Annotated in this window: 52 protein-coding genes (1 of these 52 cut by a window edge); 30 read left to right on the forward strand and 22 right to left on the reverse strand. The window is 72.4% G+C overall.

Features of this window, described 5'->3' with window-relative positions; all coding sequences use genetic code 11:
- Positions 1 to 228: 228 nt before the first annotated feature.
- Both ACKUB9_RS26945 and ACKUB9_RS26950 read right to left on the reverse strand, forming a co-directional pair.
- A complete protein-coding gene (locus ACKUB9_RS26945; RefSeq protein ID WP_407524050.1) occupies positions 229 to 1,158 on the reverse strand; it encodes an amino acid--[acyl-carrier-protein] ligase in 930 nt (309 codons plus the stop codon).
- 46 nt (positions 1,159 to 1,204) lie between these two features.
- Entirely contained in the window at positions 1,205 to 2,431 is a 1,227-nt protein-coding gene (locus tag ACKUB9_RS26950) for an acyl-CoA dehydrogenase family protein (RefSeq protein WP_407524052.1), read from the reverse strand.
- A 290-nt stretch (positions 2,432 to 2,721) separates the two neighbouring features.
- On the opposite strand from ACKUB9_RS26950, the gene ACKUB9_RS26955 reads away from it, so the two are divergent.
- A complete protein-coding gene (locus ACKUB9_RS26955) occupies positions 2,722 to 3,000 on the forward strand; it encodes a phosphopantetheine-binding protein (protein ID WP_407524054.1) in 279 nt (92 codons plus the stop codon).
- 19 nt (positions 3,001 to 3,019) lie between these two features.
- Here ACKUB9_RS26955 and ACKUB9_RS26960 read toward each other — a convergent pair whose 3' ends face one another.
- Together ACKUB9_RS26960 and ACKUB9_RS26965 are read right to left on the reverse strand one after the other, a co-directional pair.
- Positions 3,020 to 4,444 (reverse strand): GumC family protein, encoded by a 1,425-nt coding sequence (locus tag ACKUB9_RS26960; RefSeq protein ID WP_410823539.1) that lies wholly within the window; start codon positions 4,442 to 4,444, stop codon positions 3,020 to 3,022.
- Positions 4,445 to 4,589: 145 nt separating this feature from the next.
- A complete protein-coding gene (locus ACKUB9_RS26965; RefSeq protein ID WP_407524058.1) occupies positions 4,590 to 6,617 on the reverse strand; it encodes a heparinase II/III domain-containing protein in 2,028 nt (675 codons plus the stop codon).
- Between the two features lie 157 nt (positions 6,618 to 6,774).
- Between ACKUB9_RS26965 and wecB the strand changes: the two genes are divergently transcribed.
- Genes wecB through ACKUB9_RS26985 form a run of 4 tightly spaced genes read left to right on the forward strand, consistent with a single transcriptional unit; the run spans position 6,775 to position 11,574 of the window.
- The gene (wecB, locus tag ACKUB9_RS26970; protein WP_407524060.1) at positions 6,775 to 7,986 is read left to right on the forward strand and encodes a non-hydrolyzing UDP-N-acetylglucosamine 2-epimerase; all 1,212 of its coding nucleotides are present in this window, start codon (positions 6,775 to 6,777) and stop codon (positions 7,984 to 7,986) included.
- 39 nt (positions 7,987 to 8,025) lie between these two features.
- Positions 8,026 to 9,294 (forward strand): UDP-N-acetyl-D-mannosamine dehydrogenase, encoded by a 1,269-nt coding sequence (gene wecC / locus ACKUB9_RS26975; RefSeq protein ID WP_407524062.1) that lies wholly within the window; start codon positions 8,026 to 8,028, stop codon positions 9,292 to 9,294.
- Positions 9,295 to 9,309: 15 nt separating this feature from the next.
- The gene (locus tag ACKUB9_RS26980) at positions 9,310 to 10,086 is read left to right on the forward strand and encodes a WecB/TagA/CpsF family glycosyltransferase (protein ID WP_407524064.1); all 777 of its coding nucleotides are present in this window, start codon (positions 9,310 to 9,312) and stop codon (positions 10,084 to 10,086) included.
- A 3-nt stretch (positions 10,087 to 10,089) separates the two neighbouring features.
- The gene (locus tag ACKUB9_RS26985) at positions 10,090 to 11,574 is read left to right on the forward strand and encodes a lipopolysaccharide biosynthesis protein (RefSeq protein ID WP_407524066.1); all 1,485 of its coding nucleotides are present in this window, start codon (positions 10,090 to 10,092) and stop codon (positions 11,572 to 11,574) included.
- Here the strand turns inward: ACKUB9_RS26985 and ACKUB9_RS26990 are convergent.
- Positions 11,561 to 12,673: a glycosyltransferase gene (locus tag ACKUB9_RS26990; RefSeq protein ID WP_407524068.1), complete on the reverse strand. Its 1,113-nt coding sequence runs from the start codon at positions 12,671 to 12,673 to the stop codon at positions 11,561 to 11,563. The genes ACKUB9_RS26985 and ACKUB9_RS26990 overlap by 14 nt on opposite strands.
- Before the next feature lie 171 nt (positions 12,674 to 12,844).
- On the opposite strand from ACKUB9_RS26990, the gene ACKUB9_RS26995 reads away from it, so the two are divergent.
- The gene (locus ACKUB9_RS26995) at positions 12,845 to 14,287 is read left to right on the forward strand and encodes a phenylacetate--CoA ligase family protein (protein ID WP_407524070.1); all 1,443 of its coding nucleotides are present in this window, start codon (positions 12,845 to 12,847) and stop codon (positions 14,285 to 14,287) included.
- 55 nt (positions 14,288 to 14,342) lie between these two features.
- On the opposite strand, the gene ACKUB9_RS27000 is transcribed toward ACKUB9_RS26995, so the two are convergent.
- Positions 14,343 to 15,497 carry a glycosyltransferase family 4 protein gene (locus ACKUB9_RS27000; RefSeq protein WP_407524072.1) on the reverse strand — a complete coding sequence of 385 codons (1,155 nt, stop codon included), beginning with the start codon at positions 15,495 to 15,497 and terminating at the stop codon, positions 14,343 to 14,345.
- A gap of 221 nt (positions 15,498 to 15,718) precedes the next feature.
- On the opposite strand from ACKUB9_RS27000, the gene ACKUB9_RS27005 reads away from it, so the two are divergent.
- Entirely contained in the window at positions 15,719 to 16,990 is a 1,272-nt protein-coding gene (locus ACKUB9_RS27005) for a VpsF family polysaccharide biosynthesis protein (protein ID WP_407524074.1), read from the forward strand.
- Complete coding sequence (locus ACKUB9_RS27010) at positions 16,984 to 18,501, forward strand: glucosamine inositolphosphorylceramide transferase family protein (RefSeq protein ID WP_407524076.1); 1,518 nt, start codon at positions 16,984 to 16,986, stop codon at positions 18,499 to 18,501. Before ACKUB9_RS27005 ends, ACKUB9_RS27010 begins: the two co-directional genes overlap by 7 nt.
- A 53-nt stretch (positions 18,502 to 18,554) precedes the next feature.
- Here the strand turns inward: ACKUB9_RS27010 and ACKUB9_RS27015 are convergent, their stop codons facing one another.
- Both ACKUB9_RS27015 and ACKUB9_RS27020 read right to left on the reverse strand, forming a co-directional pair.
- Complete coding sequence (locus tag ACKUB9_RS27015; protein ID WP_407524160.1) at positions 18,555 to 19,823, reverse strand: hybrid sensor histidine kinase/response regulator; 1,269 nt, start codon at positions 19,821 to 19,823, stop codon at positions 18,555 to 18,557.
- A 125-nt stretch (positions 19,824 to 19,948) separates the two neighbouring features.
- A complete protein-coding gene (locus tag ACKUB9_RS27020) occupies positions 19,949 to 21,109 on the reverse strand; it encodes an FIST N-terminal domain-containing protein (RefSeq protein ID WP_407524078.1) in 1,161 nt (386 codons plus the stop codon).
- A gap of 682 nt (positions 21,110 to 21,791) precedes the next feature.
- Between ACKUB9_RS27020 and ACKUB9_RS27025 the strand changes: the two genes are divergently transcribed.
- The gene (locus ACKUB9_RS27025; protein ID WP_407524080.1) at positions 21,792 to 22,454 is read left to right on the forward strand and encodes a response regulator; all 663 of its coding nucleotides are present in this window, start codon (positions 21,792 to 21,794) and stop codon (positions 22,452 to 22,454) included.
- A 341-nt stretch (positions 22,455 to 22,795) separates the two neighbouring features.
- Here the strand turns inward: ACKUB9_RS27025 and ACKUB9_RS27030 are convergent, their stop codons facing one another.
- Complete coding sequence (locus ACKUB9_RS27030) at positions 22,796 to 23,653, reverse strand: LysR family transcriptional regulator (RefSeq protein ID WP_407524082.1); 858 nt, start codon at positions 23,651 to 23,653, stop codon at positions 22,796 to 22,798.
- A 91-nt stretch (positions 23,654 to 23,744) separates the two neighbouring features.
- Between ACKUB9_RS27030 and ACKUB9_RS27035 the strand changes: the two genes are divergently transcribed.
- From ACKUB9_RS27035 to ACKUB9_RS27045, 3 genes are all read left to right on the forward strand, one after another.
- Positions 23,745 to 24,125, forward strand: coding sequence for a tautomerase family protein (locus ACKUB9_RS27035; protein WP_407524084.1), 381 nt, complete (start codon positions 23,745 to 23,747; stop codon positions 24,123 to 24,125).
- Between the two features lie 181 nt (positions 24,126 to 24,306).
- Positions 24,307 to 26,370: a carbon starvation CstA family protein gene (locus ACKUB9_RS27040; protein ID WP_407524086.1), complete on the forward strand. Its 2,064-nt coding sequence runs from the start codon at positions 24,307 to 24,309 to the stop codon at positions 26,368 to 26,370.
- A gap of 5 nt (positions 26,371 to 26,375) precedes the next feature.
- Positions 26,376 to 26,600 carry a YbdD/YjiX family protein gene (locus ACKUB9_RS27045; protein WP_407524088.1) on the forward strand — a complete coding sequence of 75 codons (225 nt, stop codon included), beginning with the start codon at positions 26,376 to 26,378 and terminating at the stop codon, positions 26,598 to 26,600.
- Positions 26,601 to 26,668: 68 nt separating this feature from the next.
- Here the strand turns inward: ACKUB9_RS27045 and pncB are convergent, their stop codons facing one another.
- The gene (pncB, locus tag ACKUB9_RS27050) at positions 26,669 to 27,961 is read right to left on the reverse strand and encodes a nicotinate phosphoribosyltransferase (RefSeq protein ID WP_407524162.1); all 1,293 of its coding nucleotides are present in this window, start codon (positions 27,959 to 27,961) and stop codon (positions 26,669 to 26,671) included.
- 98 nt (positions 27,962 to 28,059) lie between these two features.
- On the reverse strand, positions 28,060 to 28,569 hold the full coding sequence (locus tag ACKUB9_RS27055) for a pyridoxamine 5'-phosphate oxidase family protein (RefSeq protein ID WP_407524164.1): 510 nt from the start codon (positions 28,567 to 28,569) through the stop codon (positions 28,060 to 28,062).
- Positions 28,570 to 28,757: 188 nt separating this feature from the next.
- Here ACKUB9_RS27055 and ACKUB9_RS27060 point away from each other — a divergent pair, with 188 nt between their 5' ends.
- The 10 genes from ACKUB9_RS27060 to ACKUB9_RS27105 all read left to right on the forward strand — a co-directional run bounded on the left by ACKUB9_RS27060 (position 28,758) and on the right by ACKUB9_RS27105 (position 38,851).
- On the forward strand, positions 28,758 to 28,967 hold the full coding sequence (locus ACKUB9_RS27060; RefSeq protein WP_407524090.1) for a TOBE domain-containing protein: 210 nt from the start codon (positions 28,758 to 28,760) through the stop codon (positions 28,965 to 28,967).
- A 7-nt stretch (positions 28,968 to 28,974) separates the two neighbouring features.
- Entirely contained in the window at positions 28,975 to 30,033 is a 1,059-nt protein-coding gene (locus tag ACKUB9_RS27065; RefSeq protein WP_407524092.1) for an iron ABC transporter substrate-binding protein, read from the forward strand.
- On the forward strand, positions 30,030 to 31,082 hold the full coding sequence (locus ACKUB9_RS27070) for a FecCD family ABC transporter permease (RefSeq protein WP_407524094.1): 1,053 nt from the start codon (positions 30,030 to 30,032) through the stop codon (positions 31,080 to 31,082). The genes ACKUB9_RS27065 and ACKUB9_RS27070 overlap by 4 nt, the downstream gene beginning before the upstream one ends.
- On the forward strand, positions 31,079 to 31,849 hold the full coding sequence (locus tag ACKUB9_RS27075) for an ABC transporter ATP-binding protein (RefSeq protein WP_407524096.1): 771 nt from the start codon (positions 31,079 to 31,081) through the stop codon (positions 31,847 to 31,849). The genes ACKUB9_RS27070 and ACKUB9_RS27075 overlap by 4 nt, the downstream gene beginning before the upstream one ends.
- Positions 31,850 to 32,009: 160 nt before the next feature.
- A complete protein-coding gene (locus ACKUB9_RS27080) occupies positions 32,010 to 32,309 on the forward strand; it encodes a hypothetical protein (RefSeq protein ID WP_407524098.1) in 300 nt (99 codons plus the stop codon).
- Positions 32,310 to 32,371: 62 nt separating this feature from the next.
- Positions 32,372 to 35,914, forward strand: coding sequence for a helicase-related protein (locus ACKUB9_RS27085; protein ID WP_407524100.1), 3,543 nt, complete (start codon positions 32,372 to 32,374; stop codon positions 35,912 to 35,914).
- 18 nt (positions 35,915 to 35,932) lie between these two features.
- Entirely contained in the window at positions 35,933 to 36,229 is a 297-nt protein-coding gene (locus ACKUB9_RS27090) for an RNA-binding S4 domain-containing protein (protein ID WP_407524102.1), read from the forward strand.
- A gap of 151 nt (positions 36,230 to 36,380) precedes the next feature.
- Entirely contained in the window at positions 36,381 to 36,719 is a 339-nt protein-coding gene (gene fdxA, locus ACKUB9_RS27095) for a ferredoxin FdxA (protein WP_407524104.1), read from the forward strand.
- A 431-nt stretch (positions 36,720 to 37,150) separates the two neighbouring features.
- Positions 37,151 to 37,744, forward strand: a complete 594-nt coding sequence (locus tag ACKUB9_RS27100; protein WP_407524106.1) for a CarD family transcriptional regulator — start codon at positions 37,151 to 37,153, stop codon at positions 37,742 to 37,744.
- A 225-nt stretch (positions 37,745 to 37,969) separates the two neighbouring features.
- Positions 37,970 to 38,851 carry an RNA polymerase factor sigma-32 gene (locus ACKUB9_RS27105; protein WP_407524108.1) on the forward strand — a complete coding sequence of 294 codons (882 nt, stop codon included), beginning with the start codon at positions 37,970 to 37,972 and terminating at the stop codon, positions 38,849 to 38,851.
- On the opposite strand, the gene ACKUB9_RS27110 is transcribed toward ACKUB9_RS27105, so the two are convergent.
- A complete protein-coding gene (locus ACKUB9_RS27110) occupies positions 38,852 to 39,580 on the reverse strand; it encodes a 4'-phosphopantetheinyl transferase family protein (RefSeq protein WP_407524166.1) in 729 nt (242 codons plus the stop codon).
- A gap of 103 nt (positions 39,581 to 39,683) precedes the next feature.
- The gene (locus ACKUB9_RS27115; protein WP_407524110.1) at positions 39,684 to 40,193 is read right to left on the reverse strand and encodes a L,D-transpeptidase; all 510 of its coding nucleotides are present in this window, start codon (positions 40,191 to 40,193) and stop codon (positions 39,684 to 39,686) included.
- A gap of 270 nt (positions 40,194 to 40,463) precedes the next feature.
- Between ACKUB9_RS27115 and ACKUB9_RS27120 the strand changes: the two genes are divergently transcribed.
- Complete coding sequence (locus tag ACKUB9_RS27120; RefSeq protein ID WP_407524112.1) at positions 40,464 to 40,691, forward strand: DUF6894 family protein; 228 nt, start codon at positions 40,464 to 40,466, stop codon at positions 40,689 to 40,691.
- A 109-nt stretch (positions 40,692 to 40,800) separates the two neighbouring features.
- Entirely contained in the window at positions 40,801 to 41,874 is a 1,074-nt protein-coding gene (locus tag ACKUB9_RS27125) for a patatin-like phospholipase family protein (protein WP_407524114.1), read from the forward strand.
- Between the two features lie 13 nt (positions 41,875 to 41,887).
- Here the strand turns inward: ACKUB9_RS27125 and ACKUB9_RS27130 are convergent, their stop codons facing one another.
- Positions 41,888 to 42,877, reverse strand: coding sequence for an LLM class flavin-dependent oxidoreductase (locus ACKUB9_RS27130; protein WP_407524116.1), 990 nt, complete (start codon positions 42,875 to 42,877; stop codon positions 41,888 to 41,890).
- 207 nt (positions 42,878 to 43,084) lie between these two features.
- Between ACKUB9_RS27130 and ACKUB9_RS27135 the strand changes: the two genes are divergently transcribed.
- The 4 genes from ACKUB9_RS27135 to ACKUB9_RS27150 all read left to right on the forward strand — a co-directional run bounded on the left by ACKUB9_RS27135 (position 43,085) and on the right by ACKUB9_RS27150 (position 45,403).
- Positions 43,085 to 43,699 carry a hypothetical protein gene (locus ACKUB9_RS27135; protein WP_407524118.1) on the forward strand — a complete coding sequence of 205 codons (615 nt, stop codon included), beginning with the start codon at positions 43,085 to 43,087 and terminating at the stop codon, positions 43,697 to 43,699.
- Positions 43,692 to 44,045 carry a transcriptional regulator gene (locus tag ACKUB9_RS27140; RefSeq protein WP_407524120.1) on the forward strand — a complete coding sequence of 118 codons (354 nt, stop codon included), beginning with the start codon at positions 43,692 to 43,694 and terminating at the stop codon, positions 44,043 to 44,045. The genes ACKUB9_RS27135 and ACKUB9_RS27140 overlap by 8 nt, the downstream gene beginning before the upstream one ends.
- Positions 44,046 to 44,105: 60 nt before the next feature.
- Positions 44,106 to 44,807, forward strand: a complete 702-nt coding sequence (locus ACKUB9_RS27145; RefSeq protein ID WP_407524122.1) for a di-trans,poly-cis-decaprenylcistransferase — start codon at positions 44,106 to 44,108, stop codon at positions 44,805 to 44,807.
- A gap of 62 nt (positions 44,808 to 44,869) precedes the next feature.
- Positions 44,870 to 45,403, forward strand: coding sequence for a gamma carbonic anhydrase family protein (locus ACKUB9_RS27150; protein ID WP_407524124.1), 534 nt, complete (start codon positions 44,870 to 44,872; stop codon positions 45,401 to 45,403).
- Between the two features lie 30 nt (positions 45,404 to 45,433).
- Here the strand turns inward: ACKUB9_RS27150 and ACKUB9_RS27155 are convergent, their stop codons facing one another.
- Positions 45,434 to 45,943: a ferritin-like domain-containing protein gene (locus ACKUB9_RS27155; RefSeq protein WP_407524126.1), complete on the reverse strand. Its 510-nt coding sequence runs from the start codon at positions 45,941 to 45,943 to the stop codon at positions 45,434 to 45,436.
- A gap of 165 nt (positions 45,944 to 46,108) precedes the next feature.
- Positions 46,109 to 46,513 (reverse strand): flagellar biosynthesis repressor FlbT, encoded by a 405-nt coding sequence (locus tag ACKUB9_RS27160; RefSeq protein WP_407524128.1) that lies wholly within the window; start codon positions 46,511 to 46,513, stop codon positions 46,109 to 46,111.
- Positions 46,514 to 46,680: 167 nt separating this feature from the next.
- Here ACKUB9_RS27160 and ACKUB9_RS27165 point away from each other — a divergent pair, with 167 nt between their 5' ends.
- Entirely contained in the window at positions 46,681 to 48,837 is a 2,157-nt protein-coding gene (locus ACKUB9_RS27165) for a flagellin N-terminal helical domain-containing protein (RefSeq protein WP_407524130.1), read from the forward strand.
- A 153-nt stretch (positions 48,838 to 48,990) separates the two neighbouring features.
- On the opposite strand, the gene phoB is transcribed toward ACKUB9_RS27165, so the two are convergent.
- The 6 genes from phoB to pstS all read right to left on the reverse strand — a co-directional run bounded on the left by phoB (position 48,991) and on the right by pstS (position 54,449).
- Positions 48,991 to 49,692, reverse strand: coding sequence for a phosphate regulon transcriptional regulator PhoB (gene phoB, locus ACKUB9_RS27170; RefSeq protein ID WP_407524132.1), 702 nt, complete (start codon positions 49,690 to 49,692; stop codon positions 48,991 to 48,993).
- Between the two features lie 25 nt (positions 49,693 to 49,717).
- Complete coding sequence (gene phoU, locus ACKUB9_RS27175; protein ID WP_407524134.1) at positions 49,718 to 50,437, reverse strand: phosphate signaling complex protein PhoU; 720 nt, start codon at positions 50,435 to 50,437, stop codon at positions 49,718 to 49,720.
- 28 nt (positions 50,438 to 50,465) lie between these two features.
- Complete coding sequence (pstB, locus tag ACKUB9_RS27180) at positions 50,466 to 51,278, reverse strand: phosphate ABC transporter ATP-binding protein PstB (RefSeq protein WP_407524136.1); 813 nt, start codon at positions 51,276 to 51,278, stop codon at positions 50,466 to 50,468.
- Positions 51,279 to 51,315: 37 nt separating this feature from the next.
- Entirely contained in the window at positions 51,316 to 52,227 is a 912-nt protein-coding gene (gene pstA / locus ACKUB9_RS27185; RefSeq protein WP_407524138.1) for a phosphate ABC transporter permease PstA, read from the reverse strand.
- An 18-nt stretch (positions 52,228 to 52,245) separates the two neighbouring features.
- Positions 52,246 to 53,220 carry a phosphate ABC transporter permease subunit PstC gene (pstC, locus tag ACKUB9_RS27190; RefSeq protein ID WP_407524140.1) on the reverse strand — a complete coding sequence of 325 codons (975 nt, stop codon included), beginning with the start codon at positions 53,218 to 53,220 and terminating at the stop codon, positions 52,246 to 52,248.
- 191 nt (positions 53,221 to 53,411) lie between these two features.
- On the reverse strand, positions 53,412 to 54,449 hold the full coding sequence (gene pstS, locus ACKUB9_RS27195) for a phosphate ABC transporter substrate-binding protein PstS (protein ID WP_407524142.1): 1,038 nt from the start codon (positions 54,447 to 54,449) through the stop codon (positions 53,412 to 53,414).
- Positions 54,450 to 54,684: 235 nt separating this feature from the next.
- Here pstS and ACKUB9_RS27200 point away from each other — a divergent pair, with 235 nt between their 5' ends.
- Positions 54,685 to 54,931, forward strand: partial view of a hypothetical protein gene (locus tag ACKUB9_RS27200; protein ID WP_407524144.1) — the 5' portion only. Its footprint extends 11 nt past the window's final position; 247 of the gene's 258 nt are visible here — the first part of the coding sequence; it begins with the start codon at positions 54,685 to 54,687; its stop codon lies beyond the right edge, outside the window.

A 54,931-nucleotide genomic window follows, 5' to 3' on the forward strand; every position in this document is an offset into this window, starting at 1 on the left:
CGCGTGCGGGGAGAGGAGATCCCGCGCCTCATTCGGCGATGTGTGAATAGGCTAGCCCGCACGGGAGAGGGGTTCCGTCGCGGTTCCCGCGCCGAGACTTGCCTCGGCTGTGCAACATCAAGTGTTACGACGCCGACGAAGTGCGATCGACCGGGAATGCCCGGTCGGCCGGCCTCCGCTAAGACGGACACGGCGGCCCGGCGACCGCGCCGGAGCCGCCCGCCCTCCTCACAGCGCCAGCGCGTCGCGCACGTCCGCCGGCCACTCCGCCACCTCCAGGCCGTGGGTGGCGAACAGCGCCACGGTCAGGCGGTCGATGCCGAAGGCGACGCAGCCCGTGTGGGCCGGCTCGCCGTCCGCGTCGCGCAGGTTCCAGGTCGAGCCGAAATGCTCGCGGTGGTAGTTGAAGCTCATGCAGGCCGTGGCCGGGCCGTCGCCGCGCAGCGGCACCAGCAGCTCGAACTTCAGCGCCTGTTCGAGCTGGTTCATGGCCATGAGCTGGCCCACGCGACCGAAGAACGGGTCGCTCGCCTGGGCCACCTCGTAGACGAGGCCGAGGCGGTCGGCGAGCGCCGTCGCCTTGACGATCCAGCGCTCGCGGAACGCCTGGATCTGCTCAGGCGTGCCGACGCAGACGTATTCCCGCATGCGGAAGGATTGGAGCCGGTCGAGGTCCCGCGAGGGCTCGCGGCGGAAGCAATCGCAGGCGACGTCGAAGCGGTAGCCCTGCGCCGGCACCGCGCCGCGCGCCGCCGCGATCGGGTAGACCGGGTAGCAGGCGGCCGGCGTCAGCACGAGGTCGGCGCTCTCGAGGGCGTCCGTCCAGTCGCCGCCCGCGTAGTGCCGGTCGACGACGCCCCGGATCTCCGCCTCGCTGCCCTCCAGGCAGGAGACGCAGCCGAGCAGGTTCGGGAAGCTCTTGAGATAGCCGTGGGTTTCCAGGTGGCGCCGGCTCATCACGGGCGGGAAGCGGAAGATCTCCGTGCCCTCCTCGCGCTGGCGCGAGATCAGGGCCTGGAGCGCCTCCACTACCGCCTCGTAGCGGCCGGTGCGGGCGTAGACGCCGTCGGCGTTCATCGGCCGGAAGAGGCCGTCGAACAGGGTGTCGAGACTGTGCTCGGCCGGTCGCGCCGGCGTCGTCCTCAGGGGCATGTTCATGGCGTCGGGCCGCTCCGGTTCGGCGTTTCGAGAGGAGTTCGGGGATTCAGTCGCGCAGCGAGGCCGGGACCGTGGACATCAGGCCCGTGGCGGCGAGGTTGGCGGTGATCCGGTCGTTGTGGATCATGATCGGCGCCGAGAGGATGTCGCGCAGCGCCCGCCCGATGCTGAAGGCGCCGTCCTGCCGGTAGCCGGCGAGCCCGCAGGCCCGCATGGAAGAGGACACGGTGGCGAGCGCGAGTTCGGAGGCCTCCACCTTCAGCATCGTCACGGCGGTCTGGACGTCGAGGCTCGCGAGCGCCTTGGCGTCGCCGCGGGCCTGCGCGTAGCGGTCGAGGGCGCCGGCGATCAGCGTGCGCAGCGTGCGCAGCGACGAGGCCGCCTTGCCGTAATGGCTCGCGCCCGGCGGCAATTGCCCGCCCGCGCCGCGCGCCGCCTGCCGGGTGAAGGCCTGGGCGCGCTCCACGGCGCCCGCCGCGATGCCGGCCCAGGCGCTCGACCACAGGATGTGGGAGACCGGCGTCATCGTCTGGGCGTGGATGGCCTGGTAGGGCACGGGCAGCACCTGCGCGGGCAGCCCGCGGGCGCGCAGGCGGAAGCCGAAGCTCGACGTGCCGCGCATGCCCAGCGTCTCCCAGCCGCTCAGCCGCTCCAGCGCGTAATCCTCCTTGAGGAAGACCGCGAGCACTTGGTCCGAGGCCGCCGCGTCGGGAGCGCGGCGCGCGGTGGTCACCACCCCGTCGGCCTCCGCGCCGTAGGAGATCACCGTGGCGGCCCGGTCGAGGGTGATGACGGCCCCGTCGGCGCCGTCCGGCTCGATCGCGGCGGCGCTGGAGCGCACGTTGCCGCCGCCCTGCCCCTCGGTGGTGGAGGAGGCCAGCAGGAGCTGCTCCCGGGCGAGGCGGCGCAGCAGGTCGTCATGCCAGGGCTGCCCGCGCCCGTGGTCGACGAGGCAGGCGACCTTGGTTTGGTGCATGGCGAAGATCATCGCGGTCGACGCGCAGGCGCGGCCGAGCGCGTAGGCGACGTCCGCCACCGCGGCGAGGTCCGCGCCCTCGCCGCCGAACTCGGCCGGCACGAGCAGGCTCATCAGGCGATGCGCCTTGGCGGCCGCGATCGCCTCGGCGGGGAAGTGCGCGTCGCGGTCAACCGCCTCGGCGTGCTCGGCGGCGATGCCCGCCACCACGAGTGCCCGCAGGCCCGGCTCCACCGGGACCGCGACCGCGGAATCGGGCGCCGCATCGACGCCCGCATGCAGATGCTGAATGGTCATGGTCGTCTCGCTCGTTCGATGCTGCTCCCGGCCGTCCGCCCGCTCTGCGGCAGGTCTCCTGCGACGTCCGACTTCCGTTGACGTAAAGCGCAAAGTGCTAAGAGATGATGATCTGAAACATCGAAGTCGAAGCACCGGCCGACGCAAGGTCGCGTCGTGCAAACAATCTTAAGTGTGTTTGGACGGATTCGTCCGGCCGGGCCGGATCGGGCCGCTCGTGCACCGGATGGAAAGGCCGGCGCGGCAGGGTCCGGCCCGACGCGGTGCGCCGCGACCACAGAGAGACGATCATGGCCGACAGCCCCTCCCCCGAGATCACCGCCCGCACCGCCGCCCTGGTCCAGGGCATCCTGGCGCAGAAGGGCATCGACTGCGCGCCCGCGCCCGACACCTTCCTGACCGAAGCGGGCCTGACCTCCCTCGACCTCGTGAACCTGATGCTGGCGATCGAGGCGGAGTTCGACATCACCATCCCGTCGAGCCACCTCAACCCGCAGAGCTTCCGCACCCTCGGCTCGATCGCCGCGATGGTGCAGGCGGTGCGGGACGCCGGCCCGCTGGCAGCCTGAGCGCGCTCCATCGCACGCCTCACCGGTCCGCGGGGGCGGCGAACTGCTCGCGCAGCAGCGCCGCCGCCAGGCCGATCAGCAAGCCGAGCAGGAGACCGCCGGCCACCACCACGCTGCGCGGCACGCCGGTGCGGCTGAGCGGCGTCACCGCCGGCTTGATGACGCGGGCGTTCGTGGTGTCGAGGGTCTGGCGCTCCTGCAGGTCCTTGGCGCGGTTGAGGAAGGATTCGTAGACGCCGCGGTCCGCCGCCGCGGCGCGCTCCAGCTCCCGCAGCTGCACCTGCGCCACGTTGGCGGTGGCGGCCTCGCCCTTGAGCGAGGCGATGCGCCGCTCGATGGTCGCCTCGCTCGCCTTGGCGCGCTCGCTGTCGGAAGCGGCCGCGCGGGCGATACGGTTCAGCTCCTCGTCGAGGCGCTGCCGGGCCGCCCGCACGCGCAGCGCCATCCCGGTATTGGCCGGGTGACGGGGGCCGTAGACCAGCGCGGTCTCGGCCTCGGCGCGCTTGGCCTCGGCCCAGGTGGCGCGCAGGGCCGCGAGGGTGGTCGACTGCACCGCCTCGGTGGTGCCGTCCGGAACGTCGCCGGAGCGCCGCAGGCGCTCAACCTGCTCGAGGCGCGCACCGGTCTCGGCGGTGCGGATACGGGCCAGCGCGAGCTGGTTGGTGAGGTCCGTGAGCTGCTGCTCCGAGACGAGTCGGCCGCTCGCGCCGATCAGGTCGCGGCGCTGGCGGTAGGTCTCGACCGCGGCCTCGCTCCTCTGGAGGCGCGTGCGCAGCTCGCCGAGCCGCGCGTCGAGGGCGACGGTGGCACGGGTGACCGTGTCGACCCGGGTCTGGATCAGTTCGCGCAGGAAGGTCTCGGCGACCCCGTTGGCGACCCGCGCCGACTTCTCGGCATCGCTCGTGGTGGCGCCGACCTCGATCACGAAGGTGCGGTCGGAGCGGCGCACCGTCACGGCCCGCTCCAGCGCCCGCACCGCCCGGGCCTCCGCGGATTCGCCCGTGCCCTTGGCGGGCGGGGCCGGCCAGAGGCGCGCGAGGAGCTGCGACAGCGCGCCCGGCTGCGGCGCGCCGAAATCCTCGTCCTCGGCGAGCCCCTGCGCGCGCACCACGCTCGTCAGCACGCTGGTGGCGCGCACCATCTGCGCCTGACTCTCGCTGATGAGGATCGATTCCTCGCCGTTGCTGGCGTTGGGGTTCAGCTCGTTCTGAAACACCTGGAGATTGCGCGGGTCGAGCAGCACCCGGGCGACCGCCTCGTAGCGGGCGGGCATCATCAGCGCCGCACCCGGCGCCGCCGCGGCGGCGAGCACCACCGGCACCGCGATCCAGCGCCAGCGCCGCCGCAGCGTGCCGAACACACCGCGCAGGTCGATCACCGCGGCCGGCGCGGCCGCCTCGACCCGATGCGGCGGGAACGGCGCCGACACCACGATATGTTCCATCCGACCCATCACGACGCCTCCACGCGGCGCCCGGGGCTCGCTCCGTTCCGGATCGGAAACATGTCCCGCATTGGAACGGAGAGCGCGCCGTCGGGGCACCGCAGGCCCGGAACTGCAAGCGGCGGTCCAGCGGGCGGCGTCCGGATCAGGACAGGATCGCGATCTCCGTCACCGCCTCGTCGGCGCCGAGCATCCCGAAGAAGACGATCCGCTGCGCCGGGGCGAGGTGGCCGAAGGCGGTGGAGTGCACCGCGTCCTCCCCCCGCACGACCGTCGTCCCGAATCCGGACGGCGGCCGGAACCGGCACAGCGCTCCCGACGGATTCGAGACGACGAGGCCGCCCTCCTGGCGGGTGAGGGCGAGGTCGGGAGGCAGGAGGAAGCGGATCTCGACCGGCAGCAGCGGCGCGGCGCCGTCGAGCCGGTCGGCGATGACGAGGCCCGCCGGGCCGCGGGCGAGGCGCCGCTGGTGGCGCACGCCGAAGCGGCGCAGGTAGCCGTCGTGCACGCCCGTGACCGACCAGTCCGGCCCCGGCTCCTCGGCCAGCAGCGCGCCCTGCGCCCGGCTCGTCCAGCTGAACCCCGCCGAGGCCGCGCTCTGCGAGGCGCCCGACACCGCCAGCGTGTTGTGGGCGAGGCTCTCCCGCAGGGCCGTCCGGCGGCCCTGCCCGGAATGGTACAGGAACGTCCCGGCATCGATCAGCACGGGCTGCCCGTCGAGCGTGAGCCAGAGCGCGAGCGCGTCCGCGTGGCCGTGCGCCGCGAGGGTGAGGTAGCCGAGCGGCCCGTGGTCGAACACCGCCTGGACGCGCCGGCCCGCGATGCGCTCGCGGATGGCGGTGTAGCCGCCCGCGCGGAAGACCGTGCGCCCCTCCGGCAGGAGGCCCGCGCCCTCCGGCACCGCGAAGACGGCGTCGCGCAGGTGCGGGTCGCGGGAAGGCGGCAGGAGGTCGCGGCGCCCGGACAGGCCCGCCACCGCGGCGGCCACCGAGGCGGCGTAGCGCGGCTCGCGGTCCGGCGGCTGGCCGAGCACCCGGCCCTCGTCGTCGTCGCCGATCGCCGGCACCCGCCCGTCCTCGTCCATCAGGGCGACCAGGAAGGCGGCGCCGCGCTCCAGGCGCTCGTGCAGGGCCTCGGAGAGCGGCCGGCCGGCCTCCCGCGCCAGCAGGGCGGCCAGGGCCAGCATCTCCAGGGTGAAGCCGTGATAGGTGGGCGACTGCTCGGCCCCGACCCCGTCCGGCAGGATCTGCCGCAGCGCCTCGGCCTCCAGGATGGCGCGGCCCTCCGTCTCCCAGCCGCTCCCCGCCTCCGGCATCAGCAGGCCGGCGACGATCAGGCCCAGGCCCTCCGCGACCCGGTGGTTGTTGGCCGAGGAGTGCAGAGAGGGAAAGGCCGCGAGGTGGTGGGCATGGGCGCCCACGAAGGCGCGCAGGCGCGCGCGGTCCTCCGGGTCCATGCCCTCGGGTCCGGCCGCGGCGGCCAGCAGCAGCACGCTCACGAGCCGCATCGCGAGTTCGATGCCCGAGACCCAGTGCACGCCGCCGTAGGGCGGGTTCGCCTCCATCCAGGCGCGCACCAGCCGCAGGCCGGCGCCGAGCGCGTCCGCCTCCCCGGCCGCCAACGCGGCGGCGAGGGGGTGGAGCACCTGCAGCCGGCTCGGCTCCCAGACGTACTTCACGTCCCCGAGCGTGCCCTCGGGGCCGGGCTGATGCGAGGTCGAGCGCACGTCGACCGCGAAGGAGGAGACCTCGCGGCCGGGCCAGCGCCCGCCGGTGACCGGGTCGTGCAGCCAGAAGCCCGCGCCCTCGCGGGGATCCGCGCGGGGATCCACGAAGGCGGCGGGCGGCCAGTCGCGCCCGAGGAAGCGCAGCCGCCCCTCGTGGGTGCGTGCGAGGCTCTCGCGCACGGCCGGCAGGTCCGCCGCGAGGGCGAGCCGCCGCCGCAGGCCGGAAAAGTCCGGCAGGGGCGAGCGCGCCCGCATGCCCCCGTCCTCCCAGCCCACCGGCCGGCGGCGCCACGCGCGCTTGCGGCGCGCCTCCTCCAGGCGGTGCAGCACCTCGGCGGCCGACATCGCCCGCAGGCGCCCGGCATACCAGCGCAGCCGCGCCAGCCGCGCCCCGATCCGGCCGGCCCTGCCCCTGCGACGGGCCGGGGCGGTCTCAAAATGAACCATGAAACTTCCCGAAATGACCGCGGCGGGTCCGCTCTTCACTCTGCGATCCCAGTATCAGTGCCGGAAAACGACACTTCAAGGCGTCTCTCCGCTGGATTCCATCTTGCTCACATCCGGTCGACCCGGGCGATCGACGCCCGATGGAATGGACCATCCGATGAAGATCCTTTCGGTGTTCGGAACGCGGCCGGAAGCCATCAAGATGGCACCGGTGGTGGCGGCGCTGCAGGCCACGCCGGGCGTGGCCTCGCGGGTCTGCGTCACCGGCCAGCATCGCAGCATGCTGGACAGCGTGCTGTCGACCTTCGCGCTCGCCCCGGACGACGACCTCGACGTGATGCGGCCGGACCAGACCCTGGCGGACGTCTCGGCCCGGGTGATGACCGGCCTCGACCGCATCCTGGCCGACTGGCGGCCCGACTGTGTGCTGGTCCAGGGCGACACCGCCACCAGCACCGCGGCGGCGATGGCGGCCTTCTTCCGGCGCGTGCCGGTCGGCCACGTCGAGGCGGGCCTGCGCACCGGCAACATCGCGAGTCCCTGGCCGGAGGAGGCGAACCGCCGCCTCACCGCCGTCGTCGCCGACCGCCACTACGCCCCGACCGCCCGGGCGCGCGACGCGCTGCTCGCCGAGGGCCACGCTCCGGACCGCATCCTGGTGACCGGCAACACCGGCATCGACGCCCTCCTGCGCATGGCCGAGGTCGTCGGCACGCCCGGGCCCCTCAAGACCGCGCTCGAGGAGCGCTACGCCTGGATCGATCCGGCCACGCGCCTGATCCTGGTGACGGGGCACCGGCGCGAGAGCTTCGGCGACGGCTTCGAGCGGATCTGCGTGGCGCTCAAGGCGCTGGCGCAGCTGCCGGGCGTGCAGGTGGTCTATCCGGTGCATCTCAATCCGAACGTGCGCGAGCCGGTCTTCCGCCATCTCGGATCCGAGCCGGGCATCCGGCTCATCGAGCCCCTCGACTATCCGGATTTCGTCTACCTGATGACCCGCGCCAGTCTGATCCTGACGGATTCGGGCGGGGTGCAGGAGGAGGCGCCGGTCCTGCGCAAGCCCGTGCTGGTGATGCGCGACACCAGCGAGCGCGCGGAGGCGATCGAGGCCGGCGTCGCCCGCCTCGTCGGCACCGATCCCGACGTGATCGTCGGGGAGATCCGCCACCTCCTGTCGGACGCGGGCGCCTACGCGGCGATGGCGAGCGGCGCGAGCCCGTTCGGCGACGGGCACGCGAGCGCCCGCATCGTCGGCGACCTTCTGGGCCGCAGCGCCCTGCCCCTGCCCCTGCGCCGGCCCCGGGCGGCGATCGCCCGCGAGTTCGTCCCCGCCCCGCGCCCGGCGGCGAGCGTCCAGCGCATCGCCTGATCTCATCCCCCTCCCCTTCCCTTCAGAGCGAACCCTCCCATGACCCGCACCCGTCAGACCATCTCGGTGATCGGCCTCGGCTATGTCGGCCTGCCCACCGCCGCCACCTTCGCGTCCCGCGGCCTCCAGGTGATCGGCGTCGACATCCGCCAGGACGCCGTCGACCGCATCCGCAACGGACAGGCGCACTTCATCGAGCCGGACCTCGACATCGTGCTGCGCGCCGTCGTCACCTCCGGGAACCTGCGGGCGACCACGCTGCCCGAGCCCGCCGACGCCTTCCTGATCGCGGTGCCGACCCCGATCCGCGACGACCGCAGCGCCGACCTCTCCGCCGTGAAGGCGGCGCTGGCCTCGATCGCGCCGGTGCTCAAGCGCGGCGACCTCGTCATCATCGAATCGACCTGCCCGGTCGGCACCACCAAGGGCGCCGCCGAGCAGCTGCGGGCGCTGCGCCCCGACCTCACCTTCCCGGACGACGTGCCGGAGGGTTCCGACATCCTCCTCGCCTACAGCCCCGAGCGCATCCTGCCCGGCCAGACCCTGCGCGAGCTGATCGAGAACCCGCGCACCTACGGCGGCCTCGACCACCGCAGCGCGGTGGCGGCCCGCGAGCTCTACAGCGTCTTCGCCACCGGGCCGAACCGGCTCACCACCGCGCCCGCCGCCGAATTGTCGAAGCTCGTCGAGAACGCCTACCGCGACGTCAACGTGGCCTTCGCCAACGAGCTGTCGCTCGTCTGCGACGCGCTCGGCCTCGACGTCTGGTCGGTGATCCGGCTCGCCAACCTGCACCCGCGGGTGAACATCCTGTCGCCGGGCGCGGGCGTCGGCGGCCACTGCATCCCGGTCGATCCCTGGTTCATCCACGAGGCGCTGCCCAACCACACGCCGCTGATCCGCACCGCCCGCGAGGTGAACGACAACAAGCCCCACTTCATCGCCGATCGCGTCGCCACCATCGCGTCGCGCTTCCGCGCGCCGACGATCGCGGTGCTCGGCCTCGCCTACAAGCCGAACGTCGACGACCTGCGCGAGAGCCCGGCGCTGCTGATCGCCCGCCAGCTCGCCGACCGGCAGCTCGGGCGGCTGATGATCGTCGAGCCCCACGTGACGGCGCTGCCGGCGGGCCTCGCGGGCCGCGACGACGTGGTGCTCGCCACCCTCGACGAGGCGGTGGCGCAGGCCGACGTGGTGGCGGTGCTGGTGGCGCACGACCGCTTCCGCGGCCTCGACCGGGGCGCGGTCGCCTCGAAGATCGTGGTGGACGCCGCCGGGCTCTTCTCCCGCGCCGCCGAAGCGGCCTGAGCCCCGGAGAGCCCGATGCGCGTCGAACTCCTCGGCCTTCCGGTCGACATCCTCAGCCACGACGAGACCCTGGCGCGCGCGCGCGCCGCCATGCGGGGCGAGGCCGGGCGCTGCCAGCACGTGGCGCTGAACGTGGCCAAGCTCGTCAACGCCCGCCGCGATCCCGACCTCGACCGCGACATCCGGGAGAGCGACCTCGTGGGCATCGACGGGGCGGGCATCTCCCTCGCCCTGCGCCTCCAGGGCCACGGCCGGGTCGAGCGGGTGGCCGGCATCGACCTGTTCGAGAGCCTGATCGCGCTCTGCGCCCGCGAGGGCCTGCGGCCCTACCTGCTCGGCGCCAAGCCCGACGTGGTGGCGGATGCCGGCCGGGCGCTGGCGCGCCGCCATCCCGGCCTCGTGCTGGCGGGCGCCCACCACGGCTACTTCCGGCCCGACCAGGAGGACGCGATCTGCCGCGGGATCGCCGAGAGCGGCGCCCATTGCCTGTTCGTGGCGCTGCCGACGCCGCAGAAGGAGCGGTTCATGCGCCGCCACCGGGACAGGCTCGGCGTGCCCTTCGTGATGGGGGTTGGGGGCTCGTTCGACGTGGTGGCGGGCCGCGTCCAGCGCGCGCCGGTCCTCGTCCAGCGGCTGGGCGCCGAGTGGTTCTACCGCCTCGCCCAGGAGCCGCGCCGGCTCGCGGGCCGCTACCTGCGCACCAACGCCGTCTTCGCCGGCCTCCTCGCCGGCGAGGCGCTGCGCCGCCTCGCGCCCGAGCGCTTCGGGCCGGCCTCCCGCACCCGGAGCTGAGCCATGGAGCGCGCCGCCTACATCCTCTACTTCGTGGCGAACCTCGCGCCCAAGGCGCTGATGTTCGCCCTCCTGGTGATCCTGACCCGCCTGATGCCGATGGCGGAGTACGGGCTGTTCGTGCTCGTGCTGACCACGGCCGAGATCTTCGACATGGCGCTCGGCAACTGGGTGCGGGTGTTCGCGCTGCGCAGCGAAGGCGCGGGCGGCCGGGTGCGCCCGCACCGGCTCGGCCGGCTCGTGGTGCTCACGATCGGCATGACGGGCGTGTCCCTGACGCTGGCGGTGCTGAGCGGGCTCCTGCGCCACGAGCAGGGCGTGCCCTTCGCGCTGGCGGTGGCCTCCTACCTCCTCGCCTTCGCGCCGCTGCGCCTCGCCCTGATCCTGCTGCAGATCCGGCGGATGCACCAAGCCTACGCGCTGGTGGAATCGCTGCGGGCGGGCGGCACGCTCGCCGCCGCCACGGGCGCGACCCTGCTCGTCGGGCCGGCCTTCCTGCCCGCGACGCTCGGGCTCGCCGGCGCGACCCTGATTGCGGGCCTCGTCGGCCTCGCGCTCGCGCTGCGCGGCACCGCCCGGCCGCGCCTCGCGCGCACCGGCTACGGGGCCGCGATAGCCTTCGGCCTGCCGATCATGATCGCGAGCCTGCTCGGCTACACGATCGGCTCGGTCGACCGCTACATCGTGGACGCCCTGATGGGACCGCACGCGGTGGCGGTGCTGGCCGCCGCCTACTCGCTCGCCCGCCAGCCCATCGACCTCTTCCTCGGGCCGCTCAACGCCTACGCCTTCCCGCACCTCGTGCGGGTCTACGAGCAGGAGGGGGTGGCCGCGGCCGGGACCGCGCAGGCGGGCCTGCTCACCACCGTGATGGCGGTCGGCGGCGCGATCACGGCCGGCCTCGTCGTCCTCGCCTGCCCGCTCCTCACGGTGGTGCTGCCCGAGGATTACCGGGCCGAGGGCGCCCTGCTCATGCCCTGGCTGGCGGTGGGCTCGCTGTTTCTGACCACGAAGTTCTTCATCTTCGACAACGCCTTCCACCTCTCGAAGCGCACCTGGCTGCAGCCCCTCACCATGCTGCCCTCGGCCATCGTCGGGGTGGTGCTGTGCACGCTCCTGGTGCCGCGGCTCGGCATCGTCGGGGCGGGCCTCGCCTACGCCACCGCCTGCGCCACCGCCTGCCTGACGACGGCGCTCCTCACCGCCCGGATCGTGCCGATCCCGATGCCCTGGGGCGGCCTGGCACGGATCGCGGGCGCCAACCTCTGCGCCAGCCTCGCCCTCGTCACGGCCCGCAACCTGCTCTGGCCCTACGGGCCGATGCCGGTGCTGATCGGCAGCACGCTCGCCTTCGTGGTGGTGTACGCGGCCGGCCTGAGCCTGCTCGGCCTCTCGATCCAGCGGGTGATGCAGACGCCCTGGGCGCCGCTGGCGCCGGTCCCCGCCCCGGCGGTGCCGGTCCTGACGCCCGCGGTCACGAAGCCCTGACCGCCCCGGCGGCGGCCGCGTCCAGCAGGGCGAGGTAGTCGCCGACCACGCGCCGGGTGGCGAAGCGGGCCGCCCGGGCGCGGCGCGGCCCCGGATCGCCCGGCGCGTCGAGCGCCCGGGCGAGCGCCGCCGCGAGGGCCTCGGCGTCGCCCACCGGCATCAGGGCGCCGTGGCGGCCGTCCTCGAGGATCTCGCGCGGGCCGCCGCAATCGGTCGCGACGACCGGCAGGCCGGAGGCGAGCGCCTCCACCACCACGTTGCCGAACCCCTCGCTCAGCGACGAGAGGGCGAAGACCCGGGCCTGCGCGTAGCTCTCCCAGGGCGAGGGCCGGTAGCCGGGCAGCGCGACGCGATCGGCGATGCCGAGCTCCTGCGCGAGCGCCTGGAGGGCGGGACGCTCCGGCCCCTCGCCCAGGATCACGAGGCGCGCGGGCGCGGGCAGGCGGGCGACCGCTCGCAGCAGCGTCGCGAAATCCTTCTCGCGGGCGAGGCGCCCGGCCGAGAGGATCACGGGCGCGCGGGCGCGCAGCTCCGCCTCGCTCGCGGCCGGGTGCGCCTCCTCGACCGGGATGGCGTTGGGGATCGCGACCACGCGCGCGGCCGCGCCCCGCCACTCCTCCACGAGATGCCGCACGAGGCTCTGCGAGACGCACACCGTCGCGGCGGCGCGCCGCGTGAGGAGCGGCGCCAGCGCGAAGGCCGCGAGGCCGAGGCGCCCGCGCCCGACATCCGAGCGCCCGTGGTAGGACAGCGCGATCGGCACGCGGGTGCGCGGAGCCCGTGCGCGGGCCAGGGCCTGCGCGGCCGCGAGCTTGAGGTTCGCCGCCCCGCCCACCGCCAGCACCACGTCGGCGCAGTCCGACGCGAGATGGCGCGCGAGCGCCCGCACCGAGGCCACGTGCGAGCGGCCGAGCGGCGTCACCGCGACCGCTGGGTCGAGGAAGTCCCGGTTCTCCGCGGCCAGGAAATCGACGAACAGGCGCACCTCCCGGCCCTCGGCCCGGAATCCCGAGGCCAGGACGGCGGCGGCGCGCTCCGCCCCGCCGCCGACGAGGGCCGGGACGTAGACGGCGATGCGGGCGGGGGCTCGGTCCGGCACGGGGGTTCTCCGGTGGCACAGGTTCCGGCGCCTGCGGGCGGCCCGGGGCTTGCGCCCCAGGCGGAATGGTCCGCGCCCCTGGACCGAATTGGGACAAAGCGCCGGCCGCCTGTGCGCGGACCGGACGCTAGCGGTCCGCGGTTGCGGAGCCGTGAACGAGAGGAGCCCGCCTTGAACGCCCTCGACGTCGCCCGCGGCGCCTACGCGCGCCTGCCCCTCGACACCCGGCTGCAGCTCGGCCGGGTGCTGCGCCACGTGCCCTCCGGCCTGAAGTACGGCGGCACCTACCGGGCGTGGCGCGAGCGCATCCGGCGCGCCGCCGCCGACCCGGCCTTCGCGGCGGCCGAGCAGGACGCCGCGCTCCTCGCCCTGGTGACGCGCGCCCGCGAGGCGAGCCCGGCCCACCGCGCCCGGCTCAGCCCCGTCCTCGGCCGCGGCCCCCTGGACGCCGACGCGGTGCGGGCGGCGTGGCACCGCATCCCGATCCTCACCGGGTCAGAGGCGGTGGCGCTCGGGCGGGCGCTCTGCACGGTCGATCCCGCGCGGCTCGACGAGTGCGTCACCGGCGGCTCCTCGGGGCGGCCGGTGCGCTTCTACCTCGACCGGGGCCGCTCGCCCGTGGAGTACGCCTTCGTGCACGAGGCCTGGGCGCGGGCCGGCTTCACGCCGGGCGAGACCCGGGCGGTCTTCCGCGGCGTCGACATCGCCGGTCCCTCGCACATGCACGAGGAGCCCGCGCTCGGGGAGCTGCGCTGCTCGGTCTTTCACCTCTCCGATCCGGTGATGGCCGGCTATCTCCGGGCGATCCGCCGGAGGGGCATCGCCTTCCTGCACGGCTACCCGTCCGCGCTCTCGATCTTCGCCGCCTACGTGCTGCGCGCGCACGGGCCGCTGTCCCAGATCCGCGGCGTCCTGCCGGCCTCCGAGCGCATCCCGGCCCCGTTCCGCAGCACGATCGAGCGGGCCTTTCCGGAGGCGATCCTCGCCCCCTTCTACGGCCTGAGCGAGAAGGTCGCCTTCGCCACCGAGGTCCCGGGCTCGCCCGACCATTACGCCTTCTCGCCCCTCTACGGGCTCGCCGAACTCGTGGATGCCGACGGGGTCCCGGTCACCGAGCCCGGCCGGCGCGGGCGCCTCGTGGCGACCGGCCTGCTCTTTCCGGGCATGCCGCTCATCCGCTACGAGACCGGCGACGAGGCGGAACTCGTCGAGCCCGCGACCCGCGAGAACGGCCGCCGGCTCACGATCCGCCACATCGTGCCGCGGCACGGGCAGGACTACCTCGTCGGGCGCTCGGGCATCCTCGTCCCGCTCTCGGGCATGCTGCAGGTGGACGAGGAGATCCTCGGCATCGGCGAGTTCCAGTTCGTCCAGACGGAGCCGGGCCGGGTGATCCTGCGCATCGTGCCGCGCGGGGGCAGCGTGCCGGACTTCACCGGGTACCTGCTGCGGGCCAACCGCAAGGCGGCCGGCGAACTCGACCTGACGCTGGAGATCGTCGACCACATCCCCACGACGATCCGCGGCAAGCGCAAATTCATCGACCAGCGCCTGGCGCTGGCGCAGGACGCCGAGCGCCTCACCGTGGAGGCCTGGGACACCGAGCCGGCCTGACCGGCCGTCCGGACGATCGGTTCCGACCGCCCCCGCGATGGCGCCGGGACGATCGTCAGGCCGACCGCGCGGCCTCGGCGTAGACCGCGCGCAGGCGCTCGGCCAGCGCGTCGAGGGTGAAATGCTGCTCGTAGAGCTGCCGCGAGGCCACCTGCATGCGCCCGAGCCGGGCCGGATCGTCGATCAAGCCGGCGAGCGCCCGGGCGACGGAGTCGGGGTCGCGCTCCACGATCACGCCGTTGAGGCCGTCGCGGACCACCGCCCGGGTCTCGGCCACGGGCGTCGCCACCAGGGCGGCGCCCGCGCAGGCGCCCTCGATCAGCGAGAGCGGCATGTTCTCGGCCTCGGAGGGCAGCACGACGACGTCCGCCTCGGTCATCAGCCGGTGCACCTCGCCCGACGGGAGCCAGCCGGTGAAGCGCACCCGCTCGGCGAGGCCCGCCGCGCGCACCTGCGCGGCGCAGGTCTCGACCGCGCCGTTCCCCGCGATGGTGCAGGTCCAGGCTCCCTGTCGCCCGAGCCGCGCCAGGGCGTCGATCAGCACGGGCACGCCCTTGCGGGTGCCGACCTCGCCCGCGAACAGGATCCGCACCGGACGCTTCGGGTCGGCGGCGATCTTGGGGAGGCGGAGCGAGGAGGCGAAGTCGGGGATGCCGTTCGGCACGATGCGAAGGCGCTCGGGCGCCACGCCGGCCTGGGCGACGAACCGGTCCCGCGAGACCTCGCCGAGCGCGATCACCCGGTCGGCGGCGCGGCACAGGGACAGGAAGAGCCGCCCGGAAAGATCGCGCCGGGCGATGCCGTCGAGGGGGAACTGGCCGTGGAAGTGAAGCACCACCGGGCAGCCGGCGCGGCGGGCGAGGGCCGCGAGCACGCGCTTGCGCACGAGGCTGCCGCCGGTCGCGAAGTTGATGTGGACGAGGTCCGGCCGGAATCGCGCCAGCGCCGCCGCGAAGGCGAGCGCCCGTCCGGGAAAGGCCGCGATCCAGCCCGCCCCTTCCGCCTCCCCACGGCCCGCGAGGTAGCGCATCGTCACGCCGTCCTGCTCGGCGAGGCGCCCGCCCTCCCGCAGGTAGAGGTAGAGGCGGTCGATGCCGCCCTTGCCGTCGGGCCCGGAGGGCGTGACGCACAGCACCCGCAGGGGCCGGGCCGGCGCGCCGGCCCGGAGCACGCGCGGGGCGGCCGGCGGAGCCTCGGCAAGATCGATCACGGGCAGCCTCCGCGGACGGAACGATGCCGCACCCTGTCTGTCGCCGGGTCAAGAAAGTCTTACGCCGATCCTCGACGGGTTCGGGATAGGCTCCGTCAGGTCTTCCGGCACCTCGGCCGATCGGATGCGGAATGCATCGTTCGCGCGATATTAACCGGCGCGGGCGTCTCCTGTGCCGGACCAGGGCCGTCGGCGGATCGGAACGGGGCAGCGGGGCGGCGATGAGCGGGATCGGATCTGTGCCGGCGGCGCGGCCGGATCATCCGGCGACGCCGCTCCTGACGGCGCTCTTCCTGGCCTACGGCGCGCTGCTGCTGATGCGCATCGGCCTCAACGGGCGCCTGCTCGACCTCGCCATCAACTACACGGCGGATGGCGGCTCGATCGTCGAAAAAATCCACCCGACCTTCTGGGGCTTCCTGGCGGTGGGCGGGATCGCGCTCGTCAGCTTCCGGATCACGCTCGACGCCTGGGAATTGCGGGTGGTGCGCGCGCTGCTCGCCTTCTGCGGCGCGGTCAGCGGGCTGCTCGCCTTCGCGGCCATGACCGGACGCAGCGCCTCGGTCGGCTACCTGCTCGATTCCTACGTCGCGCTCATCGTCTTCGTGCTCGTCTTCGTCTTCCCGGTGCCGTGGCGGCGCGCCCTCGGGCACGCGCTGCTCGGCTACATGGTGGCGGGCGCGCTGCTGGCGATCGTGGAGTTCGCCCTGCGCTTCCGGGTGATGCCCTTCAGCGAGGGCGAGGCGGTGTTTCGCCCCACCGGCCTCACGCCGCATCCGCTCGAACTGGGGCTGTGGTGCGCGGTGGGCATCGGCTTCACGGCGGCCGGGGACTGGTCGCGCCGGACCAAGCTCGTGGCGGGCGGTCTCCTGCTCCTCGGCTGCGTGGTCTCGGGCGCGCGCCTCGCCACGCTGGTGGCGGGGGTCTGCACGGTGCTGGTGCTGGTCCGCGGCATCGGCGCCGGCCTGCCGCCGCAGCGCCGGCGCGAGCGCCAGATCCTCGTGGTGCTGGGCGTCCTCCTGATCGGGCCGCTGCTGCTCGGCGGGCTCGCGGCGGCGGGCGCCTTCGGGCGTTTCGCCGGCGGCGTGGCGGACGACAACGCGATGGCGCGCATCCGCGTCTACGAGGTCTTCACCCTGATGTCGTGGCACGACCTGCTGCTCGGCGGCGACATCAACGCCATCGTGAAGCTCGTGCGCGAGCGCTACGACCTCCCCTACATCGAGAGCGCGCTCGTCATCTTCGTGGTGCAGCTCGGCATCCTGGGCACCGTGATCCTGCTCGGCATGCTGGCGCGGCTCGTGCGCATCATCCTGATCGGCGCGGCGTGGCCGGTCACGATGGCGGTCATCGCCTTCTTCGCGGTCGCGCTGAGCAACAACGGGCTGGCGACGAAATCGTCCTCGGTCTTCCTGATGCTCGGCCTCGCCATCACCCTCCACTCCTCCCCCGCCTCCGCGCGCCCCACGGTCGCGAGAGCCCGCCGATGCTGAACGCCTCCCGCCTCTCCGGCGCCGATCCGGTCGCGTCAGCCCCGCCCGATCCCGCCGCGTCCGGCCTCCGGCGCATCCGCGTGCGCCTCGATCCGCAGCGCCTGTGGCGCTGGCAGCTCTGGCTCCTCGACGCGCTGGCGGCGCGCCCCGGCGTCACGGTCGAGGTGGAGGCCGTGCCCGGGCGCCCCTACCCGGCCGCGCTGCGGCTCCTCCTCGCGCTGGAGCGGCCGATCTTCCGCATCCGGGGCGAGCAGGCGGCCGACCTCCTCGATCCGGCAATCCTGGCCGGCGCGTGGCCGGGCCCGCAGGGCGTTCCCGACCGCACGATCGACCTCGCGGGCGCGCCCGGCGACGGCGTCCTGGCGCCGCTCTACGACGGCGAGGCCGGCGACGAGGCGCTGATCGGGGCGATCATGGAGGGCCGCGCGCTGGGGCTCTCCTTCGCGGGGGCGAGCGCGGCGCTCGGGTCCGAGCTGCGGCCGGCGATCGAGAGCCGCACCGTGCTGACGCGGGCGCTCAACCGGGTCTTCTCCACGGTCCTGTCGCTCTGCCTCGCCGAGGCCGCACGGTCGCCGGCGACCGCGGGAGGCGTCGCCGCGCCAGCGCGCCCGGTTGGCATCGGGGCGGTCGCAGCCTTCGCGGCCGGCACGCTCGCCCGCAAGGCGGGGGATCGCCTCACCGCCCTCTGCACCCGCGCGCCGCGCTGGCGCGTCGGCTGGCGGCACCTCGCCCGCGAGGAGGATTTTCTGGGCCACACCCGGCGCCTGCCGGAGACAGGCTACGCGGTGCTGCCCGAGGACGGCCGGCGTTACTACGCCGACCCGTTCCCATTCTCGGCCGAGGGCCGGCGCTGGCTCTTCGTCGAGGAATACTGCTACGCCCGCCAGAAGGGCCTGATCTCGGCGGCCGAGGTGGCGGAGGGCCGCGTCGGCCCGATGCGCCCGGTGCTCGAAGAGCCGCACCACCTCTCCTACCCGTTCGTGTTCGCGCATGACGGGGCGGTGTTCATGATCCCGGAGAGTTCGGTCTGCGGCCGGGTGGAGCTCTACCGCGCCCGCCGGCTGCCCGACGCCTGGGAGCGGGTGGCGGTGCTCCTCGACGGAATCGCGGCCTCCGACGTGACGCTCACCCGCGCGGGCGGCCTGTGGTGGATGTTTGCCGGCACGCACCCGCACCAAGCCTCGGTGCGCGACACCCTGAGCCTCTTCCACGCTCCCGACCTCCTCGGCCCCTGGACGCCGCACCCGCTCAACCCGGTGGTGGTGGACCTGCGCCAAGCCCGGCCCGGCGGGCACGTCTTCGCGTCCGGCGGGGCCCTGTGGCGCCCGGTGCAGGACGCCACGGAGGGCTACGGCTCGGCGCTGGGCCTGTGCCGCGTGGACGAGATGACCCCGCACGCCTACCGCCAGACGCTCGCGGCGACGATCCGGCCCGGTCCGGCCTGGGCCAAGCAGGGTCTGCACACGCTCAACCGCGACGGCCTGTTCGAGGCGGTGGACGGGATGTTCTGACGACGGCACGGCCCTCGCCCGCCGCGTCGTCCGGCCCCCGGCGGGATCCCGCCTCAGTTCCGCGTCAGCAGATGCGCCAGCAGCGCGCGCAGCTGCGCCGGCTTGATCGGCTTGTGGATCAGTTCGCAGCCCACCGCCCGCACATGCGCCTCGACCTCCGGGGAGTGGTCGGCGGTGGTCACCACCGCCGGGATGGCGCTGCCGTGGATCGTGCGCAGCCACGTCACGGTGTCGAGGCCGCAGGCGCCGCCGTCGAGGTGGTAGTCGGCGATGATCAGGTCGGGGACCCAGGTGGAGCCGGGCATCAGGCGCATCAGGCTCAGGTGGTCGCGGGCGGCGAGCGCGTAGGCGTCCCAGTGCTGAAACAGCCGCGCCAGTGCTTCGAGCGCCGCACGGTCGTTCTCGATCACCGCGATGCGGGCGCCCGTGAGGCTCGTCGGCAGGACCACCGGCTGCACGGGGCGCGGCGCCTCGGGAGCGGCCCGCGGCAGCATCAGGGTGAAGCGGGAGCCGTGGCCGACCCGCGAGGCGAGGGTCAGGCGGTGGCCGAGCGCCTCGGCGGAGCGGCGCACGATCGAGAGGCCGAGACCGAGCGCGATCTCCCCGTCCACGCTCTCGCGCCCGCCGCGATGGAATTCCTCGAAGATCAGGTCCCGGTCGGCCTCCGGGATGCCGGCGCCCGAATCGATCACGTCGATGCGCACCGCATCGCCCCGCGCGCGCGCCGCCACCAGGACGCCGCCGGTCTCGGTGTAGCGGATGGCGTTCGAGACGAGGTTCTGCAGGATGCGCTGCAGGAGCAGCAGGTCGCTCGACACCCAGAGGCCGCCGGGCCGCACCGCGAGCCGCAGGCCCTTGCGGGCGGCGAGCGGCCCGAAGCTCGCCTCCACGCTCGCCATCACGTCCGCGACCTTGAGGCTGCGGGGGACCGGCTGGATCAGGCCGGCATCGAGCTTCGAGATGTCGAGGAGCGTCTTGATCAGGTCCTCGATGGTCTGGAGGCCGCGCTCGACCTGGCCGACGATCGCCTGCGCCTCCGTGCCGGCCGAGAGATCGCCGAGCGCCGAGAGCGAGAGCCGCGCGGCGTTGAGGGGCTGGAGCAGGTCGTGGCTCGCCGCGGTGAGGAAGCGGGTCTTCGAGCGGTTGGCCCGCTCGGCCTCCTCCTTGGCGGCGGTGAGCGCGTGGTTCGAGCGCTCCAGGCTGCGCATCAGGGCGGTGAGTTCCTCGGTGCGCGCCCGGACCTGGCCCTCGAGGGTGATCGCGGTCTGGAACAGCGAGTAGGCGGTGCCGCGCTGGTCCATCGACCGCTCGACCTGCGACATCAGGGCGGCGTTGATGCGCTCCAGCTTGGCGATGCGCCGGTGCAGCGCCTCGGTGTCGTCCCGGCCATCGAGGGGAGGCGTGCCGTCGCGGAGGCCGACGCCCACGGGCTGGCTCATGGACTCGCTCACGGAGCGGCTTGCCGGCCGATCGCGATGCCGGTGAAGGTCTGGTTCAGGTGCATGGAGCGGAACTGCTCGCCGTAGGTCTCGAAGCCCACCACGTTGTAGCGGCGGTAGAGGTCCGAGATGCTGTGGCGGACTTGGTGAAGCTCGGCGTCGAGGCGGCGCAGCACGCATTCGAAGCCGATGACGAGGTCGAGGCCGCCGAGATTGGCGTCGAGCCGCGCGAGCTCCTCGCGGGTCGCCTCGACGATGTCCTTCTGCCGCGCCAGGGTGAGCACCACGCCCTCGTCCACCGCGCAGTGGAAGCTGAGCGACCCGTCCGGGTTGAGGTGCCGGATCGAGCGGCAGAAGTAATCGCCGCCGATGCGCACCACCAGCGGGTTGGCCGCGAATCGGGCGGGCGAGAGCGCCTGGAGCGGCAGGCCGAGGGCGCGGGCGTACTCGGCCGCCGCCGGCTCGGCGTTGAGTTCGCGCACCGCCCGGCTGTCGTGGTCGGTGTCGGTGACGACGAACTTGACCTCGGTCGGCTCGAAATTGTGGTTCTTGAAGATCTCCACCGGGAAGTCGGTCTCGACGAGGAGCAGGACCGCCGCGCGCCGGTGCACCGCCCCGTCGTGGATGAGCGCGGTGTCGCTGAAGGTGAGTTCGTCCCCCGCCGAGCCGCCGACGAGAGGAATGCCGTCGAGCCCCGTCGCGACGGCCGAGATCACCGCCTCCTCGGAATTGGCCAGCCCGTCGATGAGGGTGATGGCGAAGCGCTGCCCCCCCTGCCCGATCGCGTCGAGATCCGCGCGCAGGGTCCGGATCGAGGCTGCGGCGCGCTCCGCATCGAGGTGGCCGATGCGTTCGAGCAGTGCCGTGGCGATGCGGAAGCCCTCCCGCGGGAAGGCCACCGCCACGAGGCCGCGCGCCAGGCCGCCCATCGGGCTGATCTCGCCCGAGGAGGTGCAGCCCGAGACGCGCACGCCCGGGAAATGCCGCCCGAACGCCTCGGCCAGCGCCTCGACCCCGTAGGTCGGCGAGAAGAAGATGATGAGGTGTGCCACCCGGCCGCATTCGAGCGCGGAGGCCAGAGCCGCCACCGCCGTTTCCGCCGCGGGCTCGTCGGTCCAGGCCGTCTGAATGCCGCACAGGTGGGAGCACGAACGCGTGCCCTGCGCCACTGTTTCTCTCCCAGGCCCGGCCGCGCGGCCGGGTCGGCGCATTATGCGGCGCGGGGCGGATCGTTGCAACGGCGGCGCGCGGTCAGGGCAGGGTGCGCAGGCGCAGCCGGTGCGGCAGCTGCGCCTGCGCTGGGGATCGGGGCGACGATCGCCCCCGCGATCGGCGGTCGCACCCGAAGAGCGCGCCCGCCAGGATGCCGGCCCCGATCCCGCCTGCTTCGCGGCGACGTTTCCTCCGACCGCTGAGATCTCCACGATAGGGCCGACTCGCTCCGGGAGACTATTGGACCAAGGTGCAGAACCTTCCGAGACGTTGCGTCAGATGTTCTGCTCGTACCAAAGCACAGTAGGACCAGACCTCACGTCCATGCTAAGCCGGCGGCACAGTGAAGCGGGTCGTATTTAGTCAGTATTCACAGACACCGTCGGGGCGTCGCATCCCGGGACGACCGTCCGGGATGACGCAGCGTCGATCCAGTCCGGCCGGGCCGTGCGGGAGTGACCTGCCGGATTCGGATCCGGGGCGAAGGGAGACGGGCCTGACGCCCGCCGTTCCGGATCCCCGGCAGCAAAGGGAAATCGCAGTCCGATGGTGGGATTGACCCGTCCGGCCAACCATGTGCTTCCTCAGTACGGGAGGACACCGGACGACACGCCGGCGCCCGTCGCGGAGGGGTCGGACATGCACCTGATGATCGTCGACGATCACCCGCTTTTTCGGGAAGCGCTGACGAGCGCCGTGCGCCTCGCCTTCCCGGCGGCGGCCGTGGAGGAGGCGGACGGCATCGACAGCGCCTGCGCGGCGCTCTCGCGCCTGCGCTCGGTGGACCTCACGCTCCTCGACCTCACCATGCGGGGCGTCAACGGCTTCGACGGGCTCATCGCCATCCGCACCCGGTTTCCCCGCATCCCGATCCTGGTGGTTTCCGGGCTCGACGACCCGCGCATCGTGCGCGAGGCGCTGAGCCACGGCGCGGCGGGATTCGTTCCCAAGGCCGCCGGCAAGGCGGTGCTGACCCGCGCCATCACCGACGTGCTCAACGGCTCGGTCTTCGTGCCCGAGGGCATGGGCGGTCCCGAGGGCCAGGCGCCCCGCAGCGGCAAGCCGCCGATCGCCGAGCGTATCGCCGAACTCACGCCCCAGCAGGTGCGGGTCCTGCTGATGATCCGGCAGGGCAAGCTCAACAAGCAGATCGCGCACGAACTCGGCGTCGGCGATTCCACCGTGAAGGCCCACGTCTCCGAGATCCTGCGCAAGCTCGGTGTCATCAGCCGCACCCAGATCGTCATCGAGACCGCCAACCTCGATTACGAGCACATCCTGTCGGAGCAGACGTCGGGCTAGGGCCTGCCGGCTACGGGAGACTGCTTGCTCGCAGGACTTGCGGCAAAATCGGAGCACTCCGCCCCTCCCCTTTCCCGGACGACTGGAGCGTCAGCGGAAGGAGATCCGGGATCAAGGAGAGATGCGCCGCGGAGCTGCTCTGCTTTTGCACCGCTGCAGACAGCCGGTCGCTTCGCGACATCTTGCGCTGGACCCCGGATCTCCTTCCGCTGACGCTTCAGTCGTCAGGGGAAGGGTGCGTGCGAGCCTACCTGACTGAGTTGGCCGGCTCATCCGACCCGCGACTTCATCGGAAGACGGCCACGAGAGGGGTCGCGTGCGCCTCGCCAGCGGATGCCCCTCTAACTCCGCACCGCGCTCCTGAAGGCGGCCGACAAGGCCGCGAGGGCGTGGCGCGGCTGTCCGCTCCTGACCCGCGTGTGGAGCAGGATCGGCAGGCGCGGCAGGGCGGGCAGGCCGAGCCGCGCTCCCACATCGACGACGCCGAGGGGCAGCATGCGGGGGGCCAGCGCCGCCACGCCGAGGCCGGCCGACACGGCCGCCGCGACGGCCGCGACGCCGCCGCCGACGAAGGCCTCGGTCCAGGGTATGCCGGCCTCGTCGAGGAGGCGCCCGGCCATGGCGCGCACGCCGCACGGCTCGGCGAGGGTCGCGAGCGGCAGGGGTTCGGCCGCGCGCGGCTGCCAGCCGGGTGCGGCGAACCACCCGAACCCCTCCTCCGCCAGAACCTCGCCGTCGTCCCGGCCGAAATGGAGCCGGGCGATCACCACATCGAGCTCCCGACGGTCGAAGCTCTGGAGCAGATCGCCCGAGGAGCCGATCCTGATCTCGATGAGAAGCTGCGGGTCCTGCCCGTTCATCCGGGCGATGAGGGCCGGGAGATCGGGGCCCGCGACGTGGTCGCTGATGCCGATCGCGAGGCGCTGCCGCGTCTGCGCCAGCACCGCGAGGGCGCGGTCGTGGGCCTCGACGAGTTCGCGGGCGCGCTCCAGGAAGACGGCTCCCTGCGGAGACAGTTGCACGTAGCGCGGCGTGCGGTCGAGCAGCCGGCAGCCGAGCCGGTGTTCGAGCCGCTTGACCCGGAGGCTGATCCCGGCCTGCGTCGTCCCCGTGGCTTCGGCGGCGCGGGTGAAGCTCGCCAGCTCGGCGACGTGAATGAAGGCCCGGACCGCGTCGAGATCGAGGGGAGCCACTATCATCACACGACACTATTTCTGAAATGACCGGAGATAGCGTATCGAAATGAAAGGGCGGCGTCTACATCGGCGGCGAGCCAGAGGGAGACCCGCCATGCCGCTCACCTTCATCTCGATGCGCGCCGGACAATCCGATGCCTACCGCCAGGCGATCTTCGACGGCCTGTACCGCGCGATGCGCGAAACATTCAGCGTGCCGGACGACGACCAGTTCATGACCATCACGGAGCACGATGCCGTGACCTTCCGCTACGGCGCCACTTACGGCGGCATCGATCGCAGCAGCGACGTGATCTTCGTTCAGATCAGCGCCATGAACACCCGGACGGCCGAGCAGAAGAAGGCGCTCTACCGCCGGATCGTGGAGCTTCTCGGCGAGGATCCCGGCATCCGGCCGGAGGACGTCCTGATCAACCTCGTCGAGGGCGCCCGGGAGAACTGGTCGCTCGGCCGCGGCCTCGCGCAATACGCCTGATGCCGGATCGGGGCGGCCGGCCAGCCGGACCGCCGCGAGCCGCGTCCTGCCGCAACGGCACGCCCGTACAATGCAGCCGGCGCTACATTCGGCGCCGGGAGGTCTAGCCGCACGTCGAAAAGGACCTACCATTGCTGAAATCTTAACGGCCGTCGCGGCCGATCCCGGGAGCGAGACGCCCATGACCGCCATCCGGAACCACGGGCCGTGGGCCCTCGTCGGCGCCCTCGGCGCCGCCGCCCTCGCGGTGGTCGCGACCACCCGCGGCGAGAGCGTCAACGCGCTCTGGATCGTCGTCGCGGCGGTCTCGATCTACCTGATCGCCTACCGCTATTACTCGCTCTACATCGCCCAGCACGTGATGCGGCTCGACCCGAACCGGCCGACCCCGGCGATCCGCCACAACGACGGGCTCGATTACGTGCCCACCGACAAGTACGTGCTGTTCGGGCACCATTTCGCCGCCATCGCGGGGGCCGGCCCGCTGGTCGGCCCGGTGCTCGCCGCCCAGATGGGCTACCTGCCGGGCTTGCTCTGGATCCTGGCCGGCGTGGTGCTGGCGGGCGCCGTGCAGGACTTCATGGTGCTGTTCGTCTCGATGCGCCGCGACGGGCGCTCGCTCGGCGAGCTGATCCGGGCCGAACTCGGCACCATTCCGGGCATCATCGCGCTGTTCGGCGCCTTCATGATCATGGTGATCATCCTGGCGGTGCTGGCGCTCATCGTCGTCAAGGCGCTGGCCGAGAGCCCCTGGGGCACCTTCACGGTGATGGCGACCATCCCGATCGCCATGCTGATGGGCGTCTACTCGCGCTGGATCCGGCCGGGCAAGATCGGCGAGGTGTCGATCCTCGGCTTCGTGCTCCTGATGCTGGCGATCATCTACGGCCAGACGGTCTCCACCGACCCGACCCTGTCGGCGATGTTCACCTTCACGGGCACGCAGCTGTGCTGGATGCTGATCGGCTACGGCTTCGTCGCCTCGATCCTGCCGGTCTGGCTGCTGCTCGCCCCGCGCGACTACCTGTCGACCTTCCTCAAGATCGGCACCATCGTGGGCCTCGCGCTCGGCATCCTCGTGCTCGCCCCGCATCTGCAGATGCCGGCCGTGACCAAGTTCGTGGACGGCACCGGCCCGGTCTGGTCGGGCTCGCTCTTCCCGTTCCTGTTCATCACCATCGCGTGCGGCGCGGTCTCGGGCTTCCACAGCCTGATCTCGTCCGGCACCACCCCGAAGCTGATCGACAACGAGGTCAACGCCCGCTTCATCGGCTACGGCGGCATGCTGATGGAGAGCTTCGTCGCCGTGATGGCGCTGGTCTCGGCGAGCGTCATCGATCCGGGCGTCTACTTTACCATGAACGCGCCCGCGGCCGTCGTCGGCACCACGCCGGAGACCGCCTCGGCGGCGGTGACCAAGATGGGCTTCCCGATCACCCCCGAGACGATCCAGCAGACCGCCACGGATGTCGGCGAGCACACCATCATCTCCCGGGCGGGTGGGGCTCCCACGCTCGCGGTGGGCATGGCCCACATCATCTCGAACGTCGTCGGCGGCAAGGCCATGATGGCGTTCTGGTACCACTTCGCCATCCTGTTCGAGGCCCTGTTCATCCTCACGGCCGTGGATGCCGGCACCCGGGCGGGCCGCTTCATGCTGCAGGACCTGATCGGCGTCGCGGTGCCGGCCTTCAAGGACACCGCCTCGTGGGGACCGAGCATCGTGGCCACCGCCCTCTGCGTCGGGGCCTGGGGCTTCTTCCTCTACCAGGGCGTCACCGACCCGCTCGGCGGCATCAACACCCTCTGGCCGCTGTTCGGCATCTCCAACCAGATGCTCGCCGCCATCGCGCTCACGCTGTGCACGGTGGTGATCTTCAAGATGAAGCGCGAGCGCTACGCCTGGATCACCATCGTGCCGACCCTCTGGCTGGTGGCCTGCACCCTCACGGCCGGCCTGCAGAAGGTCTTTTCCGCCGATCCGCGCGTCGGCTTCCTGTCGCACGCCGACCGCTACGCGACCGCGCTCGCGGAGGGCAAGGTGCTGTCCCCGGCCAAGGACCTCGACCAGATGCGCCAGATCGTGTTCAACGACCGCATCGACGCGGTGCTCGCCGTGCTCTTCGTCGCCGTGGTGGTGTCGATCGTCGCCTTCGGGGTGAGGTCCTGCATCACCGCCTACCGGGCCCGGACCTGGACCGCCCTGGAATCGGATCCCCGGGGCGTTCCGGCGCCGGCGGAGTGAGCGTCATGGCGCTGCCATCCGACGCCCTGCGCGAGCGCTGGGCCAATCTCACCAAGTGCGTCTGCGACGGCGCCCGGCTGATGGTCGGCCAGGGCAACTACGACGTCTACGTCGCGCATATCCGCCAGACCCACCCGGACCGGGAGCCGATGACCCCGACCGAATTCTTCCGCGACCGCCAGAATGCCCGCTTCGGCGTCGGCGGCCGCGGGGGATTCCGCTGCTGCTGAGGAGGGCTGCCCCGGTCCCCGGCCGCGTCGGCGGGTGATCCGCCTGAGGGCGCGGGGCCGCCCCGCCCTCAGACCAGCACCGGCTGCGAGACCTGCGCGCCGACCGCGAAGACGCGCTTGTAGCGATCGACCTCCTCCTCGGGGCCGAGCGCCTTAGTGGGGTTGTCGGAGAGCTTCACGGTCGGTCGGCCGTTCGCCGAGATGACCTTGCAGACGATCGAGATCGGATCGAGCCGCCCGTCCGGCACGAGGCCGCGGAAGTCATTGGTGAGCAGCGTGCCCCAGCCGTAACCGATGCGCAGGCGGCCGTGGAAATGGTGATGGATCGCCTCGATCGTCTCGACGTCGAGGCCGTCCGAGAAGATCGCGAGCTTCTCGCGCGGGTTGCGTCCGCTGTCGCGCCACCAGCGGATGACCTCTTCGCCGCCCGCGATCGGGTCCTTCGAGTCGATGCGAATGCCGGTCCAGTCGGCCATCCAGGCCGGGCCGTTGGCGAGGAATCCGGTGGTCCCGTAGGTGTCGGGCAGGATCACCAACAGGTTGCCGGCGTAATCCTGCTGCCAGTCGGCGAGCACCGCGTAGGGGGCGTCGGCGAGCGCCTGGTCGCTCTCGGCCAGGGCCGCGTAGACCATCGGCAGCTCGTGCGCGTTGGTGCCCACCGCCTCGATGTCGTGGCGCAGCGCGATCAGGCAGTTCGACGTGCCGAGGAAGGAGGTCCCCAGGCCCTCGATCATCGCCTCCACGCACCAGTCCTGCCACAGGAAGCCGTGGCGCCGCCGGGTGCCGAAATCCGCGATGGACAGATTCGGCAGCACCTTCAGCCGCTCGATCTTTTCCCAGATCCGGGTCATCGCCCGGGCGTACAGCACCTGCAGGTCGAACTTGCCCATGCCCTTGAGCACCCCGCGCGAGCGCAGTTCGTTCAGGATCGCCAGGGCCGGCACCTCCCACATCGTGGTCTCGATCCACGGGCCGTGGAAGGTCAGGACGTATTGCCCGTCCTGCTTCTCCAGCAGGTAGTCGGGGAAGCGGAAGTTCTCCAGCCAGTCCATGAAGTCCGGCGAGAACATCTGCCGCTGGCCGTAGAAGGTATTGCCGCGCAGCCACGTCGACTCGCCGCGGGTCAGCCGCAGGGAGCGGCAATGGTCGAGCTGCTCGCGCAGTTCGCCCTCGTCGATCAGGTCGGCGAGGCGGATGCGGCTCGTGCGGTTATGGATGCCGAAGGTGACGGCGACGTTCCGATGGCGGCGGAAGATCGTCTGCGCCATCAGGAGCTTGTAGAAATCGGTGTCCAGCACCGAGCGGATGATCGGGTCGATCTTCCAGGTGTGGTTGTAAACCCTGGTGGCGAGGTCGAGCATCACCCGTGCCTGACTGGTCCGGCGCCGCGAGCCGTGCGGGGCGGGCAACCCCGCACGGTTCTCCGGCCCGAGTCAAGCTTGGACCCGGCGGTCGGGCCTCAGTGGGCCGCGAGGTCCACGGCCTTCTTCTCGGGCTTGGGCGACTCGCCCGTCACCGCCGCCTTCACGTAGCCGTAGAGGTGCAGCATCGTGGCGTTGGGGCTGTCCCAGTACTCGCCCTTCTCGGGATGCACCCGGATCAGGGTCACCGAGGGATCGTCCTTGCCCTTGGGAAACCACGTCTTCAGGCTCTCGTTCCACTTGGAATCGATCGTGGCCTTGTCGCGCACGATCTCGGCCTTGCCCGATACCGAGACGTAGTTCTGGCTCGACGGGTCCGAGTAGGCGAGGTTGACCTGCGAATCGCGGCTGATCTCGCCGGTCACCGGGGCGTCGACCTTGGCGAAGAACCAGAGGTCGCCCGCCTCGTCCGCCTCCTGGTTCCACATCGGACGGCTGCGCAGCTGGCCGTCGGAATCGACGGTCGTCATCATGGCGACCTTGACGTCCTTGATCAGGCTGAAGAGTTTCTTCGCGCCCTCGTGATCGCGGTGGCTGCCCTGGTGCATGATCATCCTCTCTCCGGTTGGCCGCGCATGCCCCGCGCCGCTGGTCGGCGCGGGCCGACGGCTCGTGCGAAACTGCGGGACAACCGGCGAGGCCCGGCTTTGTTTCGAGGGCGGGGGACGCTCGCCGGGAGCAGGCATTCCTCTATGTCACGACCCGCGGCGCCTGGGCCGCGATGGGAGACCGTGGAATGAAGATCAGTGCGCGCAACGTCCTGTCGGGCACCGTGAAGGCGGTCCGCAAGGGCACCACCACGGCGCACGTGACGGTGGAACTGCCCGGCGGACAGGTCGTGACCGCGGCGATCACCAACGAGGCGGTGGACGATCTGGGCCTCGCGCCCGGCAAGACGGCCCACGCCGTCGTGAAGTCGAGCGACGTGATGATCGCGGTGGACTGACCGCGCCATGCCCCTCGACCGCCGCACCCTCCTCCTCGCCCTGGCCGGCCTCGGCGCCGGAGGGCTGCGCGCGGAGTCGTTGCCGCCTGCGGCGGGGGCACCGCACGCGGCGGCGCGGCAGGACGATGCGGGCCGCCCGCTGCCTGCGCTCACCCATCCGGTGGCGCGGGTCTTCCCGGCCGGGCCGCCCGCCGCGATCCTCCTCTACACCCTCGCGCCGGACCTGCTGGCCGGCTGGCCGCGGGCGATCCGCCCGGCGGAGCGGCCCTACCTGCTGCCCGAGACCCTCGGGCTGCCGGAGGTCGGGCGCCTCACCGGCCGGGGCAACACCGCCAACCTCGAATCGGTGCTGGCGCTCAAGCCCGACCTGATCCTCGATGTCGGCGACACCACCGAGACCTACCGCTCGCTGGCCGACCGGGTGCAGCAGCAGACGGGGCTGCCCTACCTGCTCTTCGACGGGCGCCTGCCCGCCGTGCCGGCGACCTACCGCACGCTGGGCACCCTGCTCGGGCGCCGCGAGGCGGGGGAGCGGCTGGCGCAGGCCTGCGAGACCGCCCTGGCGACGGTACGCGCGCGCGTCGCCGCGATCCCGCCCTCGGAGCGGCCGCGGGTCTACTTCGCCCGCGGGCCGCGGGGGCTGGAGACCGCCCGCCAGGGGGCGATCAACGTCGAGGCGCTGGAGATGCTCGGCGCCGTCAACGTCGCGGGGGCGGGCGGCGGCCTCGCCCGGGTCTCGCCCGAGGACGTGCTCGCCTGGGCGCCCGAGGTGATCGTCGCCCTCGATCCCGCCTTCGTCGCGGGCGTGCGGGGCGATCCGCTCTGGCAGGGGCTTTCGGCCGTGCGCGCGGGCCGGGTCCATCTCGCCCCCGCCCTGCCCTTCGGCTGGGTCGATTCCCCGCCCTCGGTGAACCGCATCCTCGGCCTGTGGTGGCTCGGCCGCGCCCTCTACCCGGCGCGCTTCCCGGAGGACCTGCGGGCGATCGCCCGGGATTTCCACCGCGACTTCTACCACGTGACGCCGGACGAGGCGGCCCTCGACCGGGTGCTGGCGGGCGGCGCGTGAGCGGCCCCGAGGCGAGGGCCGAGAGCCGGCTCGGGGCGCGGATCGGGGCGGGCGCCGGCACGGCGCTCGCGCTCGGCCTACTCGTGCTCGCGGTCGCGGTGGCGTTCGGGGTCGGGCGCTTCCCGGTCGGGCTTGGCGACGTGGCGCAGGTGCTCGCCGCGAAGGTCACCGGCCGCCCGGCCGCGGTGCCGGCCGCCGTCGAGGCGGTGGTGCTGCAGATCCGCGGGCCGCGCATCCTGGCGGCGATCCTGATCGGCGCCGCCTTGTCGGTGGCGGGGGCGGCCTTCCAGGGCCTCTTCCGCAACCCGCTCGTCTCCCCGGACATCCTGGGCGCCTCCTCGGGAGCGGCCTTCGGGGCGGTGCTCGGGATCTGGCTCTCGCTCGGGGTTTTCGCCATCGAGGCGCTCGCCTTCGCGGGCGGACTCGCGGCGGTGGCGGCCGTCTACCTCGTCGGAGCCACGCTGGCGCGGCGCGATCCGGTGCTGGTGCTGGTGCTCGCCGGCGTGGTGATCGGCTCGCTGCTCGGCGCGGGCGTCGGCCTCGTGAAGTACCTCGCCGACCCCTACAACCAGCTCCCGGCCATGACCTTCTGGCTGCTCGGAAGCCTCTCGGCCACGCACGCGCTGGACCTCGCCGCCCTGGCCCTGCCGGTCGTCCTCGGCACCGCGGTCCTGCTCCTGCTGCGCTGGCGGCTCGACGCACTCTCGCTGCCCGAGGAGGAGGCGCGCGCCCTCGGCCTCGCCACCGGTCCGCTGCGGCTCGCCATCGTGGCCGCCGCCACCCTGGTGACGGCCGCGAGCGTCGCGGCGGCCGGCATCGTCGGCTGGGTCGGCCTCGTCGTACCCCACCTCGCCCGCTTCCTCGTCGGACCGGGCTTCGCGCGGCTGATCCCGACCGCGGCCCTGCTCGGGGCAGGCTACCTCCTCGTCATCGACACGCTGGCGCGCACCATCGCGCCGGTGGAGGTGCCGCTCGGCATCCTCACGGCCGTGGTCGGCACGCCGGTCTTCCTGTGGCTGCTCGCCGGCGCGGAGCGGGACTGGCAATGAGTCTGCTGGCCGCGACGGATCTCGCCTTCGGGTATCCGGGCCGGGTGATCGGCCGCGGGATCGATCTTTCGGTGGCGGCCGGCGAGGTGCTGGCGCTGCTCGGCCCCAACGGCGGCGGCAAGACCACGCTCCTCAAGACCCTGCTCGGCCTGCTGCCGCCGCGCGCCGGTACCGTGACGGTGCTCGGCCGGCCGCTCGGCGCGCTGCCGGCCCGCGAGCGCGCCCGGGCGCTCGCCTACGTGCCCCAGAGCGCCGGCAGCGCCTTCGCGTTCACGGCCCGGGCCGTGGTGCTGATGGGGCGCAGCGCCCATGCGGGCCTCTTCTCCGCCCCCTCTCGGGCCGACCGCGCCGCGGCCGACGCGGCGCTCGCCCGGATGGGCGTCCTGCACCTCGCCGACCGCGCGGTCACCCGCATCTCCGGGGGCGAGCGTCAGCTCGTCCTGATCGCCCGCGCGCTGGCCCAGGAGCCGCGCCTCGTGGTCCTCGACGAGCCCACCGCGAGCCTCGATTTCGGCAACCAGGGCAAGGTGATGCGCGAGATCACCCGCCTGCGCGCCGACGGGCTCGGCGTGATCTTCACCACGCACGACCCCAACCAGGCGGCCCGCTACGCCGACCGCGCCCTGCTGCTGCGGGCGGGCGGACGCCTCGCCGAGGGGCCGGTGGCGGAGGTGCTGGCGACGGAGTGCCTCGAAGGGCTCTACGGGGCGCCGGTCGAGGAGGTGCGGGACACGGGCACGGGCGCACGGGCCTTCCTGCCGGGCTGACCACCACCATCCGGGAGCGCGGCGGAGGCCCGCACCCCTCAACCGCGCTTCAGGCGTCGACGGACGAATGCGCAAATCCGCACGGACCATCCGTCCCGGCGCAAAGTTCGGCAACGAAGTGCCCGTAGGCTGCCAGCCGCTCATCGTCGGAGCCGCCGCCATGTTTCTCCGCCTGCTCGCCGTCCTCGGGGCGCTCTGTCCGCTCCCGGTCCTCGCCAACGGCGCGAAATGCGGGGGCGACGCGCTGTCCTCCGCGCAGGTCGTCGAGAACCGCCCGGCGCGCTCCGGGCCGCTGACCGCCGTGCCCGACACGCTCTGCGCCGACCTCTCGGACACGAAGCGCTCGCGGCTGCGCATCGACGTCTACAGCGGGCCGTATGGCGGGACCGGGTCCGAAGCCCCATATGACGGGTCGGAGCCGGGCGGGAGCCGTCCCCGCCGTGGCGACCGGAGCCGCTAGCCAGGCGGCGCCTGCGTCGGGACCGCGCGTCTGCGGTTGCCCCGAGGACCTGCCCGATCTTGATGAACCGCCGCTCCCTCCCCCCGCAGGCCCGCGCACGCGGCGTCACGGCGGTGCTCGGCCCCACCAACACCGGCAAGACCCACCTGGCCATCGAGCGGATGCTGGCCCATCCGACCGGGATGATCGGCCTGCCGCTGCGGCTGCTCGCCCGCGAGGTCTACCACCGGGTGGTGGACCGGGTCGGCCCCGAGCGCGTCGCCCTCGTCACCGGCGAGGAAAAGATCAAGCCGGACCGGCCGAGCTACTGGATCTGCACCGCCGAGGCGATGCCGCGCGACCGCACGGTCGACTTCGTCGCCGTCGACGAGATCCAGCTCGGCGCCGACATGGACCGCGGCCACACCTTCACCGATCGCCTGCTGCACCAGCGCGGGCGCGAGGAGACGCTGCTGATCGGCTCGGGCACGATGGCGCCGCTGGTCCAGTCGCTGATCCCGGGCGTCGTCGTCACCACGCGCCCGCGGCTCTCGCAGCTCGCCTTCGCGGGCGAGAAACGCATCTCGCGCTTGGCTCCCCGCACCGCCATCGTGGCGTTCTCGGCCGAGGAGGTCTACGCCGTCGCCGAGCTGCTGCGGCGCCAGCGCGGCGGGGCCGCGGTGGTGCTGGGCGCGCTCTCGCCCCGCACCCGCAACGCCCAGGTCGAACTCTACCAGTCGGGGGACGTCGACTATCTGGTGGCCACCGACGCGGTGGGCATGGGGCTCAACCTCGACGTCGACCACGTCGCCTTCGCGTCGAACCGGAAATTCGACGGCACGCGCTTCCGCGGCCTCACCCCGGCCGAGATGGCGCAGATCGCCGGGCGCGCCGGGCGCCACCTGCGCGACGGCACCTTCGGCTCGACCGGCCGCTGCCCGCCCTTCGAGCCCGAGATGGTGGAGGCGCTGGAGAGCCACACCTTCGAGCCGACGCGGGTGCTGCAATGGCGCAACCCCGACCTCGATTTCTCCTCCGTGGAGGCCCTGCAGGCGAGCCTCGCCGAGCATCCGAGCGAGCGCGGCCTCGTGCGCGCCCCGCGCGGCGACGACGAGGCGGCCCTCGATCTGCTGGCCCGCGAGGACGACATCCGCGACATGGCCGCGGGCCGCGGCGGGGCGGTGGAGCGGCTCTGGGCCGTCTGCGGCGTGCCCGATTACCGCAAGACCCCGATCCAGACCCATGCCGACCTCGTCGCCCAGCTCTACCGCTTCCTGATGCGGGGCATGGCGGGGCGCATCCCGTCCGACTGGTTTTCCAAGCACGTGGCGATGGTCGACCGGGTGGACGGCGACATCGACACGCTCTCCCAGCGCATCGCCCAGGTGCGGACATGGACCTTCGTCGCCAACCGGCCCGACTGGCTGCAGGACCCGGAGCATTGGCAGGGCGAGACGCGTCGGGTAGAGGACAGGCTGTCCGACGCCCTCCACGAGCGGCTGGCGAGTCGGTTCGTGGACCGGCGCACCAGCGTCCTCATGCGGCGCCTGAGAGAGAACACCATGTTGGAAGCTGAGATCACCGCAGGCGGCGACGTCACGGTCGAGGGCCAGCACGTCGGCCACCTGCACGGGTTCCAGTTCGTGCCCGACCCCGGCGCCGAGGGCCAGGAAGCCAAGACGCTGCGCAGCGCGGCCGAAAAAGCCCTGGCAAGCGAGATCGAGGCCCGCGCCGACCGATTCTCCGCCGCAGCCGATGCCGCCCTGGTGCTCTCCAACGACGGCACCATCCGCTGGACCGGCGATCCGGTCGCCAAGCTCGTGCCGGGCGACAAGCTCTACGCGCCCGCCTTCCGCATCCTGGCCGACGAGCAGCTCACCGGCCCGGCCCGCGACAAGGTCGAGGGGCGCCTCTCGGCCTGGCTCAAGGCGCACATCGTGCGGCTGCTCGGCCCCGCCCTCGAACTGGAGACCGCCGAGGATCTGACGGGCCTCGCCCGCGGCATCGGCTTCCAGGTCTCGGAGGCGCTCGGCGTGCTGGAGCGCGCCAAGGTGCTGACCGAGATGCGCAGCCTCGACCAGGAGGGCCGCGGCGCGCTGCGCAAGCGCGGCGTGCGCTTCGGGGCCTACCACATCACCATGCCGGCCCTGCTCAAGCCCGCCCCGCGCACGCTGGCGGCCCAGCTCTGGGCGCTGAAGAACGGCGGCCTCGACCAGCGCGGCCTCGACGAGATCGCCCATCTGGCGGGTAGCGGCCGCACCTCGATGCCGGTCGATCCCGAGATCGCCAAGGGGCTCTACCGGGCCGCGGGCTTCCGGGTCTGCGGCGGCCGGGCCGTGCGCGTCGACATCCTGGAGCGCCTCGCCGACCTGATCCGCCCGGCCATCGCCTACGTGCCCGGCACCACGCCGGGCGAGCCCCCGCCCGGGGCCGCGGACCGCGACGGCTTCGTGCCCACCGTCGGCATGACCTCGCTGGTCGGCTGCTCGGGCGAGGACTTCGCCTCGATCCTGAAGTCGCTCGGCTACGTGGTGGACCGCCGGCCCGGCCCGGCCATCACCGTGCCGCTGCGCCCCGCCGCCCCGACCGTGCCGCTGCGGCCGGCGGGCGAGACCGCACCCGCCGCGGAGGTCGCTGCTGAGACGACCCCCGACGGTGAGGCGACCGACGTCGCATCCGCACCGGCTATCGAGGCCGCGGCGAGCGGGACCGCTGCCGACGAGACGGTGTCTCAGGAGAACGAGGCCCAGACCCAGGAGCTTGCGGGCCAAGAGGCCGAGGGCCAGGAGGCCGAGAGCCACGAGGTCGAGCACCAAGAGGCTGAGAGGCAGGAGTTTGAGAGTCACGAGCTTGAGAGCCACGAGGTCGAGTCCCGGGAGGTAGAGACCCAGGAGGCCGAGGCGGCGTCCGAGCCGGCGCCCGCGGAAGCGGCCGCCGAGGAAGCGACCGCGCCTACCGAGCAGGACGCCCCGCCGGAAACCGCTCAGGAGCCCGAGCCGATCGCCGCCGAGGCGGCCCCGCTCGCCACGGCGGAGCCGGCGTCCGACGAGGCGACCGCCGCCGAGGCAATGCCTGCCGCAGCGGCATCGGACGATGTCGCCGAGGCACCGCAGGATGCTGCCGCCGAGGCCGCGCAATCCGCCGGACCGGAGGCCGGGGAAGCCGCTCCCGCGGCCGCCGCCGAGCCGGTGCTCATCGAGGTCTGGCGGATGCACCGCCACCAGCGCGGCGCCGTCCGTCACCAGGGCCGCGGCCGTCCCCAGGCCCATGGCGGCCAGCAGCAGCGGGGAGGGCCGCAGCAGCGCGGCGGCGAGGACCGCCCGCCGCGGCGCGACGGCCAGGATCAGGGGCCCCGCCCGCAGGGCCGCTCCTCCCCGCGCTGGGGCGAGCAGCGCCATGCCGATGGCGCCCGGCAGGAGGGCCGCCCGCCGCGCCACGGCGGCAACGGCCGCGGGCCCGAGGGCGAGCGCAGCGGACGGCCGCCGCAGGAGCGGCGCGACGGCTACCGCGGCGCCCCCGATGCCCGTCCGCCCCGCCGCGAGCGGGCGCCGGATCCGGATTCCCCCTTCGCCAAGCTCCTCGCCCTGAAGGCGCAGATGGAGGCGCGGGACGGCGACAAGCGCTGACCCCGCGCCGACCCGCCCATGCGCGCCGACCGCCAGCGTCTCGACAAGTGGCTGTGGTTCGCGCGCTTCGCCAAGACGCGCAGCCTCGCCGCCCGCCTGATCGCGGACGGCTACGTGCGGGTGAACGGCCAGCGCGCCGAGGCCGCCGCCAAGCTCATCGCGGTGGGCGACGTCGTGACGGTGGCGGCCGCGCACGCGACCCTGGCGGTGCGGGTGCTCGGCCTCGGCGAACGCCGCGGCCCCGCCCCGGAGGCGCGCCTGCTCTACGCCGACCTCTCGTCCGACCCGCCGGTGGGAAGCGTGACGCCGGGGTGACGTTCGCGGCGCGAATGGCACGGGCGGCGTCGCGGCGCCCGCCCGCGTCCCGGCAGGGCCTTGCCAGCGTCCCGGGCAGGGGCTAGAGCGCGCCGCAACGCGCTCAGGGCCCCGCACCCCGCTCCGCTCACGCCCAAGGACCGACCGTCCCATGACCTACGTCGTCACCGACAACTGCATCAAGTGCAAGTACATGGACTGCGTGGAGGTGTGCCCGGTCGACTGCTTCTACGAGGGCGAGAACATGCTCGTCATCCATCCCGACGAGTGCATCGATTGCGGCGTCTGCGAGCCGGAATGCCCCGCCGAGGCGATCAAGCCCGACACCGAGCCGGGCCTCGAAACGTGGCTGAAGCTCAACGCCGACCTCGCCAAGACCTGGCCGAACATCACCCAGAAGAAGCCCGCCCCCGACGACGCCAAGCAGTGGGACGGGGTCGCGGGCAAGTACGAGGCGCATTTCTCGCCCAATCCCGGATCGGGCGACTGATCCCCGCCCGGATCGGCCGGCTGCTGGTCAGGCCGCTGGTCCCCGGATGCGGCAGCTTCGCCGCGGCGCCGCAGACCTGATGAAATACCATGCACGGTGCGCTGCCATGCGCGCCGCGCACCTGAATTTTTTTGATTTTCGAGCCCTCCCGTGCTAGGGTCTCCGTCACCGTCGCTTACGTTCGACGTGCGGCACCTGCCCGCCGAGCGGGACTTTTTCTCGAAGGGGTGGAGCCGCATGCGGTCAGGCGTGGAGGGTTTTTCCCGGTCCGCGCTCTGCTCGGGCGTTTCTTAGCTATCGGTTGACAGGGACTGGCGGGCGCCTCTCGGGGCGTCCGGCGGGCACGTATTTTCAGCCGGGCGCCCTGACCCGGACGAATGACCGGCCCGCGGCGAAATGACCGCGGACGGTGACCTGGAGGCCACCCCCGCATGACGACCGCCAAGAAGACGACAGCCGCCCGGCAGGGCTTCAAGACCGGCGAAGCGATCGTGTACCCGGCCCACGGTGTCGGCCGCATCACGGCCATCGAGGAGCAGGAGATCGCCGGCTACAAGCTCGAGCTGTTCGTGGTGTCGTTCGAGAAGGACAAGATGGTTCTTCGGGTCCCGACCGCCAAGGCGAACGCGGTCGGCATGCGCAAGCTCGCCGAGCCGGATCTCGTCAAGAAGGCGCTCGACGTGCTCACCGGCCGCGCCCGCGTGAAGCGCACGATGTGGTCGCGCCGCGCCCAGGAATACGAGGCGAAGATCAATTCGGGCGACCTGATCGCCGTCACCGAGGTGGTGCGCGACCTCTTCCGCTCCGAGGCCCAGCCTGAGCAGTCCTATTCCGAGCGCCAGCTCTACGAGGCGGCCCTCGACCGGGTGGTGCGCGAGATCGCGGCGGTGAACCGGATCACCGAGACCGAGTCCCTGAAGCTCATCGAGCAGAGCCTCGCCAAGTCGCCGCGGCGCGCCAAGAACGCGGATGCCGACGGCGAGGGCGACGCCGAGGACCTGCAGGACGAGGCCGAGGCCGCCTGACGCCTCGCACCCTGACCGTTTCTGGAAAGCCCGGCCCTCGCGCCGGGCTTTTTCGTTGCCGATCCGCCACAGGCGGCCGGACGCCCGGTTCTCATTGCCGCGAGGCGGGAACCATCCGGTGTTTCGCGCCGTTGTCGCAGGCCCTGCGAGGACGGTGGCTGGCTGCGCGCGCCGGTATGCCCCTTCCGTGGGTCAGGGCACGCGACTGGAGCGGCGGAGGCAGGCATGGCGGAAATCGCAGGCATACGTCGACAGTTCGTGCGGATGGCGATGGATGCGCCCTTCCTCGAGCGGGAAGAGGAGCGGGGCCTCGCGGTCCGCTGGAAGGACGAACGCGACGAGCAGGCCCTGCACCGCCTGATCTCGGCCCATATGCGCCTCGTCATCGCCCTGGCGGGCCGCTTCCGCCACTACGGGCTGCCGATGGCCGACCTCGTCCAGGAGGGTCATGTCGGCCTGATGGAGGCCGCCGCCCGCTTCGAGCCGGAGCGGGACGTCCGCTTCTCCACCTACGCCACGTGGTGGATCCGCGCCTCGATCCAGGATTACATCCTGCGCAACTGGTCGATCGTCCGCGGCGGCACCTCCTCGGCCCAGAAGGCCCTGTTCTTCAACCTGCGCCGGTTGCGCGCCCGGTTGATGCAATCGACCGACGAGCATGTCGGCGACGAGATCCACCGGCGCATCGCCACCGCCATCGGCGTCTCCCGCGAGGACGTGGCGCTGATGGATGCCCGCCTGTCGGGCCCCGACATGTCCCTCAACGCGCCGATCACCGACGAGGGCGACGCCTCCGCCGAGCGGGTCGACTTCCTGGTCGACACCTCGCCTCTGCCGGACGAGGCGGTCTCCGACGCCGTGGACGGCGAGCGCCGTCTGACGTGGCTGCGTCAGGCCCTCACGGTGCTCTCCGAGCGCGAGCTGCGCATCCTGCACGAGCGGCGCCTGTCGGAGGACCAAGCCACCCTGGAGGCCCTCGGGCACCGCCTCGGCATCTCGAAGGAGCGCGTGCGCCAGATCGAGAACCGCGCCCTGGAAAAGCTGCGCCGCGCGCTCGCCGAGCGCTTCCCGCAGCCCTCCCCTTCCGGCATGAGCGCCTTCGTGTAGCTACGCGCCGAGCACCAGCACGGGGCGCAGCCGCATCCCGTGCTCCGCCGCCCAGGCGAACCGGGTCCCGTCCGGGAGCACGCACGAGGCCGCCCGCAGGGAAAGGCCGCGGTGGTCGAGCCGCCAGCCCTCGCCGTCCGGGAGCACGTTCACGCGCTGCGGCGCGGCCGACAGCCCCTCCCCGCTCGCCTTCAGGCAGGCCTCCTTCACGGCCCAGAGTTCGAGCGCCCGCGCCGGCCGCGCGGGGGCGTCCAGGCCGCGGAAGGCGGCGAGTTCGTCCGGGTGCATCACGTGCGGCGCGAGGCTGTCCCAGTTCACCGGCCGCGCCGCCCCCTCGACGTCGACGCCGATCCGGCCGCCCCGCCCGAGCGCGGCCGCCACCCAGCCGGCCCCGTGGCTGAGGTTCAGGTCGAGCCCCTCGGCTCCCGGCAGGAACGGCCGATCGAACCCGTCACGGGCCAGGACGAGACTTTCGGGCAGGCGGCCGAGCAATCCGCCGAGCAGGTGACGCAGGAGACCGTGCGCCGCCTCGCGCTCCAGCCGGTCCTGCGGCTGCTGGAAGCGGGCGATGCGGGCCGTCTCCTCGGGCGGCAGCGCGCGCCGCGCCGCCGGCAGCGCCGCGACGGCCTCCGCCCGCACCGCGACGGCGAGGCCCTCCCGTTCGGCGAGGCGGAGATCCCCCAGCGCCGCGAGGGCCTCCACGTCGATGCGGCCCGCCGCCTCCTGCATCACCCTGCCCGCTCCCGGCGCCCGTCGAGGGACCGCCCGGCTCTTCTCCGCCGGAAGCTCATGGCGAGGCAAGGCCGCGCAGGCGGGGCAGGTGCTGGCCGGCTCAGCGCGTCACCACCACGGTCGTGCCCACCTGCACCCGACCGTAGAGGTCGACCACGTCCTGATTGAACATCCGGATGCAGCCGTAGGACGCGAAGGTGCCGATCGAACTCGGGCGGTTAGTGCCGTGGATGGCGTACTCGCCCCGGTCGAGCGTGAGCGCCGCCGCCCCCATCGGATTGCGCGGCGAGCCGCCCGCGATCACGGCGGGCAGACGCGGATTGTCGCGCTTCACCTCGGACGGTGGCGACCATGCGGGCTGGACGTACTTGCCCTCGATGCGCGCGTAGCCGGTCCACTGCTTGCCGGCCCTGCCCACCGCGACCGGGTAGCGGATCGCCGTCCCGTCGCCGTTGACGTAGTAGAGCCGGCGCTCGCCCGTGCGCACCACGATGGTGCCGGGCGAGGCGCCGACCTCGAACGGCACCACCTCGCGGGCCGTCGCCGGGCCGCACGCCATCGTTGCCGCGACGCCCATCGCCGCGACCCAACCAGTACTCTGCTTGATCATCCCTGCGGCCCTCGAAGCGTGACCTTGAAGCGGAAAGATAATCCGCGGCCAATCCTGTCGTTCCGGTTGGCGCGGATGATTGCCCGCGGGTGAACGACCGCGTTTCGCGAGAGAGGCTTAAGGACCGGCGCACAGACCGCCGCGAAACCCGCGCGATGCCTTCACGGAGCGTTGAGCTTGGCCAGCCGCATGGTCGGATCGGCCGCGTTGACACACGAACAGATAGTGAACAAATTGCTGACAATGGCGCTTCACCAGGGGACGGACCGGATGACCACCTACCGCTTCCACTGCACCAACGGCCTGGAATTCTACCTCGACACCAGCGGCCAGAGCGTTCCTGCGGGCGAGTCGCTCCGCAGCCGGGCCGAGCAGGTGGCGCAGGGCCTGCGGCGGCGCGGCGGCGACTGGTCGGACTGGACCGTCAGCGTCCACGATCTCGACGGCCGCCAGGTGCTCCTGCTGCCGGTCGAGGCCGCCCTGCCGCTCGCGGCCTGAGCGGCGCGCGGGACCCGATGACGTCCCGCGCGTTGGTGCGGCATCCCGTAACCCGCGCGAGACCGAGGTGCCGCTCCGGCCGGAGCCTCGCGACACGCCGAGCGCCGAGGTGCCTTTGTCCCCCGCTACTCCACCCCAGGATCTCGCCCAGACTCCCGCCCAGGATTTCGCCCTCGTGTTAGGGGGCGGCAACGCGCTCGGCGCCTATCACGGCGGCGCCTGCGAGGCGCTCTTCGCCCGCGGCCTCAGCCCGTCCCGGATCGTCGGAGCCTCGGTCGGCGCGGTGACGGGCGCCATCCTGGCCGGCAACCGGCCGGAGGACAGGCTGGCGAAGCTGCGAGCCTTCTGGGACGAGGCGGTCATGCACACCGCGCGGGCGCCTCACGCCCCCCTGCGGCTGCGCCAGGTCTATAACGGCCTGCACTCGGTCCTGGCGCTCGCCGCCGGGCGGCCGACCATTTTTCGGCACCGCTTCCCCGGCCTGTGGTCGGTGCTGCCCTGGATGCCCAACGATGTCGCCCTCTACGACCTCGGCCCCTTGCGCGAGACGCTCCTGCGGATGGTGGATTTCGAGCGCCTGAACCGCGCCGACCCGCCGCTCGCGGTCTGCTGCGTCGATATCGAGACCGGCGAGGAGGTGGTGTTCGACACCGCCCGCGGGCCGCTCGCGCCCGAGCACCTGCTCGCGAGCGCCTCCATCACGCCGGCCTTCCCGCCGGTGGAGATCGACGGGCGCCTGCTCTGCGATCCCGGCTACACCAACAACCTGCCGGTGGACCTCGTCCTCGCCGAGCCGACCGCGCAGGATCGGCTCTGCGTGGCCGTCGAGCTGTTCAGCCTGCGGGCGCCGCGTCCGCGCTCCCTCGACGCAGTGCTGGAGCGCACCCACGACCTCGTCTTCGCCAGTTCCAGCCGCCGCACCATCGCGGCCCTGGAGCGCACCTACGCGCTGCACGCCCGGCTCGATCCGGAGGGGTCCCGCGCCACGCTCTTGCACGTGGCCTACGAGGCTCAGGCCGACGAGGTCGCGGGCAAGACCCTGGACTTTTCGCCGGCCTCGGTCGGCGACCGCTGGGCCGCCGGCGCCCGCGACATGGAGCAGGCTCTCGTGCGCCTCGACGCCGCGCCGCCGGGCGGCCGCTTCCGGTATCTCTCGGCGCACGCGGAGGCCCGGACGGCCTGAGCGCCGGCCCGCCTCACGCCTCCTCGGCCAGCCCGAGCTGCGAGCGGAGCGTGCGCCCCGCATAGGCGCCCGGCATCAGCCCGCGGCGGCGCAGTTCCGGCACGAGGTCGTCCACGACCTCGTCGAGGCAGGCGGTGAGGGGCGGGATCAGCAGAGCGAAGCCGTCGCAGGCGTCCTCCTGCCACCACGCCTCCAGGGTGTCGGCGACCGCGCAGGGTGGACCGAGAACACGCAGGGGCGCCGACGCGGCCTCCGGACCGGGACGGGCGGCACCGGCCTCGATGCGCCGCGCCTTGTCGGCAGCCTCGGCCTCGCTCGCGGCCAGCACCAAAGCCGCCTTCTGCAGCACCCGCAGCGCATCCGGCGCCCGGCCGAGGGCGGTCGCCTGCGCGGTCAGCTCCGCGCGGATCGCACGCGCCGCGTCGCGCTCCGGCGCGTCCATCACCACGAGGTCGGCCTGCGCCGCGGCGAGGCGGCGCGCCTCGGGGCTCGCCGCGTCGAGCACGATCACCGGGTGCCCGCGCCCGGGCTGCGGCGTCTCGGCCGGCGCCGCCCAATGTCGCCACAGGCCGGTGACGACCTGCAGGAACTCGGCGGCGCGCGCCACCCGGGCCTCCGCCTCCGCCCCGTCCTCGGCGCCGCCCGGCGCCGCGGCGAACCAGCCGGCGCGCCCGCCGGTGAGCCGGTCGAGAGACGCGAACTTGCGGGCGACGTGGGCGGGCTCGACCAGGCCCGCGGGCGCGGGGGCGATGAGGCCGAGATGCTCGGTGGCCATGGCCAGTGCCGGCAGCAGGGTGAGCGGATCGATCCCCGCCGGGGCCGCCCCCGGCGCCTCCGCCACCAGGGCGGCGTCGAACACGCCCCGCTCCAGCGTCCGGGCCACGCGGGCGAGGTGATGCAGCGTGAAATCCGCGTCCGGCCCGCCGGGGCCGCGCCGCCCGGCCCCGGCCTCCAGGCCGGCCGGCCGCAGGATCGCGACGAGGTGCAGGCGGGACGAGGTCATCGCGGCAGACCCTTGGCGGCGCGAGCCCTTGGCGGCGCGAGCCGACCGAAGCCTGCGTCCGCGGCCGTGCAGCGTCAACGGGTGAATCCCCTTGCGCAGGCCGCCGGTTCAGGCATACTTTGCGCTACAAAGTTTTCGGAGAGCATCCGGCGCCATGTCCACGATCATGCAACACGGCTTGAGGCGCCGGTCGGCGGGACCCGCTCCATGACGCCCGAGCGGGACCTCGACCGGGCGCTCGCCGACATCGTGGCGATCCGCAGCCAGATCGCGCGCGACACCCATTTCCGCGGCCTCGGCCCGGCCACCATCGCGGCCACGGGAATCCTCGCGCTCGGCGCCGCTTGCGTTCAGGCGGTCTGGTTCTCCGGCAGCGGGCCGCTCGCCTATTTCGGGCTCTGGATCGCGGTGGCGGCCGTGGCCTGCGGGCTGATCGGCGCCGAGACGGTGATGCGGGCGCGCCGGATCCATTCCGGCTTCGCGGACGCGATGATCCTCGCGGCCATCGAGCAGTTCCTGCCCGCCTTCGCGGCCGGGGCGCTGGTGGCCCTGGTGCTGGCGCGGCTCGCCCCCGAGAGCCTGTGGCTGCTGCCGGGCCTGTGGCAGGTCTTCGTGAGCGTCGGCCTGTTCGCGGCCGCCCGCACCCTGCCCCGGGGCGCCTCGCTCGCGGCGGCGTGGTACCTGCTCGCGGGCCTCGCGGTCATCGCCGCCACGGCCGGGGCGCCCTCCCTCTCGCCCTGGGCCATGGGCCTGCCCTTCGGCATCGGGCAGGTGCTGCTGGCCGCCATCCTCCACCTCGCGCCGCGGGACGCCGATGACTGAGCCGAGCGGCCGCTTCTCCTACGAGGGCCTCGACCGGGTGATCCACGAGAAGGCGCGCCTGGGCCTGCTCACCTCGCTGGCCACGCACCCCGACGGCCTCGTCTTCGCCGACCTCAAGCACCTGTGCGGCCTCACCGACGGCAATCTCAGCCGGCACCTGCAGGTGCTGCAGGAGGCCGGCCTCGTCGAGATCCGCAAGGGCTACGCCCGCAACCGCCCGCAGACCGTCTGCTGCCTGACCCCGAGCGGGCGGCGGCGCTTCCTCGATTACCTCGCGGTGCTGGAGCAGGTGGTGCGGGACGCCGCCTCCGCCGCCGAGCCGGCCCTCAGCACGCGCCCGACCTGATCCCCCTCCCGGCCGCCTCCCGCCCCGCGGGACACGGCGGCTCCGCCTGGAGACTTTGTGATGCAAAGTTCTTGTGACCGCCGTCCCGGGCTGCACGTCGCGGCGATCATGGACGGCAACGGGCGCTGGGCCAGCGCCCGGGGCCTGCCGCGCACCGCCGGGCACCGGGCGGGCGTCGAGGCGATCCGGCGGGTGGCCGAGGCCGCCCCGGACCTCGGCATCGGCACGCTGACTCTGTTCGCCTTCTCGTCCGACAACTGGCGCCGGCCGCCCGGCGAGGTGGCGGGCCTGATGGGATTGCTGCGCCGCTACCTGCGCCACGAGACCGGGCGGCTCGCCCGGACGGGAACACGGCTCACGGTGATCGGCCGGCGCGACCGCCTGCCGGCCGGGCTGCCGGCCGCGCTCGATCGGGCCGAGGCCGAGACGGCCGGGGGCGAGCGGCTGCACCTGCGCATCGCGGTGGATTACTCGGCCCGCGACGCGATTCTGGCCGCGGCCGCGGCGGGACCGGCGGACAACCGCGAGGCCTTCGGGCACCGCCTCTCGGGCGGGGTGCCGGACGTCGACCTCATGATCCGCTCAGGGGGCGAGAAGCGGCTCTCGGACTTCCTGCTCTGGGAATGCGCCTACGCGGAACTGCACTTCAGCGACCGGATGTGGCCGGATTTCGGGGCCGAGGATCTTGCCGGGGCGCTGCGCGACTTCGCGGCGCGCGAGCGGCGCTTCGGGGGCCTGGGCCCGGTGCCGGCGGCGGCCTGAGGCGGGCTGCGGCGGGAGCGCGAACCCGCTACAGAGGGGGACCGCAACGCCGCGAGACCGCCATGCCGCTCTACGCCCTCGACGACCACCGCCCCCACCTCGCCGATCCCGAGCGCGTCTGGATCGCGCCGGACGCGCACGTGATGGGCCAAGTCGAACTCGGGCTCGACGTGAGCATCTGGTTCACGGCCGTGCTGCGCGGCGACAACGAGCCGATCCGCATCGGCGCGCGCACCAACGTCCAGGACGGGGCGATGCTCCACACCGATCCGGGCTTCCCGCTCGACATCGGCGAGGACATCACCATCGGCCACCACGCCATCGTGCACGGCTGCACGGTGGGCGCGAACTCGCTCATCGGCATGGGGGCGACGCTGCTGAACGGCGCCCGGATCGGCCGCAACTGCATCGTCGGCGCCAACGCCCTCGTCACCGAGGGCAAGGTCTTTCCCGACAACAGCCTCATCGTCGGCGCCCCCGCCAAGGTGGTGCGCAGCCTGGACGAGGCGGCCGCCGAGGCGCTGCGCACCTCCGCGGCCCGCTATGTCGCCAATGCCCGCCGGTACGCCGCGGGGCTCAGGCGCATCGACGGCTGAGGCGGGGACCCGGCGGCCGGGCCGGCCGGCTCAGCGGTCGGCCTTGCCGCCCGAGACGGTGAGTTCGAGGTAGCGCCGCGTGGTCGGCTTCACGAGGTCGGCGACGGTCTGGGCCATCGCCAGCTCCTCCTTGAGGGATTGCTGGAAGCCGGTGATCGGCCCGGTCTGGCCGGCGGCCTCCGCGATGGTGATGAGGGAATCGTAGGCCGCCGCCTCGTAGTTCTCGAAGGCCCGGTTGGCGAAGGCGTTCTTCAAGATCTCGTCCTGGGCGGGCGCATGGGCGAGGGCCGCCAGGTTCCCCATCAGGCCCAGCACGCCCTCCTTGAGCGCCGAGGGGCTCTCGCCGAGGGCGGAGAGGGCTTCTTCCAGGCGGTCGCGCTGGCCGTGGGTCTCGGTGATGTGCCGGCGCAAAGCCGCGTCCATCTCGGGGTAGCGCTCCAGGCGCTCGACCTGCCGCTCCATGATCTGCAGGGCCTGCAGTTCGAGGGCGTGCGTGTTCTTGAGCGCGGTCACGTAGAGCGAGCGGAGATCCTCGGCCATCCGGTCAGCCTCCTGGGTCTGGGGTGAAGTGCTGGCCCAACGCACCGCCGCGAGGCTGGTTCTGACGAATACCCCTACTGAGACAAAGTATCTGCGCCGCGCGCGAACCCGCCGGCGCCCTCCCCTGCCGGGGAGGCGCGACGGGTCGGCCGCCCCGAACGCCCCTCAGGCGGCGTCGCCGGCCGCGGCGTAGCGCTCGTGCAGGGCCCGCTCGTGGGCGACGAGGTCGCGCGCACGCTTGAGGGCGCGGTGGTACTGCTTGGCGGCGACCTCGTCCTGAATGGCCAGGATGTACGGCGCCGAACTTGGCATCGCCTTCAGGATCTCGGTGGATTGCCGCACCAGCAGGTCCTCCACCTCCAGCGGATTGTCGGCGAGGTAGATCACCTGGAGGGTGACGCAGAGGCGCTTGCAGGCGGTGTCCGCCTCGCTCTCGCGGATGATCTCGCTCTCGCGCAGGAAGCGGCAATGCGTCTCGATCAGGATGTCGGCGGCCCGGTCGCCGTTGCGGATCGCCGCGCCGTTGATGATCAGGCGCTCGTGGGGCTTGAGGTTGATGCGCAGCGGCATGGCGGGTCCTCTCTCAGACGGCGCCATCCTGCATCACGATTCGTTAAGGTTCTCGCAAAGGCACGGGTGTTTGGGAGATCGGTTTAAGGCCGCCGCAAGATTTGGGGGCGCAGGGTCGGCCCGTCGTCAAAATGACGTACGCGAAAGATCGAAAAAGGATCGACCCCATGGCCTCCAGCATCACGCTGTCCGCCGCGACGCGCCAGAACCTGCTCTCGCTCCAGGACACCGCCAACCTCCTCTCCACCACCCAGTCCCGCCTGTCGACCGGCAAGAAGGTCAACTCGGCGCTCGACAACCCGACTAACTTCTTCACCTCGCAGAGCCTGACGGCGCGGTCCTCGGACCTGTCCAACCTGCTCGACGGCATCTCGAACGGCGTCCAGACCATCCAGGCCGCCAACCAGGGCATCACCTCGATCCAGAAGCTGGTCGACTCGGCGAAGTCCACGGCCAACCAAGCGCTCGCCGACAAGAGCGCCACCACGAGCGGCCAAGCGGCGGCGGCGGCGTCCGTCAGCGGCAGCAAGACCTTCCAGGGCCTTGCCGGGACGGCGGACGGCACGCAGGATTTCTCCAGCGTCGCCAAGGACGGCTCCATCGACCTCTCGCTCGACGGCGGCAAGACCTATACCACGATCCGTCTGGATTCCGAGACCCTCGCGAGCACGGCGAGCGATCTGACGAAGGTCACGGCGGATCAGGTCGTCAAGGCGATCAACAACCAGATCACCGGCAACTCGGCTCTCAAGGGCCAGGTCTCCGCGTCGGTGGCGTCCGACGGCCGCATCACCTTCTCGACCACCAGCACCGGAGCGACCCAGCAGCTCAACGTGCGGGGTTCGGGCAGCGCGACCTACGACATCGGCTTCGGCAAGGGCAGTTCCCAGACGGGCGCCAGCGTCTCCGGCACGGCCGCCACCTTCACGGCTGGTGCCGTCACCGTGGGCGCCAACCAAGCCACCTTCACCATCAACGACGGCAACCAGTCCCTCGACATCACGATCGACTCCAGCAGCCTGGACGCGGCCGGCGTCGCGCTCGGGGCCGCCGCGACGACCGACGACCGGTTGGCCGAGGCGATCCAGCGCAAGCTCAACGACGCCGGCATGGCCGTCGACGTGAGCCTCGCGGGTAGTCCGAACACCAACCTGAAGTTCACCTCCCGCGACGTCGGCTCGACATCGACGCTCACGATCGTGAACAAGACCTCGACCCTCGACATCGGCTTCGGCACGGCTGCCGGCGGCAACGGCACCAGCGTCGCCGGGACCGGGACGGCCGCGACCGGCCTCTCCTCCGTCGGCTCTGACGCCACGGACGGTTCGGCCAAGGCCGCACTCACCGGCTCCAAGGTCATCGCTGCAGCCACCGGCGGCCCGCCGGCGACCGCAGGCGGTCTCGACTTCAGTGCCGCCAACGATGCCTCGTTCACGCTGCAGCTCGGCTCCGGCCCGGCCAAGAAGATCACGCTGAACAACTCGACCATCCTGTCGACCTCGGCGGGCAAGGCGTTCACCAGCGCCCAGGACGTCGCCGACACGATCAACGCGGCCATCAAGGCGGATACCGGCCTCGCCGGCAACGTTCTGGCCAGCGTGGACGCCAACAACAAGCTCGTCGTCAGCACCACGGCGGCGGGCTCGACTCAGAAGCTCACGATCACCGCAGCGCAGGGCACGACCGTCGCCAACAACCTCGATATCGGCTTCGGCACCCAGACCTCGACGATCAACGGCACGGCCACCAACACGGCGGTCGCGCTGACCTCGTCGGGCAAGGACAGCACGGGCTCGACCAACTCCACCCGGCAGTCCCTGGCGCGGCAGTTCAACGAGCTCTTGAACCAGATCACCCAGCAGGCCAAGGACTCGAGCTACAACGGCGTCAACCTGCTCTGGCGGAGCGGCGACGATGCCAGCGAGAACACCCTGCGGGTGACGTTCAACGAGAACGGCTCGTCGAACCTCGACATCAAGGGCGTCAAGCTCGACGCGGACGGCCTCGGCCTCACCTCGGTGACCGGCGGCTTCCAGTCGGACGACGAGATCAAGGCGACCCTGAGCGCGATCACCTCGGCGACCAGCACGCTGCGCTCCCAGGCCTCGACCTTCGGCTCGAACCTCTCGGTGGTGCAGAACCGTCAGGATTTCTCGAAGAACCTGATCAACATCCTCGACACCGGCTCGGCGAACCTGACCAACGCCGACCTGAACGAGGAGGCGGCGAACTCCCAGGCCCTGTCGACCCGCAACTCGCTGGCGATCTCGGCCCTCTCGCTCGCCAACCAGTCCCAGCAGGGCATCCTGCAGCTCCTGCGCTGATCGGTTCGGACGAATCTTGAGACACGAGCGGCCGGGGCGCGAGCCCCGGCCGTTCCTCGTCGTGCGGCAGGCGCTGGATCGTGCGGCGAAGCCGATGGCGGCCCGGCGCGGGCGCGCCGCTTCCCTCATCGGACGATCGGCCGGATCCGCAGATTAGAGGGCGCCCGCGAACATCTCGTCGAAGGAATAGCCGGAGCCGCGCACGGTGCGGATCGGGTCGGGGCTGCGCGCGCGGTTGATGGCCTTGCGCAGGCGGCCGATATGGACGTCGACCGTGCGCTCGTCGATGTAGACGTCGTGACCCCAGACGCCGTCGAGGAGCTGCTCGCGGGAAAACACCCGGCCGGGGCTCTGCATCAGGAATTCGAGCAGCTTGAACTCGGTCGGGCCGAGGTGGAGTTCGCGGCCCTCCCGGCGCACCCGGTGGCTGACGCGGTCGAGCTCGATGTCGCCCGCCACCAGGAGATGCGCGACGTGGGCGGGCTTGGCGCGCCGCAGCAGGGCGCGGACCCGCGCCAGCAGCTCGGGCACGGAGAACGGCTTGACGATGTAGTCGTCGGCGCCGGTGGCGAGCCCCCGCACCCGGTCGCCCTCCTCGCCCCGGGCGGTGAGCATGATCACCGGCAGGCGCTCGGTCTCGCGCCGTGCGCGGATGCGACGGCACAGCTCGATGCCGGACAAGCCCGGCACCATCCAGTCGAGCAGGACGAGGTCCGGCACCTGCTCGCGCAGGCGCAGGTCGGCCTCGTCGCCGCGGGCGACGGCATCGACCTCGAAGCCCTCGGCTTCGAGGTTGTAGCGCAGGAGGAGCGTCAGCGGCTCCTCGTCCTCGACGATCAGGATGCGGGTGGACATGCCTGCTTCTCGGGGCGGGGCGGTCTCACGCCTCCGACCCGGCCGACACCGTGGCGTAGTTCGAGGCGTCGTTCTTCGGACGGTCGGTGGGCAGCGTCTCGCCGGTGACGAGATAGTGGATCGTCTCGGCGATGTTGGTGGTGTGATCGCCGATCCGCTCGACGTTCTTGGCGCAGAACAGGAGATGCGTGCAGAAGCTGATGTTGCGCGGATCCTCCATCATGTAGGTCAGGAGTTCGCGGAACAGCGAGGTGTAGAGCGCGTCGATGCCGCCGTCCCGCTGCCAGACGTCGTGGGCGGCCTTGGTATCCTGCGTGGCGTAGGCGTCGAGCACATCCTTGAGCTGCTCCTGCACGAGCTCGCTCATGTGCTGCACGCCGACGACGATCTTCTGCGGCTGCACTTGGTCGCTGATGGCGACCACGCGCTTGGCGATGTTCTTGGCGAGGTCGCCGATGCGCTCGAGGTCGCCCGAGACGCGGATGGCCGAGATGGTCTCGCGCAGATCGATCGCCATCGGCTGGCGCCGGGCGATGAGCAGGATCGCCTTCTCCTCGATCTCGCGCTGGAGCACGTCGAGGCGCTGGTCGGCCGCGATCACGGCCTGGGCCAGGGTCGCGTCGCGGCGCACGAGCGCGATGCCGGCATCCGCCATCATCTTCTCGGCGATGCCGCCCATCTCGGCGATGCTGCGGCGCAGGTTCTGCAGGTCCGTGTCGTAGGACGTCACGATATGGTCGGACATGGCATGGTCCCGGTACGCGAGAGGGGGATCAGCCGAAGCGGCCGGTGATGTAGTCCTGGGTCTGGCGCTTCGTCGGGTTCATGAACAGGCGGTTGGTGGGCCCGTACTCGATCAGCTCGCCGAGATACATGAAGGCGGTGAACTGCGAGATGCGCGCCGCCTGCTGCATGTTGTGGGTGACGATCGCAATGGTGAACTCGGAGCGCAGCTGCTCGATCAGCTCCTCGATGCGCCCGGTCGAGATCGGATCGAGGGCCGAGGTCGGCTCGTCGAACAGGATCACCTCGGGGCGCTGGGCCACCGTGCGGGCGATGCAGAGGCGCTGCTGCTGCCCGCCCGACAGGCCCATGCCGGATTGCCGGAGCTTGTCCTTCACCTCGTCCCACAGGGCCGACTTCCGCAGGGCCTCCTCGACGCGGTTGTCGATCTCGGACTTGGGCAGCCGCTCGTAGAGGCGGATGCCGAAGGCGATGTTGTCGTAGATCGACATCGGGAAGGGCGTCGGCTTCTGGAACACCATGCCGACCCGGGCGCGCAGCTCGTTGAGGTCGATCGACGAGTCGAGGATGTTGCGCCCGTCGAGCAGGATCTCGCCCTCCGCGCGCTGCTCCGGATAGAGGCTGTAGATCCGGTTGAAGGTGCGCAGCAGCGTGGACTTGCCGCAGCCCGACGGCCCGATCAGGGCCGTGACCTGCCGGTCGTGGAAGTTGAGGTCGATGTTCTTCAGCCCCTGGAACGAGCCGTAGTAGAAGTTGAGGTTCTTGACGGCGACGCGGATCGGGGCGGTCTCGTCGGCCTTGCTGGACCCGACGACGGGCGCGGCGGTGGCGGTGGCACTCATCGGTGTTCTCCGGCAGGGGTCGGCGGCATGGGGAGGTTCAGCGGGCCTTGCCGCCGCGCAGGAAGACGCGGGCCGTGATCGACAGGGCGAGGATCGTGACCGTGATGAGGAGCGCCCCGGCCCAGGCGAGCTGGCGCCAGTTCTCGTAGGGCGAGAGGGCGAACTGGTAGATCATCACCGGCAGGTTGGCGACGCCGCCCATCAGGTTGGGGCTGAACCAGGAATTGTTGTTGAGCGCGGTGAAGAGCAGCGGCGCGGTCTCGCCGGCGATGCGGGCGAGCGCCAGCAGGATGCCGGTGACGATGCCGGCCTGCGCGGCCCGCCACGTCACGTGCCGGATCACCAGCGAGGGTGGGGCACCGAGCGCCGCGCCGGCCTCGCGCAGGGGGCCGGGCACGAGGCGCAGCATGTCCTCGGTGGTGCGCACGATCACCGGGGTGGCGATGATGGCGAGCGCCACGCCCCCGGCCCAGCCCGAGTAGCCGCCCATCGTGCGCACCATCACGGTGTAGACGAACAGGCCGATCAGGATCGAGGGCGCCGAGAGCAGGATGTCGTTGAGGAAGCGGATCAGGTCGGCGAGCTTCGAGGTCTTGCCGTACTCGGCGAGGTAGGTGCCCGCCATCACGCCGACGGGCGTGGCCACGGCGATGCCGAGCGCGGTCATCACCAGGCTGCCGAGGATGGCGTTGGCGATGCCGCCGCCTTCCGAGCCGGGACCCGGCGTCGGCTCGGTGAACAGCGCCAGCGAGAAGCCGCGCAGGCCCTCGACGATCAGCATGATCAGGATCGAGCCGAGCACGACCGCGCCGAGCAGGGTCGAGAGCGCGCACAGCAGCTTGAGCGCCCGGTCGGCGTTGCGGCGGCTGGCGCGCACGCGGCCCCAGGCCAGCGCGGCCGGCGCGGCGGCGCCGTGGGCCGCCGGAGCGAGGTTGGTGCGGGCATCCATGACGGGGCTCCTCGGGACTCAGGCCACCTTCACGCGGCGCACCAGCAGCCGGGCGATGATGAGGACGATGAAGGTGACGACGAACAGGATGCAGCCGAGCGCCAGCAGCGCGTGGAGCTGCATCCCGTCCGCCTCGTTGAACTCGTTGGCGATGCGCGAGGCGATGGTCGAGCCCGGATCGAAGATCGAGGCCGAGAGCCGGTTGGCGTTGCCGATCACGAAGGTCACCGCCATCGTCTCGCCGAGCGCGCGGCCGAGGCCCAGCATGATCGCGCCGATGATCGAGACGGAGGCCTGCGGGAGCAGCACGTGGCGCACGACCTCCCAGGTGGTGCAGCCGATGCCGTAGGCGCTCTCGCGCAGAACGGTCGGGATCTGGTCGAGCATGTCGCGGGTGATCGAGGCCACGAAGGGCACGATCATGATGGCCAGGATGATGCCGGCCGTGAGCACGCCGACGCCCGAGGGCACCTGGGCGTACAGGAGCGTGCCGACGATCGGCAGCCCCTCGACGAGGTTCGACACCGGCACCTGGACGAAGCGCGCGAAGAGCGGGGCGAAGACGAACAGGCCCCACATCCCGTAGATGATGCTCGGCACGGAGGCGAGCAGCTCGATCGTCATCGCGACCGGCCGGCGCGCCCAGCCCGGGCAGAGCTGGGTGAGGTAGATGGCGATGCCGAGCGAGATCGGCACGCCGATGAGCAGCGCCAGCACCGCCGAGACCAGCGTGCCGATGATGGCCACCAGGGCCCCGTACTCCTCGCGCCCGACGTTCCAGGCGCTCGACGTGATGAAGCCCGGCCCGAAGGTCTGGAAGGCCGGCCAGCCGCCGTAGATGATCGAGGCCAGGATGCCGGCGAGCACCAGCAGGACGAGGAGCGCGGAGGCATAGGCGGAGAGGTGGAAGATGCGGTCCGCGATCGGACTCGGGGCGCTGCGCGCGCGCCTCGGCTCGGCGGCGAGTGCGACGTTCTCAGACAACGCGACCATCCGGGTTTCCCTTCAGTGAGCTGCCTGTAGCGCGCGAAGCGGGCCGGCGCGAGCGGGAGGTGGGCGGAACAGGGGGGCGGGACGGGGTGGACGGGGCGGGCGATGCCCGCCCCGCCGATGGATTCGCATGGCGATCCGCGCGGCGCCGGGCGGTGGGGGAGGATCCCCGCACCGCGCAGCGCCCGGCCGGCTCACATGCCGAGGACCGGCTTGCCGTCCTTGCCGGTGATCTTCTTCCACTCGTCCTTGACGAGGCCGACCACGGCCTCGGGCAGCGGCACGTAGTCGAGGTCGCTCGCCTGCTTGGCGCCGTTCTTGTAGGCCCAGGTGAAGAACTTCAGCACCTCGGCGGTGCGGGCCGGGTCGCTGGGGCTCTTGGGCACGAGGATGAAGGTCGCGGCGGTGATCGGCCACGCCTTCTCGCCGGCCTGGTTGGTCAGCGCGATGCCGAAGCCGGGCGCCGACTTCCAGTTGGCGTTGGCGGCCGCGGCCTGGAACGACTCGTCGTCCGGCATCGGGAACTTGCCGTCCTTGTTCTGGATCAGCGCCACCGGCAGGTTGTTCTGCTTGGCGTAGGCGTACTCGACGTAGCCGATCGCGTTCGGCACCTGCTTGACGACGGCGGTGACGCCCTCGTTGCCCTTGCCGCCCTGGCCGGCCGGCCAGCTCACCGTGGTGGCGGCGCCCAGCTCCTTCTTCCAGTCGGCCGAGACGTCCGACAGGTAGGTGGTGAAGATGTTCGTCGTGCCGGACGCGTCCGAACGGTAGACCGGGGTGATCGCCGCGTCGGGCAGCTTCACGCCCTCGTTGAGCTTGGCGATCTTCGGGTCGGACCACTTGCGGATCTTGCCCTGGTAGATCTCGGCCAGGACCTCGCCGGTGAGCTTGACCTCGCCCGTCTTGACGTTCGGCACGTTCACCACCGCGACGACGCCGCCCATCACGGTCGGGAACTGAACGAGACCGTCCTTCTCCAGGGTCTCGCCCTTGAGCGGCGCGTCGGTGGCGCCGAAATCGACGGTGCGGGCCTGGATCTGCTTGATGCCGCCGCCCGAGCCGATCGACTGGTAGTTCAGGCCGGTGCCGGTCTCCTTGCGGTAGGTCTCGGCCCACTTGGAATAGACCGGGAACGGAAAGGTGGCGCCGGCTCCCGTGATGTCGGCGGCCGAGGCCGGGACGACCGGGGCGGTCGCGAGCCCGATGGCGAGCGCGAAGGCGAAGGGTTTCACGATGCTCTCCGTGATTCTTGCGGTCTGGCGCGCGGCGGAGCTTGGAGGTCCGGCAAGCCGTCCATCGCCGCGGCGAGCGATAAGCCCGTACGGCGCTGGCCCTATGACAGTTGCGTGACGGATCGATGACACCCGCGGTCCGATCGATGTCGACCGCGAAATCGCATGGGACGGTCTGGGGCCTTCGTGCGTTGATCCGGCAGTGGCAACACGGGAACATCGAGGGTCCCAGGCCGTGCGGAACGCGGACGCGAGAGAGATCGGGAACGGAGAGGATCCGAACCGGGCGGCCCTGCTGGCGCTGCACGCGGAGCGGGAGGCGCTGGAGCGCCGCCTCGCCCTCGCGCGCCAGCAGCGCCTCTACCTATCGGATCCGGCGGCGATCGCGGCGGCGCAGAGCGCCGAGCAGGACCTGCTGGTCCAGCTCGACCGGCTCCTGACCCGGATCCGGGCGGCCGAGTACCGGCACCGGCCGGGCGGCC

The organism is Methylobacterium oryzisoli, from assembly GCF_046557895.1.
Classification (GTDB): Bacteria; Pseudomonadota; Alphaproteobacteria; order Rhizobiales; family Beijerinckiaceae; genus Methylobacterium; species Methylobacterium oryzisoli.

Excerpts from the sequence above, each read along its gene's own strand:
- ACKUB9_RS27025 (WP_407524080.1), top strand. The coding sequence starts at position 21,792 with ATGCACCTGATGATCGTCGACGATCACCCGCTTTTTCGGGAAGCGCTG.
- ACKUB9_RS26980 (WP_407524064.1), top strand. The coding sequence starts at position 9,310 with ATGCGCGTCGAACTCCTCGGCCTTCCGGTCGACATCCTCAGCCACGAC.
- pncB (WP_407524162.1), bottom strand. The coding sequence starts at position 27,961 with ATGCTCGACCTCGCCACCAGGGTTTACAACCACACCTGGAAGATCGAC.
- ACKUB9_RS27055 (WP_407524164.1), bottom strand. The coding sequence starts at position 28,569 with ATGCACCAGGGCAGCCACCGCGATCACGAGGGCGCGAAGAAACTCTTC.
- ACKUB9_RS27015 (WP_407524160.1), bottom strand. The coding sequence starts at position 19,823 with ATGTCGCAGGTCGAGCGGTCGATGGACCAGCGCGGCACCGCCTACTCG.
- ACKUB9_RS27060 (WP_407524090.1), top strand. The coding sequence starts at position 28,758 with ATGAAGATCAGTGCGCGCAACGTCCTGTCGGGCACCGTGAAGGCGGTC.
- ACKUB9_RS27100 (WP_407524106.1), top strand. The coding sequence starts at position 37,151 with ATGACGACCGCCAAGAAGACGACAGCCGCCCGGCAGGGCTTCAAGACC.
- ACKUB9_RS27165 (WP_407524130.1), top strand. The coding sequence starts at position 46,681 with ATGGCCTCCAGCATCACGCTGTCCGCCGCGACGCGCCAGAACCTGCTC.
- ACKUB9_RS26955 (WP_407524054.1), top strand. The coding sequence starts at position 2,722 with ATGGCCGACAGCCCCTCCCCCGAGATCACCGCCCGCACCGCCGCCCTG.
- ACKUB9_RS27075 (WP_407524096.1), top strand. The coding sequence starts at position 31,079 with ATGAGTCTGCTGGCCGCGACGGATCTCGCCTTCGGGTATCCGGGCCGG.
- ACKUB9_RS27085 (WP_407524100.1), top strand. The coding sequence starts at position 32,372 with ATGAACCGCCGCTCCCTCCCCCCGCAGGCCCGCGCACGCGGCGTCACG.
- pstA (WP_407524138.1), bottom strand. The coding sequence starts at position 52,227 with ATGGATGCCCGCACCAACCTCGCTCCGGCGGCCCACGGCGCCGCCGCG.
- ACKUB9_RS27105 (WP_407524108.1), top strand. The coding sequence starts at position 37,970 with ATGGCGGAAATCGCAGGCATACGTCGACAGTTCGTGCGGATGGCGATG.
- ACKUB9_RS27080 (WP_407524098.1), top strand. The coding sequence starts at position 32,010 with ATGTTTCTCCGCCTGCTCGCCGTCCTCGGGGCGCTCTGTCCGCTCCCG.
- phoB (WP_407524132.1), bottom strand. The coding sequence starts at position 49,692 with ATGTCCACCCGCATCCTGATCGTCGAGGACGAGGAGCCGCTGACGCTC.
- ACKUB9_RS26950 (WP_407524052.1), bottom strand. The coding sequence starts at position 2,431 with ATGACCATTCAGCATCTGCATGCGGGCGTCGATGCGGCGCCCGATTCC.
- ACKUB9_RS26945 (WP_407524050.1), bottom strand. The coding sequence starts at position 1,158 with ATGAACATGCCCCTGAGGACGACGCCGGCGCGACCGGCCGAGCACAGT.
- ACKUB9_RS26960 (WP_410823539.1), bottom strand. The coding sequence starts at position 4,444 with ATGGAACATATCGTGGTGTCGGCGCCGTTCCCGCCGCATCGGGTCGAG.
- ACKUB9_RS26965 (WP_407524058.1), bottom strand. The coding sequence starts at position 6,617 with ATGGTTCATTTTGAGACCGCCCCGGCCCGTCGCAGGGGCAGGGCCGGC.
- ACKUB9_RS27140 (WP_407524120.1), top strand. The coding sequence starts at position 43,692 with ATGACTGAGCCGAGCGGCCGCTTCTCCTACGAGGGCCTCGACCGGGTG.
- phoU (WP_407524134.1), bottom strand. The coding sequence starts at position 50,437 with ATGTCCGACCATATCGTGACGTCCTACGACACGGACCTGCAGAACCTG.
- wecC (WP_407524062.1), top strand. The coding sequence starts at position 8,026 with ATGACCCGCACCCGTCAGACCATCTCGGTGATCGGCCTCGGCTATGTC.
- ACKUB9_RS27135 (WP_407524118.1), top strand. The coding sequence starts at position 43,085 with ATGACGCCCGAGCGGGACCTCGACCGGGCGCTCGCCGACATCGTGGCG.
- ACKUB9_RS27130 (WP_407524116.1), bottom strand. The coding sequence starts at position 42,877 with ATGACCTCGTCCCGCCTGCACCTCGTCGCGATCCTGCGGCCGGCCGGC.
- ACKUB9_RS27040 (WP_407524086.1), top strand. The coding sequence starts at position 24,307 with ATGACCGCCATCCGGAACCACGGGCCGTGGGCCCTCGTCGGCGCCCTC.
- ACKUB9_RS27155 (WP_407524126.1), bottom strand. The coding sequence starts at position 45,943 with ATGGCCGAGGATCTCCGCTCGCTCTACGTGACCGCGCTCAAGAACACG.
- ACKUB9_RS27145 (WP_407524122.1), top strand. The coding sequence starts at position 44,106 with ATGCAAAGTTCTTGTGACCGCCGTCCCGGGCTGCACGTCGCGGCGATC.
- pstB (WP_407524136.1), bottom strand. The coding sequence starts at position 51,278 with ATGAGTGCCACCGCCACCGCCGCGCCCGTCGTCGGGTCCAGCAAGGCC.
- ACKUB9_RS27065 (WP_407524092.1), top strand. The coding sequence starts at position 28,975 with ATGCCCCTCGACCGCCGCACCCTCCTCCTCGCCCTGGCCGGCCTCGGC.
- ACKUB9_RS27030 (WP_407524082.1), bottom strand. The coding sequence starts at position 23,653 with ATGATAGTGGCTCCCCTCGATCTCGACGCGGTCCGGGCCTTCATTCAC.
- ACKUB9_RS27035 (WP_407524084.1), top strand. The coding sequence starts at position 23,745 with ATGCCGCTCACCTTCATCTCGATGCGCGCCGGACAATCCGATGCCTAC.
- ACKUB9_RS27005 (WP_407524074.1), top strand. The coding sequence starts at position 15,719 with ATGAGCGGGATCGGATCTGTGCCGGCGGCGCGGCCGGATCATCCGGCG.
- ACKUB9_RS27120 (WP_407524112.1), top strand. The coding sequence starts at position 40,464 with ATGACCACCTACCGCTTCCACTGCACCAACGGCCTGGAATTCTACCTC.
- ACKUB9_RS27045 (WP_407524088.1), top strand. The coding sequence starts at position 26,376 with ATGGCGCTGCCATCCGACGCCCTGCGCGAGCGCTGGGCCAATCTCACC.
- ACKUB9_RS26985 (WP_407524066.1), top strand. The coding sequence starts at position 10,090 with ATGGAGCGCGCCGCCTACATCCTCTACTTCGTGGCGAACCTCGCGCCC.
- ACKUB9_RS27110 (WP_407524166.1), bottom strand. The coding sequence starts at position 39,580 with ATGCAGGAGGCGGCGGGCCGCATCGACGTGGAGGCCCTCGCGGCGCTG.
- ACKUB9_RS27090 (WP_407524102.1), top strand. The coding sequence starts at position 35,933 with ATGCGCGCCGACCGCCAGCGTCTCGACAAGTGGCTGTGGTTCGCGCGC.
- ACKUB9_RS27150 (WP_407524124.1), top strand. The coding sequence starts at position 44,870 with ATGCCGCTCTACGCCCTCGACGACCACCGCCCCCACCTCGCCGATCCC.
- pstC (WP_407524140.1), bottom strand. The coding sequence starts at position 53,220 with ATGGTCGCGTTGTCTGAGAACGTCGCACTCGCCGCCGAGCCGAGGCGC.
- ACKUB9_RS27160 (WP_407524128.1), bottom strand. The coding sequence starts at position 46,513 with ATGCCGCTGCGCATCAACCTCAAGCCCCACGAGCGCCTGATCATCAAC.
- ACKUB9_RS27115 (WP_407524110.1), bottom strand. The coding sequence starts at position 40,193 with ATGATCAAGCAGAGTACTGGTTGGGTCGCGGCGATGGGCGTCGCGGCA.
- fdxA (WP_407524104.1), top strand. The coding sequence starts at position 36,381 with ATGACCTACGTCGTCACCGACAACTGCATCAAGTGCAAGTACATGGAC.
- ACKUB9_RS27010 (WP_407524076.1), top strand. The coding sequence starts at position 16,984 with ATGCTGAACGCCTCCCGCCTCTCCGGCGCCGATCCGGTCGCGTCAGCC.
- wecB (WP_407524060.1), top strand. The coding sequence starts at position 6,775 with ATGAAGATCCTTTCGGTGTTCGGAACGCGGCCGGAAGCCATCAAGATG.